We start from the raw sequence: 57,671 nt of genomic DNA on the forward strand, positions 1-57,671 counted from the left end.
AAGAGAAGAGAAGAGAAGAGACTTGGTTAAAGCTGGAGGATAGATATTAATTGCATAAAAACAGGGCTGTCCAATCGTTTTGGACAGCCCCGTTTAAGATTTATTTCGGATCATTTCTCGATTAGAAATTACCCTTATTTACATCCCACCAAAGTCTGGTACCGCCGTTGTCAGGTCCGCCCAACAAGGAGATTGCAGATTGTACTTCGGCTGCATTTGTATTGTATTCATTTTGTGGGAACGGTAAACGGCGGATCTGTATTTTAGTATCGATCAGTCCACCGCTATTGTTGACAACAACTGGGAATAGACGTGGATATCCTGTACGGCGGAATTCACTCCAAGCCTCTTGTCCTTCAGGGAAGATCGCCAACCATTTTTGTGTGATAATACGTTCCAATTTTTCTTCGTTGGTAGCGCCCTCATTCCATTTGATTGTAAGAGCACTTGGGGATTCTGCATTATTCTTCGCATTGAACGGATCCTCGTAAGCTGCTGCCTTACTTGTATTATCATTTAGGTAAGTGCTTAAACCAGAAGTTACACCCCATTGCGTAAAGGAAGTTTCCACTCCTTTTTCATAAAGTGATTGCGCTGTTCCGCCAGCATTGTTCCAACCTCTCAATGCCGCTTCGGCACGTAGGAAGTAAACCTCAGCAGCAGTCATTAATATCGGTGCTGTTGTCGCTACGAAAGTAGGCGTTGTACCTTCGGTATTCAAAGCGGATAGTTTTTGGTATTTATCCTTTTCGATACCATCAGCACCCGTACGGATTCCAATGTATTTACCGGCGAAAGCTGTTGTGGTTGCATCTTTAATGACAGGTGCCATGTATTTGGAGATACGCGGGTCATTCAATCCTGTCATATAAGACGAAAGCGTCGCATTGATGCGGGTATCGGCCCAGTTTTTGGAAATAAACCAAAGTGGATTGCTGTAGGTTCCATCTGCAGGTACAGTGATCTTGAAGTTTTCGCTATTGCTTTCCAAGACACCACCATTTGCCGGATCCAATGCTTTCTCAGCCTGTGTTTTCGCTAACGTCGCATCGATTTTAACCAAACGCATCGCTAAACGAAGGCGCAATGAATTGGCAATTTTCAACCAATTTTTAAATCTAACCTGATTATCTGTATTCGGAAATACAAGATCGATCTGGTCAATTTTGGCAGCCATTGGACTATCTGCTTTGTACGATTTCAATGCTGTTACAGCCTCATCAAGCTCTTTGAAGAAAGCAGCATATACATCGGATTGTTTGTCGTATGGAACAGTATTGGAGGTGCCTACTTTACTATATGGGATAGGACCATAGATATCTGTCACCCGGCTGGCAGCTTCTACTTTGATCACCAAAGCCGAACCCCATAATGCAGGATAGGTTTCTGCAAGTCCATTGCTTTTTAATTTTTCAATGGATTTGATGACATTCAGATAGAGTACTTTAAACGGTTCTCCATTCCAGCCGTTCACCATGGCATAATTCAGGTTGTTCTGTCCACTATTAAAAGGCGTAGGAGACATGAAGAAACCTGAAAATACATCCGCGTTCAGATTCTGTTGTACTTGATAAGAGTTGGGATCGCCTGCGCCTGAGAAATTGTAGATAGACATCTGTGCATTTCGCAAGAAAATGACAAGATCTTGGCCATCACCTTTTAAATCCTCATCCGTAACGCCAATGTTATTTTTGTTATAGTCCTCAAAATTCTTGGTGCAACTACTTAAGGTGCCGCCAAGCATTAAAAAAGCGAGTGAGAACTTGGATATGTTTTTTATGTTAAATTTCATCTTTTAATCGTTTGTATTTTAAGACTATATAAAATACCCTCGCCATGTTTACCGATATAGGTGTTTTTTAGCGGTGGATATTTCATTGTTGGCCGTTTAGAAAGTTGCATTTAGTGTAAGACCGTAGTTACGCGTTGCCGGCATCATAAAGATGTCCACACCACTTAAGGAATTACCTGTAGACATCGTTACTTCAGGATCGAAAGGAGCCTTTTTCGAAATATAGAATAGGTTTCTTCCGACAGCATTTACGCGAAGTTTTTTGAAGAAACTGTCTTTAATATTGAAGTCATAACCGAAAGTCAATTCACGCAATCTCACCACCGTTCCGTCGTAAATATATTGGCTGCTAACAGGGCCCATACCAGCCGTAGAAGTGTACCATTTTTCGGCGTCCACTGTTGTTACGGCTTTACCGCTTGGTGTAACCCCATTGATACTGACACCTCCATTGGCACGAGCATCGCCACTAGCTTTAGAGACGCCGTAACCGTCAAGCAATGCTTGTGTCACGGACATCACTTGGTAGTCAAATTTACCGTCGATCAAGAAGCTTAAGTTGAAATTTTTATAATTGAAACTGTTGTTCCAGCCCATCTGCCAAATGGGGTTTGAATTCCCAAGTTTGGTGTAGGTGTTGTTCTTCTGTGGAATACCGTCCTCGGAAATAAGAATCCTTCCTTGTTCGTCACGTACAAAATCTTGACCATAGATGTCTCCGAAAGAACCACCAACTTGCAATTTGGATGCAAAATTATTACGTCCCTCACCTGTTAATGTAAATTCAGAAATACCGTCAGCAAGTTTTACAATTTTGTTTTTATTGTACGTAAAGTTGAGGCTGGTCGTCCATTTGAAATCGTCATTTTTGATCGCATCCAGTGATACCAATGCTTCTACCCCTTGATTTTGAATGTCTCCGGCATTAACCGCATACATGTTATTGAGGGATGCATTTCCAGCTGCAATTTTGAAAAATTGATTTGTGGTGTTTGTTTTGTAATACGTAACGTCAACATTCAAACGGTTATTCCACATGCGCCATTCTGTACCAATCTCCAAAGAAGCTGTTTTCTCTGGCTTTAATTCTTTCAAGAAGGCAATATCATTTACCGTTAGCACCGCATAAGGATCTACCCGGTTGGTAAGCAATGTGGTATAAGGCGGAAGATCATTTCCGACTTTTGCATAGGAACCACGGATTTTGGCCATATTCACAAATTCGGGAAGATTAAGTTTGTCGTTCAATACGACGCCCAAGCCAACCGATGGATAAGCGTATGGATTTTGCGGTGTATAGGCCAATGTGCTCGACCAATCCCAACGTGAAGTCAAATCCAAATAAATCCAGTTGTCATAGGCTAAGTTAGCCGATGCAAATACCGATTGTAATTGTCTTCGGTTTGCAGATAGTGTCGAAGTGACCGGAGTTGTCGTATTTTGGATAAAGAACTGGTTGGGAACTTTCAAACCATCTTTACCGGTGTTGAAGTCTGTACCTTCCGTTTTCCAATCGGTGATACTCGTTCCAACCAATCCGGTGATCTGTAGTTTATCGCCAATATTAAAATTCATGTTGGCGGTTAAATCACCATATTGTTGGGTGATCGTGGTATTTGTATAGCTATAAGCCCCATTTTCACGCGCTAAAATGTGTTGTGTGCCGGCATAAGCTTTCCGATCCCATACTTCGCTGGTACGGTCTACACTACCACGGGCCTGTACGCTGATCCAAGGTGCGATTTTGTATTTCGCACTACCATTCAAGAGTAAACGATTACGTGTTGAACGCGTTGAATTACGGTTCATGATCCACCAAGGATTTTGTTGAGTAGTTTCGTCGTCCGAAAGAGTAAACCAGTTTTGATCATAAAGATTACGGCCTGTGTTGAAGGTTTCGAAATTTTTATAATCCGCAATATTTAAGCTTCGAGGTAATAGGTAGGTTCCAACCAATGGGTTGTAATAAAATCCTGAAGTAGGCGCATTATCCAATTTTTGGGTAATGTAATTGGCACTACCTTCAACGGTTAACTTATTATCAAAAAATGAAGCACTCTCCTTAAGGTTGAAATTGTGACGCATCAGGTCATTTTCTGGAAGAATACCTTTTGCAAGCGTATTTGCATAAGAGAAGTATGTTTGATTTTTTTCGTTACCTCCGGACAATGTCAATGAATTGGTGAAGTTGCTACCTGTGCGGAAAAATTCACCTACGTTATCATAGTTGGCGCCATTGGTTTTGTCGCCCCAGCTAAATACACTGGTGTTACTGTTTTTACCACCCGAACCTTGGCCATATTGGTTTTGGAATTTAGGTGTAGATACAGCTTGTTCGATCTGTGCACTTGACGAGAAGTTGATCGTTGTACGGCCTTGTTTACCTGATTTTGTTGTCACCAAGATAACGCCGTTGGCCGCTTGGCTACCATATAATGCCGCCGCAGATGCTCCTTTTAATACAGAGATGTTTTCGATATCTTCTGGGTTGATCAATGAAATAGGGTCACCACCATCGCGCTGTCCACCGAAAACGTTGTCTGGCTGGCTTGCCAATGTCTGGTTATTGATTGGAACCCCATCGACAACATAAAGTACCTGGTTGTTGCCGGAAGCCGATTTGTTACCACGCAAAATAACTTTTGCCGAACCACCCGGTCCAGAAGAGCTGGAAGCAATGTTAACACCGGCGACTTTACCGTTTAAATTATTCGCCAAGTTGGTGCTTTTAACTTTGTTTAATTCGTCACCACTGACCTGTTGTGTAGAGTATGTTAATGATTTTTGTGCACGGCTAATACCCAAAGCAGTAACGACCACACTTTCCAGTTGTTGGGTTTGTTCTTCCAAACTCACCGTTACTGTCGTTTCTCCAGGGCCCAATGTGACTGTTTTATTTTCGTAACCGACCGTACTGATGTTCAGTATGCGGTTTTTATCGTCGACATTGATCTGAAATGCACCTTTACCATCCGTAGAACTTGCGTTGGATGTGCCCAATACTTTGATTGTGGCACCTGGAATAGGAGCTTTGGTTTTAGCGTCTACAACCGTTCCCTTTACCTGGTTGGTTTGCGCGTGCAATAAAGATGCTGAAAAAAGCATTGTTGGAACAATACCTAACACCCTTAATGTAGAGTATAATTTGTTATTCATATAGTATATGTGTTATATTCAGTTTTTTATATACATATTTTCATAACGGTGAAATTTTTAATGAAAATGGGCTAATTCCATTTAGCATTTTGGTTAGAAGAGAAGATATTGAATAATCGGGGGGCAAAATAAGTGATTATTTGTAATAGTGTGTATGCTATTCAATACCTAGTTATAGGAAGAAAAAGCGGTGTGATTTTCCTTAATAAAGATCTAATTTACTATAGTTGAGGAAAAATCAAAAATTTTATGAAACAAAAATGATACATATAAGGTGTTTTTTGCTTTTAAAGCCTTGATAATTATTTTGTTATATGTTTTGTCATTTTTTTAAGTAGAGATCGCGGCATTGTCTTGCATCATCCGAAAGATGTAATCTGTTTAATTTCAGACAGTGTACTTGATTTAAGGGTTCATTGAAAATAATAAATGATCTATTGTTTTGCATGCGTCTTCGATGTGGATACTGACTCCTTGATGTTTTTGATATTAAAAAGGATAATTGCAACAAGTATGATTCCGTAAGCAATATATTTTATTGGAGAAACGGGTTCTCGGAAATAGGTCGCGGCCAAAGTAAATGCGATCAGCGGATTAATATAGAGCAGAACGCCAGTCGTTGTTGATGAAATGCCAACGAGTGCATACATGCTCAGGAAAAGGGGGATAATCGTAAATAGCGATGCGATAAGAACTATGGTGCACCAAAATAGGGGTTCTGCCGGAATTATATGATGATTGTAGATCAGTTTGGGAATCACAAACAATGCACATATACTGAGCTGGATCACCAATTGATTGAGTTTATCGAAACCCGTAGATACCCGTTGTACGATCAGATAAAAAGCGTAGCAGGAGGCAATAGTAATAGCCCAGAGGACATCATGTAACGAACCTTTTGCAAGAAGGCAAACGCTGCCAAAAGCAATAAAAAGTGCTGTTTTTTGCCAGCTCGTTAGCTTCTCCTTGAGTATGAGATAGGCTCCCGCCGCAGTGATCAAGGGGCAGGTCAGGTAGGCCAATGCCGCAGACTGAATGCTGATGTGGTTGACCGCATAGATATAGGTAAACCAGTTTCCAAAGATGAACGCCGACGCGAGCAGGGTAAGGCAGGTCTGGCGAAGCTTGCCCACCCGAGGTAGAAGTTGGAACTTCCGAATATCAGCTTGCATAGTTTTTCTTCGAAACAACAGCAGGTATATCCAGAGGATCAGGAGCGCCGTTATTATTCTAAAATACAGAATATCCTCGGCCGGATAGCCACGTATCCAGCGTACAGGGATAGACATAAACCCCCAGATAAAAGGGGCCAAAAAAGCCGCGAAAAGATATTTTCCGCGGCTTGTTGTTTCGTTGCTATTTTCCACGGATTAATCTTTCCAGGCAATGACTGAAATTTCGACATTGACGTTCTTGGGAAGAGTTTTGACCGCAACACACTCGCGTGCAGGCTGCGCTTCTTTAAAATATTCCGCATATACTTCATTGACTAATGCAAAATTGCCCATATCACTTAAGAAAATCGAAGCTTTGACAACATCTTCAAAAGTATATCCCGCATGTGTCAGGATAGCTTCTACATTTTTCAGCACCTGGTGCGCTTCGTCTTTCACACCCGATGAAATTAACTCCATTGTTTCGGGAATCAATGGAATTTGTCCAGAGACATATAATGTATTACCGGCTTTGATAGCCTGATTATAGGGGCCAATTGCAGCAGGAGCTTTGTCGGTATTTAAGATTTCTTTTTTTGACATGGATAACAGTGTTTAGGATGTAAAAAATATTTTGTAGATCAGGCCCAATAAAAAGACAATTATGGCCGTTGCATTAATAATATGCATGGCTTTTATATTTCCATTCGTCGGGCGATCTGCGTTACGCTTTCTAAAAAAGTACATGGAACTAAGTTACAACAGTAAATTAGAAAGTGAAAATGAAAAGATCAAAAACTTTGAAAGAACTCTCGGTAGACGATAAAACAAAATCTTGTACAAGTGACAGGTTTTTTTTGAATTTTGGTAACTTGGTAATGAAATAGAATTTATATGAATAAGATAGCATTAATTGGTGGCAGAATATACACTGGTGAGTCGATTTTGGAACAAAAAGCATTGCTGATCAGCGAAGGTAAAATTGTAGCGATTGTCAATGATCAGGAGGTGCCTGCAGATTATACCAGTTATCCAGTTAACGGGTCTACTGTTTGTGCTGGGCTGATTGACCTTCAATTGTATGGTGACGGATCGGACTTGTATTCCGCCGAGCGTAGTGTAGCCTCTTTGGAACGTATCGCCGAGGGCTTGGTCAATAAAGGCACGACTTCTTTTATGATGACCCTGGCGACCAATACCATCCCTGTATTTAAGGATGCCATTCGCGTGGCAGAAGGCTTCCGGCATGATGCATTTTTAGGGCTACATTTGGAAGGTCCTTTCTTAAATCCTAAAAAACGGGGTGCGCATCCTGCGGAATTAATTATCGAGCCTACGAAGGAAAAGATTGACGATCTTTTGGCCGGAAATCAGGTTGTCAAGATGATGACGATAGCGCCTGAATGTATAACGGACGATGTCTTAAAGTATTTGCAGGGCTATAATTTGCTGCTCAGTGCTGGACATAGTGATGCAACTTTTGAGGAAGGTACGCACGGCTATGATTTGGGGATTCCAACAAGCACCCACCTGTTTAATGCAATGTCGCCTTTACATCATCGCGAAGTTGGGTTGGTCGGTGCAATTTTTAATCATCCGACTGCACAGGCAAGTATTATTGTCGACGGACATCATGTAAGCTTTGAAGCGGTAAAAATTGCGAAACGTCAGATGGGTGAGCGGCTGTTTATGATTACTGATGCTGTTGCCAGTTGCGATAAAGATATTTATCAGCATGTGTTGAACGATGGATATTATGCTTTACCTGATGGTACCATTTCAGGGGCTGCAATCTCCTTGCTCGAAGGGGTGAAAAATGCCGTGCAAAAGGTGGGGATACCACGCGATGAAGCGATCCGAATGGCAACGCTGTATCCCGCAAATCTTTTAAATAGAGGAGATATCGGAAATCTCAATCATGGAAGTATGGCGAATGTTATTGTCTTTAATGACGACTTTAAGCTGGAGCAGGTGATCTTCAAAGGAGAGTTAAAGCGCTGATCCATTTCGGAGAAGATTGACCGACAGGCCGAGATTGACTAATATTATCCGTATCTTCGTTAGTTATTTTTGAAAAAACACTATTCTATAGATTGATGAAACGTTCCCTATTATTTTTAGCGACAGCACTTTTTGTTTTATCTTCTTGTTCATCCAAGAAAAATAAAAAACAGGAGCCTGTTAATACCACAACTACAAATGTCGAAATTGTAAAAAAAGATCCGCCTTCGGTACCCAAGCGCGAACGGGTGAAAAATACAATTGAAACAAAAGAACAGCCAGTTGCAGAAAAGAAGAAGGAAATCGTTGTCGATCTTCCTGTGTTACCGCGCGAGTTTCGCGCAGCTTGGGTGGCCTCTGTTGCGAATATCAATTGGCCGAGCAAAAACAACCTGAGTACGGCCGAGCAGCAGCAGGAAGCGATCGGCATTTTGGATTTTTTGAAAAATAATAATTTTAATGCGGTTGTTTTTCAGGTACGCCCATCAGCAGATGCATTTTATAAAAGTGATCTTGAGCCTTGGTCGTACTTTCTGACCGGTACAGAGGGGCAAGCACCTTCTCCTTATTACGATCCGCTTGATTTTTGGGTTGAGCAGGCGCATAAAAGAGGGATTGAGCTTCATGTTTGGTTGAACCCCTATCGTGCTCACCATACCGCTGGCGGTGCGGTTACTTCAGCTTCCATGGCGCGCAAAATGCCCGAGTCGGTTGTTAAATTGAAACAGGGCTATTATTGGTTTGATCCATCCAAAAAATCTACACAGGACCACGCAGCGCGCGTAGTTATGGATATTGTCAAACGTTATGATATCGATGGTGTGCATTTCGACGATTATTTCTATCCTTATGCGGAATATAATGGTGGCCAGGATTTTCCGGATTCAGATAGTTACAATGAATACAAACGTAATGGTGGGGATCTATCACGCGGAGACTTCCGTAGAAATAGTGTAAATACCTTTATCGAACGTATTTATAAGGATATTAAGAAAGAGAAGAATTTTGTGAAATTCGGTATCAGTCCCTTTGGTATCTGGAAACCCGGTTATCCGTCAGGAATTCAGGGGTCTAGCCAGTATGATATGCTTTATGCAGATGCTAAATTATGGTTGAACAAAGGCTGGATAGACTATTTTGCTCCGCAGTTGTATTGGCCTATACAGCCAGCCAAACAGAGTTATACGGCTTTGTTAAAATGGTGGGAAAGTGAAAATACATTGGGACGCCACCTTTGGCCGGGCATCAATACGGTTGGCAGACGTGGTCCGGAGTATGTTCAGGAAATTGTGAATCAAGTGGAGGCAGCACGGACACTATTGCCTGATAACCGAGAAGGTGTAATCCACTGGAGTTTGGCGGGACTGACCAAAAACCCGGCCATGACACAAGCTTTGGTGAATGGTCCTTATCAGGTGAAAGCATTGGTGCCAACAAGTCCTTGGCTGAATGCAAATCCTTTGTTGAAACCGACTTTGCTACTGACTCCTCAAGGGGGCAATATCTTTGCGAAATGGCAGCACCAGCAAATTGATCAGGTTTCAAAATGGGTACTATATCTCAACTACGGTGGGGTATGGCAATATGAGATTCTGGATCCGGGGGTTACAAGTAAGGACATTCCAGCGACATTGAACAACAAAAAGCTGCAGTATGTTGCGGTAAAGGCTGTTGACCGCCTGAGCAACGAAGGGCCTTATGCCGCTGAGAAGATAAAATAACGAGTTGTTGTATCATCAACACTTAAAAAAAGGGATATCTGAATTTTAGATATCCCTTTTTTGTTTTGAATTGTAATCTATGCAAGGTAAATTTATAGGTATGGAAGAAATCTATAAAACAGTAAGCGACTCTGTGATCCGGATGTCACAGCTGATGTTGCCCTCGAATGCTAATTTTGGTGGTAAAATACACGGCGGATATATTTTATCATTGATGGATCAGATCGCATTTGCTGTGGCGTCCAAATTTTCTGCACATTATTGTGTAACGGCGTCAGTTGGCAAGGTTGATTTTTTGAAGCCTATTGAGGTGGGTGAATTGGTGACATTGATCGCTTCTGTGAATTATGTAGGTAACTCTTCCATGGAAGTCGGTATTCGGGTCGAAGCCATGAATATTCAGACGGGTGAAACCAAGCATTGTAATTCCTCTTACTTTACGATGGTGGCAAAAGATGAAACAGGCAAGCCTGCCCGGGTGCCAAGGTTAATATTGGAGACCGAAAAAGATGTATTTCGTTTCTACCGCTGTGTGGTGAAGATGGAGGTCGACAAAGAAAGGGATCGCGCTATTCACGATCTGGAAACGGACTCTGCCGAGCAGCAAGCTTATATCACAGCGCATTTTGATGTGAAGATCAGTCTGAGCTCTTAGGTCTTCTTCCCTTTCTTACCATTCAAATGTTCCTAGATATTTACTGTCTGTGCATTCATCGCTTCCGTCTGTTTTGTAGAAAAATACATAGACATGGTAGTTGCCGACGGTCTGCTGTCGGGTTAGGGTGGCTGTCTGTGTTTTATGCGTCAGGGGATTCATGCTTTCATTTGTGAAAGCGCACTCATCGGGATTGTATAACAGCAAACGACAATTACTTGAGCTAATGTCATATTGCGATGCGGTATTTGCGTCATATTCCCAGGTGAGTGTAAATGTTTTTGTCTCTTTATCTACCTGAAATGTGTAGGTGGAAATCGGATTGGGGGTCCCTTTACTCACGCGAAAGTTTTCATAATTGATGGCATGGCCAGTTGCGGTTTTTTCTATCGCATGATTGAGATTGTAGGACATGGCGTTACTATAGGCCTTTTTATCGGGGTTATAGTTTTTAAATCCGATCCTTAATAAGCCTAGCATTGGAGAGATGAATTTCTGGATGAGGGAAAAACGCGACCTTGATTGAATTTGATCTGCAGAAGGTTTTTTTCTGGTTTTCTTTGGTAGGCTCCTTGCATAGGTTGTATTTCCATTGGTAACAAACACGACTGATCCTGCTTTGCCCGAAAGCGTGCCATTGGCACCGTTTTTAATGACTGCCATAATATTAAGTTAATTGCTATTGATTTTTCTTTAAGTTACAAAATAAATAGGTATTGGTCAATATTAGGTTCGATTTTTTTTCGGAATTACAACGAAGCTTAAACGGAACTTAGTCGGACTTTATTCGGTAGAGACCGAAGAAGCACCGAAGAAGCACCGAAGAAGCACCGAAGAAAGACGGAAGAAGAGCCGGGTAATATCCGAATACAATAGCTATTAATTAGTTTAAAGTGGCGGTGTAAATCGAATAATTCCTTGCATAAGCACGCTGTTGTGTGTTGGATGATGCATGCTGTTGGTGGTTTTGTTGTGCTAATGTTTGTTTTTTGCTCTTAAATGCGGTGAAAAGGTCTTGCTAAATGCTTTTATAAGATGTTTTTGTTTTTATTTTGCTGTGCTGTGCGTTTTTGCATCTGTTTTCATGTGGATTGATGGCTTTTTTGTTGTCAGATTGTGCGTTAATGTGTTTATTGTTATTTCTTTTTCAAATAATTACGCATAAGCTTGCAAAAATAGGAAGCTTTTCATACTATTGTGTAGTAATTGATATAAACCTAGGGTTGGAACCGCCCGTTATGGAAAATTATTAACAACTAACTAAAAACCATGAATAAAAAATTTCTCTTATTCTGTTCAGGGGTGATGCTGTCAACCAGTTTATGGGCACAGACCAAAACTGTAACGGGTAAAGTGACGAATGCCTCTGATGGTGGTACAATGCCTAATGTAACCGTGAGCATCAAAGGTAAATCTGTCAGTACACAAACCAAGCCCGATGGAAGTTTTACCATCAATGCAGAGCCAGGTGATATTTTGATTTTTAGAGCCGTGGGCTCTCAAGAAAGACAACAATTAGTCGGGACAAATGCAACGATCAATGTTGCGCTTTCTGGCAGTGAGGAGGCGCTTGAAGAGGTGGTTGTGACGGCAATGGGAATTAAGAAGGAAAAAAAAGCACTCGGTTATGCCGTTCAGGATATTAAATCGGATGAGTTGATGAAGAATAAGACCGCCAACGTGGTCAATTCATTGGCCGGTAAGATTGCGGGGGTAAACGTAACACAATCTTCGGGAGCAGCAGGTGCAGGTGCGCAGATTATCCTTCGCGGTGGTACTTCGCTAGAGCGGGATAACCAACCTTTATTTGTTGTCGACGGTATTATCTACGATAATTCAACACCCATTGGAGGGAATAGTGGATTTGATGGAATGCAGGCTACGTCAACTTCCAATAGCAACCGTGTCATGGATATTAATCCGGAAGATATTGAAAATGTTTCTGTGTTAAAAGGCCCTGCAGCAGCGGCGTTATATGGCTCACGTGCAGCGGCTGGAGCGGTTGTTATTACGACGAAACGTGGTAGTGAAGGGCGTGTTGAAATAGGCTTTTCGAGTCGTTTTTCTGCAAATTGGGCTAATCGTTTGCCTGAACAACAAGGTAAGTACAAGCGTGGGTACTATAACAGCGCTGGGACTTTAGATAACTATACAACACAATCTTGGGGAGAAGCTTTCAAGCCAGGGGAAGAAGTTTATGATAATGTTGGGGACTTTTTTCGGACGGCTACCGTTTTTGACAATACAGTCAATGTTACCGGGGGAAATAAGAATGGATCTTTTTATTTGTCAGGATCTCGTTTTGATCAGCAGGGTATTATCCCAGAAACTGGTTATGGAAAAACGGCTTTTCGCTTTAATGGTGATCAAAAATTCGGGAAATTAAGTGTAGGAGCCAATGTGGCCTATACTTTAGCCAATACCGATAAGACTTTAACTTCGGCGGGGCTGTATGGTTCTGGGGGAGCTGGAGCAATTTCTTCAGTTTACGGCTGGTCGAGAAGTGATGATATGAAGAAATATCTGAATGATGATGGAACCAAATATCGGATGTTCGAAGGTTTGCAGGAACTTCAGGATGATGTTGAAAACCCTTATTGGACGATAAATAGAAATAAATTAACCGATAATACAGAAAGGATCACAGGAAGTATTAATGCCAATATGAATATTTTCGATTGGTGGAATGTATCTTATCGTGTTGGGATGGATAGTTATTTAACTAAAAACTCTACATTAATTGCCGAAAACGGAGCTGTTAAACAACTTTGGCAAAACGGTATGATGTCTGAGAATGATTTGAAATTCAACTATTGGTCTTCCAATTTAATGTCCAACTTTAATAAGAAAATCGGTGATTTTGATTTAGGGGCCATGGTCGGTTATTTTGCTGAAGAGACCAAGGTGAATACAAATAGAAGGATGGGATATGATTTTGTCGTTAATAACTTCTATAGTTTTGGAAATATTGATAAAGCAAATAAGCTTTTTGATGAAGTTACCTCCAAGAAGAGGTTATATGGCCTATATGGTGAATTACGGGCTTCCTATAAAAATTTCCTTTTCTTAAATGTAACCGGTCGAAATGACTGGACATCCACGCTTCCGGTTGCAAATCAGTCCTATTTTTATCCATCTGTGGGAGGAAGTTTTGTTTTTACGGAGCTGTTGAAAGATAAAGGGCTAGATTGGCTGAGCTTTGGTAAGTTGCGTGCCTCTTGGGCCCGTGTAGGTAAGGACGCTACACCATATGCTACTAATACCTATCTGTGGACACCTAGAGAATCTCTAGGCGGAATTATTGGAACAGGAAATAGCTGGACAAAAGGGAATCCAAATCTTAAACCAGAAACTACAGGATCTTTTGAAGTTGGGGCTGAACTACGTTTCTTAAACGGTCGATTGGGCGTAGATTACGCGTATTACACCAATAATTCGTATAATCAGATCCTTTCACCACGTTTAGGGCAGTCTGTGGGTTATATTTTTGTCTCGGTCAATGCGGGCGATATTTACAACAAAGGTATGGAGCTCTCATTAACGGGTAAACCTATAAAAAGAGAAAATTTTGAATGGGATGTTACCTTAAATATGTCTCGGAATAAGGGGACAGTAGATAACCTGATTTCTGGCGTGGACATTCTTTATGTAACGGATGTGCAAGTTGGTAATGCTAAGGCTGCGTCATTCAATGGTGGAAGCTTTATGGGTATTTCTGGATCAAAATATGCGCGCACTCCGGATGGTAAGTTGATCCTTGATGCCAATACAGGTATGCCAACTAGTGATAATGCGACGACGTATAATATCGGTAATCGGGAGCCGAAATTAATTGGCGGTTTAAATAATAGTTTGACCTACAAAAATTTCAACCTCTCATTTTTGTTGGACTATCGTATTGGCGGTGATATTTATAACGGAACAGATTATGCGATGACACTTAATGGGTTGAGCATGCGTACATTGGAACGTGATGAATTGACATTGTCTGGTGTTGTGAATACTGGGACAGCTGCAGCTCCAGTTTATGAGGATAAAACATTTACATTCAATGCAAATGAATCTTATCTGGTGAGTGGGGCGCAAACAAGTGGTAAAAAGATCATTCAAGACTATTGGGGGGTACATTATATAAAAGAAAGTGCCAATTTTATGACGAAAACCAATTGGCTGAGATTACGCACTGTTTCCGTTTCTTATGATTTCGGAAATTCTTTGCTTAAAAAATCTAATGTTTCCAAAGTTATTAAAGGGTTGACCGCGACGCTGACAGGTACGAATTTATGGCTTTTGACTAATTATAAAGGATTGGATCCAGAAGCTAGTGCAGCAGGATCGGGAGTGACAGGTTCGAGTTCTGTTGGTATTGATTATAATGGAGTGCCGAGCACTGCAGGTGTAACTTTTGGTGTTAATTTAAAATTCTAAGCACATTATGAAAAAATCAAAATATTTATTGGCTTTGTTGATAGGGGTGGCTAGTCTTTCTTCCTGTAGCAAGGGTTGGTTGGATATCAATGTGGATCCCAATACACCTTCTAGTACGGTAGCATCGGTTGATAGTCGATTGGCATGGATTCAGCATTATTATTTATATGCGCAAGGTACTGCTGGGGCGCGTGCGGGTTATGTGACACAACAGTTGAGTTTTACGAATGGTACCGCTTCCAACAGTATGATTGCTGGTTGGAACCCCATTGCAGGGATGTCGACGACACCTTATCAGTTCTTTTTTGTAGGAGCAGGGGCCAATTTCTCTGATTTAGAGGCAAAAGCCAAAGCAGAAAATGCCTATCATTATATTGGTGCGATGAAGGCAATTCGTGCCATGGGTTTTATGCTGATGACAGATTGGTATGGGGAAATGCCTTATACAGAGGCATTGGGAGATGTTATCACCCCCAAATTTGATGATGGAAAAACTATTTTTGAAGGTTGCCTAAAGGAAATTGATGAAGCTATTGCTTATCTCAAGATGGAGCAACCTGCCACAGCGACGGCTTTGTCTGCGGGAGATAGCTGGAACGGTGGGGATGTTTCGAAATGGATAAAGATGTGTTATGGAGTAAAAGCGCGCTGGTTAAATAACTTATCGAAAAAATCAAGTTTGTACAAGCCTGATGATATTTTGGCTGCATTAAATAATGCGCCATTAGCCATTAATGAAAGTACAATTGTAAATCATGTTGACGTACAGGGGGATAATCTTGGCGATATTTTGTTTGCAGATCCAGTTAAGACTTCCATTATTTATGATAATGTGGGGATGAATTCCAATATTTTGGTGACCAAATGGTATGAGAATTTATTGACCAATTTTGATAACAAAAATGTCGAAGATCCGAGGGCAGATAAGTTGATTCCATGGGCGGAATATGGTATTCCGAAGAAAATGGTACGTTCTAAAGGGGTTGATATGCAGTCTGATATCCGTATGAAATCTGGTCCTATTGTGGCTTCATATAACGCGAAAGATGTTGCTATTGAAAGTAATAATCGTTCGGTGGCTCCGCATAGTTGGTATATCAATTCAGCGAACACTGCCCGCTGGGGTGACACCGTATATGTTTCGTTTAGGAGCACCTCGAATGCAAAGGCCGAGAAAACACCGGATATTTATAAATGGGACGACGGTGTTGTTGCTGCAAGTGGAACTTTTTATTCGCGACCCGATGCACCGACTCATCTCTTAACATCTGTTGAAATGAATTTTATTAAAGCGGAGGTGTTATTTAAAAAAGGTGATAAGGCAGGTGCTTTTGCTGCTTATAAAACTGCTATACAAGGGCATATTGACTTAATGAATCTTAAGTTGGCTACTTATGGCAACGTCAATCAGAGCAAATCTCCAATGGCTCAAAGTAAAATTGATGAATTTATCAATAAAGGTATTGGAACTGCTGCAGATATTACACTGCCGAAAATTATGACACAAAAGTTTATAGCGATGTCTTTTACGCAACAGAACTGGAATGATATGCGACGTTATGATTTTAGTGCTAATGTATATCCTGGCTGGAGCGTTCCCTATGAGTACACGGTTACAGCGGCCGCGAAAACTAAAATACCCGATGGTAAACAATTTAGACGTGTTAGACAAGTGTCGCATGAGATCAACTACAATGCGCAAAGCCTAATGGCATCACATCCTAATGCTTTAAGTGATGATATTTGGTCTTATCCAGTATGGTGGGATATTGCCGAATAATATAAAATATGTATTGTACAAAGCCGTTTTTTAACGGCTTTGTTTTTGTAATTTTAACGTATGAAATTCACTAATTATTTAACGACAGCTGTTGCGTTGCTGTTGGCATCTGTAGGATTTGCACAATCACCCAAGATTGTTCAAAAACCGATTACTTGGAATCAAGAACGTATTCAGCTGTCTTTGGATTATTTGAAAAATAGACATGGTCTGACGCAGTCAACACCGATTATCCATCCTAAAATGGTGGTGGTACATTGGACGGCCAATAACAGTGTAAAGGCAACTTTTAACACCTTTAATCCCGTACGGCTTCCGGGGCGTCCGGAACTGACCAAAGCCAGTCCATTGAACGTGTCTTCGCAATTTGTCATTGATCGGGATGGGACTATTTACCAGTTTCTGCCCGATTCTATTTTTGCGCGGCATACGATAGGTCTCAATTATTGCGCGATCGGTATTGAGAATATAGGTAGCCGTCAGAACCCGTTGACCGATGCGCAGCTAAAAGCTAATGAAGAACTGATCCGCTATCTCAGTAAAAAATATCCCATCGAATTTGTATTGGGTCATCATGAATATCAGCGTTTTAAGAAAACAAGTTGGTGGAAAGAAACTGATCCCAATTATATCACGGGTAAAGATGATCCGGGAGATAAATTTATGAATAACTTGAGAAAAAATTTGACTGACTTAAAATTGAATCCGCTCCCTTAGGAAGGTGTGATATTTTTTTTGATGCCTGTCGGATTAACAGCTGATGTTGAGCGAATGTATTTTATAGCTATTGTTTATTGGAAGGTAATCGTATTGATCCTGCTGATTTGCTGTATTTTGCTGTGTTGTTAATGATGTGTTAATTGTATCTTATATGTTACAATATATTGTTATTTGTACACTTTCTATTTCTTTATCCTTTGTTTTGTTTTATAGTAAAGTTCTGATAATTAGCTTTTCATATTTTTTTTAAAACAAATTGTTTATTGTTTATTAATCAATTTTGACAGTTCTGTTTGCTTATTCTATAAGTGAACACTTACTTTCTTTTGCGTTTTTGTGACAAGTTTAGTTTTAAAAACGAAAAGTTCTACTTACTTTTATTCTGATTTTCAATTATTCATGCATAAAACTGCATTTATGCACGAGCTAAAAGTCTATTTATGATGAAAACTACCTTACTAAATTTGACCTTTTTGGTTGCGATTGTCACCTGTATTTCTTGTGGAAGTTCGTTGAAGTCTGCTCAGACTAATGAAAAAGTCGGAAACAGCATTTCTGGTAATGTAACGAACAAAGCTATTGTGCCAGGAGCAGATCAGTTAGCCTTGTATCTACCGCAATTAAAAGGTAAAAAAGTAGGGGTGATGGGGAATCAGACATCTATTGTTGGGCCGGATAAAAAACATCTCGTTGATGTTTTAATGGATAATAAAGTTGACTTAAAATTTGCCTTTGCTCCTGAGCATGGCTTCCGTGGTAATGTAGAGCGTGGCGAGAAGTTTGGAAATGATATTGATCAGAAAACAGGTTTACCACTATTTACATTATATGGTGGAAATAAGAAACAGGATTCGATTGTCAATTCCATCGATGTTATGATTTTCGATCTACAGGATGTCGGAGCGCGTTTTTACACTTATATCACTTCCTTACATCGTGTGATGGAGCTTTGTGCAAAGCATAACAAAAAATTAATTGTATTAGATCGCCCAAATCCGAATGGAGATCAGGTCGACGGTCCAGTAAGGCATGACGATAAGTTTAAATCCGATGTTTCTTGGCATAAAATAGCAATGATCCACGGTTTGACAATTGGTGAGTTGGCACAGATGATCAATGGGGAACACTGGTTGGAAAATGGTCGTCAGGCAGATGTGCAGGTTGTAAAAGTACAAAACTGGGATCACAAAACGATGTACGATTTGCCGGTAATTCCTTCACCAAGTCTACCCAATCAGCTTTCTGTACGATTGTATCTTTCATTATGCCTTTTCGAAGGAACTGATATTTCGGTAGGGCGTGGGACGGATTGGCCATTCCAGGTTTTGGGGTATACAAATCCGGTGTACGGCTCCTTTACGTTTACTCCGGGTGAACGTCATGGTATGTCCAAGCATGTGGAGGGGAAAGGTGCGACGAATTATGGTATAGATCTACGTGCCCTGGATCCTGAAAAGCAAAAATTCACACTAAAATATGTCCTGGATTTTTATCAAAAGACGCCTGATAAATCGACTTTCTTTGCGAGGCCTGAATTTTTTGACAAGCTCGCAGGCACTGATCAGTTGCGTAAGCAGATTCTTGCAGGTAAATCCGAGGCACAGATTCGCGCTTCCTGGTCGGATGACTTGAAAAACTATAAACAAATGCGTAAGAAGTATTTGTTATATACTGATTTTGAATAGCAATAACTAACAATATTAACTAGAATCATTTATTTTAAAACTCTATAATCAATGAGAAAATTTGTACTATTTTCTGTTGCTCTTGGATTGAGTTTTCCTTCTGAATCCTATTCTTTTACAAAAAAGGAAGGCTCTTTGAAGAACGTTAATTCAACAAGCGTTCTTTTAAGTTCTTCTGCAAAAAGTGCGGTTCAAAATACAGTGCAAGGTACTGTAACGGATGGAAAAGGTCCAGTCTCTGAAGTAAGCGTGTCTGTAATTGGTGGTAATGCATCAACGAAGACCGATGCGCAGGGGCATTTTAAAATTACAGCTGCCGTGGGGAGCAAGTTGCGTTTTTCATCCGTAGGTTATATTACACGAGAGGTTCCTGTGACTTCGAATTCGCTAAATGTAACTTTGGTTGATGATAATCAAACGTTGAATGAAGTCGTTGTTGTTGGATACGGTACGCAGAAAAAGAGTAACTTAACAGGTGCTGTTGCGTCAGTTAATATCAAAGAGACAATGCAAGGACGTCCTATTGCTGATGCAGGACGTGCCATGCAGGGTACGACACCAGGATTGAGTATCGTTATCCCGAGTGGAGAGGTGGGATCTGATCCAACGGTCAAAATTCGCGGTCAAATAGGTTCAATAACTGGATCCAATAATCCATTGATATTACTGGATAATGTGGAGATTCCGAGTATCAATATTGTGAATCCCGATGATATTGAATCTATTTCAGTTTTAAAGGATGCCGCAGCATCATCTATTTACGGAGCTAAAGCCGCGTATGGTGTTATTTTAATTACAACAAAACAGGGAGCTAAAACTGATCAGGTGTCAGTAAATTATTCTAATAATTTCTCCTTTCAAAACCCATTCAAGAAATACGAAATGGGGACGGTTGATGCGTTGAGATATTCGTTGGATGCAGCTTTGCGCGTTGGTAGCAATTTTACTGGAGCTTTCTATAAAATAAATGAAGAAAGTTATCAAAAATCGGTTGAATGGCAGGATAAATATGGTAGCTCGGTCGGTAAAGATGATCCAACGTTGTATGGACGTGACTGGTATTATGATCCTGCAACAGGTTATAAATATGGCGTACGTACGTATGATCCTTATGACTATATGGTTCGTGAATGGGCTCCTACACAACAACATAATTTATCGCTATCGGGTAAGTCAGGTAAAACTTCTTATAATGTAGGATTAGGGTTGCTTGATCAGTCTGGTATGTTGAAGACTAACACGGACAAGTTCTCGAGATATAATGCTTCAGTACGGGTTTCTCATGAGATTAACAAATACATTACAGCGAGGGCAGGAGCTATTTATTCCCGTACGAATAAACAATATCCGTATGCAACGAATTCGACAACAGCAGATCCATGGTTATATATGTACCGTTGGAGCTCGCTGTATCCGTTTGGAAATGATGGAGACGGGGACCCAATTCGTAGTCCAGCTTATGAGACTGGTGCGGCAAACGTGGCGAGCCAGTTAAAAAACTATATGAATTTCAATGGTGGTGCTACTGTAAATTTCACGAAGAATTGGAAATTGGATTTTGATTACACATTGACCAATCAGGAGATGATCTGGAATAAGCCGGGTACACGTTTTACGGCAGGCAATTCCTGGGGAAATCCAGTAGCGAAAAAGGATGCAAATGGAAACCAGATGTATGTCGATGCAAATGGAAGCTATGTGGACGCATCTGCTGCGGGAGCGATGGCTGCATATGATCTAGATTATTTCCAATATACAGCTGCAGGCTCTAATCCTGACCATTACCGTAAGGAAGATGAGAATTTCTTGCGCCATACGATCAATGCCTTCTCTACTTACAATTTGAGCTTGGATGGTGGGCATGAGTTTAAATTTATGGCAGGTTTAAACCGTGTCGCGGAACAAACTGAAAATTCTTGGACACAAATTACAAACCTGCTGGATATCAAGAATCCACAATTAACGTTTGGATCGGGAACAGTGACTGGTTCCGGTTATAAAAAATGGGAATCTCAGATTGGTTTTTTTGGCCGGGTGAACTATGCTTATAAGGATAAATATTTGTTTGAAGCAAATTTACGTCGTGATGGATCGTCTAAATTTCCGACAAGCTTGCGCTGGAAATGGTATCCGTCGTTCTCTGCAGGTTGGGTGGTATCGCAAGAATCTTTTATGGACTGGTCACGTGAGTTCGTAAATCAATTTAAAATCCGCGGTTCATGGGGCTCGATTGGAGATCAGGCTGTTCCGAACAATTTGTATACAAGTTATATGACGAATGCCCAATCTAACTGGATTAACAGCTCAGGAAATAAGGATTGGTATGTAGGATCTCCTGCCGCCGTTTTATCTCAGGTGGGCTGGCAAGATATCCAGACCTTGGATTTTGGACTTGACGCAAGATTCCTCAAGAATAAACTGGGGCTTGTATTTGATTGGTATCAACGCGATACTAAAAATATGCTAGTGCCGATGGAAGGTGTTGCTGCGACTTTTGGTGCTGAGGCTCCTAAAGGTAATTTTGGCGCTTTACGTACGAGAGGTTGGGAGCTAGCAGTTGATTTTAACCACCGTTTCGAAAATGGTTTGGGGATTAATCTACGTGCAAACGTATCGGATGCAAAATCTGTCATCACAGAATACGGTACAACAACTTTAGTGGATGGATACTATAACGGTAAGACATTCGGTGAAATTTGGGGTTATGAAACGGATCGTCTGTATCAAAAAAGTGATTTCGTTTATGAAAATGGAAAACTAGTTACGACAACCGTCAATGGTAAGACAATGAACAAGTTGTCTGATCCAAATGGAGCTTACCAATCTTGGGTTCAAAATTCATCTACCTTCCTTTATGGTCCCGGTGATGTTAAGTTTAAGGATTTAAACGGAGATGGTGCTATAGATAACGGAAAGGGGACAATTTCAGATCATGGTGACCTTTCTGTGATCGGTAATTCGACGCCGAGGTATGAATATGGATTTCGTTTAGGGGCTGATTTCAAGGGCTTTGACTTCTCTGCGTTCTTCCAAGGTGTAGGTAGCCGTCAAGTTTGGGGAAAAGGGTTCTTGGCACAGGCCGGCTTTAATGCATCAGATGGAGCAATGCCTGCAGTTATGTCTTCAGATTATTGGACTGAAAATAATACGGGCGCATTTTATCCAGCAGCATACAGCAACGGTGGAACAGACAATATTAATAATATGCAGATACAAAGTCGCTATTTGTTGGATATGTCCTATTTGCGTATTAAGAACTTAACCTTGGGTTACACTCTTCCGAAGGGAACGTTGAGTCGAATCGGAGTAAGCAATTTACGTATATACACTGCTTTGGAAAACTTCTTTACATGGGATAAACTTAATGGCTTGCCTATCGACCCTGAAGCTGTTGTTGGGGTGAATATGTTTGTTGATCAGAGCTTGAATAATTACAATAGTGGCCGTATTGGTGTTGGAACGCCAACGTTCAAATCTGCTTCTTTTGGCGTTCAATTGACATTTTAATTGAAATTATCATGAAAATTAAAACAAAATTCTTATATATATTATTAGGTTCCTCAATGGTGTTGTCAAGCTGTAACAGCTTGTTAGATCGCCCGTCTTTGGATCAGATTACAGATGGTTCGGGGCTTTATTGGAGGGATGAAAATGACCTGAGGTTATTTGCGAACGGTTTTTATACGCAATATTTCAACGGCTACAATAGTTCCTTTACGACGGATTATACGCCAGTAAGGGGGTATACCTTTTCAGACGATTTGACTTTTAGTGGTCAACAAGCTAATTTTGAAAATGCTATACCTGATACGCGTTCATCCACATCTGAAGTTGCGGCATGGCTTGATACGTATGCTGGTCCCACATGGAATTATTCGTGGGTTCGCAAATCCAATATTTTCTTGAATAGAATAGAGACTATTGCTAAGCCGAACTTAACCACGGCTCAATATAATCACTGGACTGCTGTTGCGAAATTCTTTAAAGCTTTTGAGTATTCGAGGTTGGTCTCTGTTTTCGGGGATGTTCCATATTTTGAATCTGAAGTAGCTGCTTCTGATTTTGATACGCAATATAAAGATCGTGATAATCGTGGTGTCGTGATGGATCATGTGTACGATGACTTTGTATATGTATTACAGAATATGAAAGCCGATGATGGTGCAAATGTGTTGAATAAGTATATTGCAGCGTCTTTTATATCACGTTTGATGTTGTTTGAAGGTTCTTGGCAGAAATACCACGGTCTTGATCAGGCAAGAGCAAAGAAATATTTGGAGCTTGCCCAAAGTGCAGCGGAGGTTGTTATGAGTTCAGGTAAGTATTCATTTACTGCTGATTTCAAAAGTTTGTTTTCTTCCCAGGATTTAGCGACCAACAAAGAAGTGATTATGTATCGTAAATACGATGCATCCGTTAGTGTGCTGCATGCAATCGGATCTTATCAAAATGGCGTTGAGGCACAGGCCACAGCTCCAAATTTAAAATTGATCAAGGAATTTATCTGTGTTGATGGTAAGCCTTATTCTTCATCATCACTCGCTAGTGCGACGGATTTTTCGTTAAGCAAGTTGGCGACCTCTCGTGACCCACGTTTTGAGGCTTCCTTTGATACGGATTTGAACTCCAAGGCTTCAACATTTGTCTATGGAACAAAGTATGTCGCTCGCAATGGTTATAAGATAACAAGTGCAAATCCTGATTATGCTAAGTGGAATTCAAATACCAATACATCAGACGCTCCTGTTATACGTTATGGAGAAGTTGTGTTAAACTGGATTGAAGCAAAGCAAATTTTAGCCGAAAACTTTGGTGGTGCAGCTGTTACACAAACAGATCTCGATAAGTCAATCAATGCAGTAAGAAATAGGCCGCTTGACGAGGTTGCTATAGCTAAAGGAGTGACAAAGACTGCGCCGTTACAGATTGGTTCAATTGCTAATGATCCAGCTAGAGATGCAGATGTAACACCGCTAATGTGGGAAATACGTCGTGAGCGCCGGATGGAATTCGTGTTTGAATACTCGCGATTGCTGGATTTAAAGAGATGGAAAAAGCTGGGTTATATGGACTTTTCGAAAAGTACGGATTATTTCACGGGAATTTGGGTTGATGTAGCAAAGCAGGCCCCGGATTTCTTAAAATCTAACTATGTTGGCGTCACCAAAGTGAGGAAAGCGGATGGAACCGTAGTGACTTATAATGGTTCTAATGCTGCCGATATGGTTGGTTTTATAGTGGTTCAAAATGCAGCAAATAGAAATGCCGTGGATGATAAATTTTATTTAGCTCCAGTGGGTAAAGCGCAAATTGTTGACTATGAGCAAAGAGGATATAAATTAACACAAACTAAAGGGTGGTAATTTAATCCACATATTATGAGGCCTTGTCTATGTTTTTAGACAAGGCTTTTTTATGTCCATGATAGCCGAGGCTGTCGAAAACAAACCTAAATCTATATCTAAAATACTTTGCATAAAAACGCATTTTTATTTTATTATTATGCATAAAAACGCTATTTTTAAGAAAACATTACGCATGAGGTTTCCAATTATTACCTTTTTTATTGCATTATCCTGCGTTTTTAACGTTGTGATGGCGCAGCAGTCCTTCAAATTTGCCCATGTAACAGACACGCATGTCGGTGGTGCAACAGGAGAGGAGGATTTGCGACGTACTGTAAAGGACCTGAATACATTGAAAGATATTGATTTCGTTATACTTTCTGGGGATATCACCGAGTTTGGCGCTGATCATGAGTTGAAGCTTGCAAAGCGCATCTTAGATAGTTTGCAGCTGCCTTGGTATGTGATTCCGGGAAATCACGATGGAAATTGGTCTGAAAATGGAGCCAATACATTTCGCACCGTTTTTGGTGGTGAAACCTTTTTCTTTAAGCATAAAGGTTACGCATTCATTGGAACCAATTCAGGACCAAATATGCGTATGAGCCCTGGTCAGATTCCTCGTGAGAACCTGGTCTGGATGGATTCCATTTTTGCAGCGAATCCGGATAATCAGTTGCCATTGATCTATATTAATCATTATCCACAGGATTCTTCGCTAAATAACTGGTTTGACGCATTAAAAAGAGTTAAAACGCGGAATGTTCAATTGGCGCTTTGCGGACATGGTCATGCCAATAAATTATACGATTGGGAAGGAATTCCGGGGGTAATGGGGCGGTCTAACCTGCGTGCGAATAAAGCGGTTGGCGGCTATAATATTGTGACCATCGCCGATGGTAAAGCGAGTTATCAGGAGCGTAATCCCGGTGTAGGGATGCAGGAGAAATCTTGGGTTGTTGTCCCTCTATTTAATCATCATTATGAAAATGAAACGGTAAGCTACCCGAGACCAAGTTATGCTGTGAATACCAAATATGCAGATCAGGTTAAAGTCAATTGGACGTTTGAAGATGCTAGTGATATTGGGGCGGGACTAGCTGTTTACAAAAATAGCGTGATTACATCAAATACCGCGGGCGATATCTTTGCGCTTGATTTAAAAACGGGTAAAAAGCTATGGGCATTCCGCACCGGTGGTAAAGTTTATTCTACGCCAGCTGTGTGGAAGGGGATTGTCGTGGCGGGATCATCGGATCATGCAATTTATGCGGTAGATGCCCGTAATGGCAAGTTGTTGTGGAAGGTACAGACTGAAAAGGCGGTTTTGGGTTCGCCCCTGCTACATAATGGCGTGGCTTTTATCGGTGGTTCGGATGGTAAGTTTAGCGCACTGGACATCAAGACTGGGGTTGTAAAATGGAGTTTTGATCAGGTCAAAGGATTTGTATCGACCCTGCCAACGTATTATTTGGGAAATGTAATTTTTGGCTCCTGGAGTAATGGATTCTATGCTTTGAATGTCAATACAGGTAAGCTGGCGTGGGAATGGAATAACGGACAGGCTAATCGGATGTTTTCAGCGGCGGCATGTAATCCGGTGGGGGTAAATAATCGTGTTTTTGTAGTTGCACCGGATCGTTTTATGACAGCACTGGATGCGAAAACGGGGGCGGTCATTTGGCGGGAAAAGAAAGATACCATTCGGGTGCGCGAGTCGATGGGGCTGGCTGCAGATCATAAATTGGTTTATGTGAAGACGATGGACGGCGATCTTTTAGGTATTTCAGTTGCTGGGAACAGCATGGATGTTGCCTGGAAGTCCAAGCTTAAATTGCCCTACGAATTGACGCCTTCTGCAATTACCTCCAATGGCAAGTTGGTATTTGTGCCGAGTCATTCGGGTTTGCTATCCGGGGTTGACGCAAAAACAGGCGCGGTAGTATGGCAATATAAAATATCCAATGGAATGGTTAATCCTGTAGCGCTAAATGGCAGAAATACGGTGATAGCGAGTACGATGGATGGCAAAATAGTTTCATTACAGTTTTAAGCAATCGATTGAATTGATCTTTTTGAAAATAAATGCCTTGATATGATAAAAAAATGTCTAAACTTCTTAAATTTACGTCAAGCTTTTTTGCTTGTTTTTGCATGTTTTGTTTGTAACTTTGCGAAAGCACAGCAAAATGCTTGGATTAGAATAAACCAATTGGGCTATACTCCGGCGGGCAAGAAGGTCGCGGTATGGGGCGGGAAATCAATCAGGCAGCTTCGTTCTTTTGAAATTAAAAATGCAGAAACGGGTAAAACAGTCTATGTGCATCCTGTTGGAAAAGATTATGGGGCTTATGGTCCTTTTGTTCAGAGCTTTCGTTTGGATTTCTCTTCTATGCAGGATACAGGACGCTTTTTTGTTCAGGCTGGAGATGTGAAGTCTCCAACATTCCGAATTGCTCGGGACGTTTACAAAGGAGCGGCAGATTTTGTACTGCGTTATATGCGGCAACAACGCACATTGTTTAACCCTTTTCTGAAAGATAGCTGCCATACACATGATGGATTTGCGCTTTATGCAGGAAAGGTTGGTATTCCCGATAGTTCCCATATCGATGCGGGTGGAGGTTGGCACGATGCTTCTGATTATTTGCAATATGCGACAACGTCGGCAAATGCGACATTTCATCTGCTAGCGGCTTACCGCGATTTTCCAAAGGTGTTTGGTGATCTAAAGCAAGCAAATGGTCTTGATGGAAAAAACGGTCGTGCCGATGTACTGGACGAAGCGAAATGGGGCTTGGATTGGTTGTTGAAAATGCATCCTAAAGCCAATCAAATGTACAATCAGATTGGTGACGACCGGGATCATGCAAGCATACGGATGCCAAAGGAAGATCCCTATTATGGTCGTGGATTTGAAAGACCGGTGTATTTTATCGATGGCGAACCACAACAGCGTGGTAAGTTTATGAATAATACGACGGGGACAAGCTCTACTGCTGGTAAATTTAGTAGTGCTTTTCGCCTGGGGGCGATGTTGTTTGATAAAGAGGATGGTAAATATGCAAAGCTGCTTTCGAAGAAATCGGAAACGGCCTATGCTTATGCCAATATAAAACCAGGCGTGACACAGACAGTTTCTGTGAAATCGCCTTATATTTATGCCGAAGATAATTGGGTGGACGATATGCAGTTGGCCGCTGCAATGGGGTTTTCGGTGACAAAAAAAGAAAAGTTTGCACGAGAAGCCTTAGGCTACGCACGGCAAGAAAAGATTACACCTTGGATGGTAAGCGATACTGCTGCACATTATCAGTGGTACCCTTTTATCAATCTTGGGCATTATGAGTTGGCAAAAGGATTAAAAGGACAAGATCGCGAGGAGATTGTTTCCTATTATAAACAGGGGATTGAGGAAGTCAATCGGAGAGCCGAAAAAAATGCATTTTTTCGCGGAGTTCCCTTTATCTGGTGTAGCAACAACTTAACGGTATCCTTTGCGATCCAATGTCTCTGGTATAAAGAATTGACGGGAGATGCACATTTTGATGAGCTGGCGCAAGCAAATTTTGACTGGTTATTTGGGACGAACCCTTGGGGCACGAGTATGGTATATGGTCTTCCATCTGGGGGCGATACACCTGTTGATCCGCATTCGGCGTTTACCTTTCTTGGAAAGCATCCGATCGATGGCGGTTTGGTTGATGGGCCCATTATGGCATCCACGTATCGCAATCTGATCGGTATCAAGTTGAATAATCCGGATAGCTATGCGGAGTTTCAAAGTGATTTGGCGGTCTATCATGACGACTACGGAGATTATAGTACGAATGAGCCAACAATGGATGGCACCGCTTCGTTGATTTATCTGTTGGCTTCAAAGGAGGGTAAGGCAATGGAGGAGCCGACCGGAAAAAAGTAACACGGGATGTTTTTGGGGCTATTGTCCGGGGCGACTCGACAAAGCGGCAGGTGGCTCTGGTGTTTACTGGTCATGATTTATCTGAAGGTACAGCTGAGATATTGACGAGTCTAAAACATAATGGCGTTAAAGGCTCTTTTTTCCTGACAGGTGATTATCTCAGAACGCCAGATTTTGAGCCGTATGTCCGTCAGATGTTAAACGATGGTCATATGGTTTCGGGGCATTCGGATAAACATCTTCTGGTGAGTGACTGGGGGAGTAGGGATGTTCTTTTGGTGAAGCGTGACTCTTTTGTCGCTGATCTAAAGGCAAATCTGAAAGCTCTGGAACGCGTGGGCGTTCAAAGAGAGCCGCTTTCCTATTATATTCCTTCTTATGAATGGTATAATAGTGAAACAGTCGATTGGGCAAAAGTAGTTGGTCTACATTCGATTAATTATACACCAGGAATACGGACTGCGGCTGATTATACTTATCCAGAAATGGGGGCTCGTTATGTATCGTCGGCAGCGATTCTCGACAATCTCTGGTCTTACGAAACTCGATATGGGCTCAATGGATTTCTGATATTGATTCACATGGGAACCGATGATCGTCGGAAAGATAAACTGTATCATCATTTGGATGATATCATTAGCATATTAAAGGGGAAAGGGTATCAACTTGTGGATGTGCCCGATTTATTGAAATAAAGAAATACAATATATACTAATAATGGTAAATACAACGGAGAAAGATTCGAATTATCAGGATTTAGACAAGATGTCTGTGCATGAGTTATTGACAAATATCAATAATGAGGATAAATCTGTGCCACTTGCTGTAGAGCAGGCTATCCCTCAGATTGAAGCATTGGTCAAAGTGACTGTGGAGAAAATGAAGGCTGGTGGTCGAACTTTTTATATCGGCGCTGGTACAAGTGGTCGTTTGGGCGTGTTGGATGCGTCAGAATTACCTCCGACTTACGGCGTTCCATTTGAATGGATCATTGGGTTGATTGCTGGTGGTGATACTGCAATTAGAAAAGCAGTTGAATTTGCAGAAGATGATCTGGAGCAAGCCTGGAAAGATATGGAAGCGTATGATATTGATGAAAACGATGTTGTTATCGGTATTGCGGCCTCTGGAACCACACCTTATGTTATTGGCGGATTAAAAACGGCAAACGAGAAAGGACTTGTGACGGGATGTATTGTCTGTAATGGGGGTTCTCCGATTGCTGAAGTAGCACAGTATCCGATTGAAGTTATTGTTGGGCCAGAATTTGTTACTGGGTCTACCCGGATGAAATCGGGTACAGCACAGAAACTTGTTTTAAATATGTTCAGTACTGCAGTGATGATCCAATTGGGTAGGGTAAAAGGGAATAAGATGGTCGATATGCAATTGTCAAACCATAAGCTGGTCGGTCGTGGTGTACGTATCATTATGGATCAAACCGGGGCGCTGGAAGAAGAGGCTGCGGCTTTACTTGAACAATTTGGTAATGTAAGACAGGCAATTGAAGCTTATCAGGCTACCCATTGAGTATAACCTACTAAAAATCACCTATTTTAAAAACAAACTATGTCACCAGTAATATTATTATCTTTTATAATAATCTATTTTGCAGTTCTGCTTGCTGTAGCTCACTTCACGTCGAAGGGGGCTTCCGATAACTCTACTTTTTTTGTCGCAAACCGGAACTCTAAATGGTATATGGTCGCCTTTGGGATGATCGGTACCGCGCTCTCCGGTGTAACTTTTATTTCGGTTCCCGGCGCAGTCGGTGCGTCTGAATTTAGCTATTTTCAATTTGTTCTCGGGAACGCCGTTGGTTTTGTCATTATTGCCTATGTATTGCTTCCGCTCTATTATAGAATGAACTTGACTTCCATCTATACCTATTTGGAAGAACGTTTCGGGCACACCACGTACAAGACCGGTGCTGCTATTTTTTTGGTTTCCCGTACGATCGGTTCGGCATTTCGTCTTTACTTGGTGGCAATCGTATTGCAGCATTTTATTTTTGATGCCTGGAATGTGCCTTTCGCAATTACGGTTGTTATATGTTTGGTGTTAATCTGGATGTATACAAATAAGGGCGGTTTAAAGACGATCATTGTAACAGATACCCTACAGACTACCTTTTTAGTGACTGCAGTAATTCTTTCCATTTATTTTATGGCAAAAGGATTAGATTTTGGTATTGTGGATACTTTCGAGGCTGTGAAAGAAAGTAGTTACTCTAAGATCTTTTTCTGGGATGATTTTGTTGGCAGTAAAGCAAATTTTTGGAAACAATTCTTGGGAGGGATTTTTGTGACCATTGCAATGACGGGGCTTGATCAGGATCTGATGCAAAAGAATTTATCGATGGGGACCATTAAAGAGGCGCAAAAGAACATGATTACGTTTACAAGTGTATTTGTGGTTATTAATATTTTCTTTTTGGCTGTCGGTGCTTTGTTGTATATCTACGCGGCCAAAAACGGAATTGATGTCACTCAACTGGCAACACGTGATTATTTATACCCAGAAATTGCATTAAACCACTTGGCTATTGTTCCTGCGATCATTTTTATGATGGGATTGACGGCGGCGACTTTTGCAACGACAGATAGTGCGCTGACTGCCCTAACGACATCTTTCTGCGTAGACTTTTTAAACTTCAATAAAAAAGAAAATCCCAATGATCCAGCGCTGATCAAACAGCGTAACTATGTGCATTTTGGTTTTTCCATTGTGATGTTGTTGGTTATTTTGGTCTTTAAGCTGATCAACGATGATTCGGTCGTCAATGCAATCTTTACTGCGGCGAGTTATACGTACGGACCTTTGTTGGGCTTATTCGTTTTTGGAATATTCACAAAATATGCCGTGCGGGATAAGGCTGTGCCCTATATCTGTGTGCTTTCGCCTACCGTATTATTTTTGCTTAAAACCTATGTTATTGAGGTGTACACACCGTATGTTATCGGATTGGATTTGATCATTATAAATGGTTTTATCACGTTTGTAATGCTTTTGATCAGTTCTCCAGGTAAAGCAAGTGAAAAAGCATTGTCCCACAATTAATGTAATTTGGTTATAAAAAGTTTCTCCATTGGTGAGAAGATGTAAATACAAGTATTGATTTTGATTTGTACGTACAGAAAAATTAAGTTAAGTTTGATATACTTAGTTTTTCTGTACGTATGTATCATAGCATAAATGAGACTACGGAATTTATCCGTAGAAAAATTGGAGATTTTGCTCCAGAATTCGGTATCATCCTAGGTACTGGTTTAGGTAAATTGGTTGATGAAATTGAAGTCGAGTATCAGCTGATGTATTCCAATATACCTAATTTCCCTATTTCAACTGTTGAATTTCATTCTGGTAAGCTTATTTTTGGAAAGTTGAGCGGACGCAATGTGGTCGCTATGCAGGGAAGGTTGCATTACTATGAAGGTTATGATATGCAGCAGATTACATTTCCGATCCGGATCATGAAGGTTTTGGGGGTGCAGAAATTGTTTGTTTCCAACGCTGCGGGATCCCTGAATCCTGATGTGAAAAAAGGTGACCTTGGAATTATTGAAGATCATATCAATTTATTGCCGGATAATCCGCTTCGTGGACAAAATTTGGCTGAGTTTGGACCACGATTTCCGGATATGAGTGAGCCTTATAACCGAAAGATGATCGAGCAGGCTCTTGAAATTGCAGCCAAACATGCTATTGCTGCGCGAAAAGTTGTTTATGTTTCTTCTGCAGGTCCAAATTTGGAGACAAAAGCTGAGTATCGCTATATGCGGCTTATTGGTGGCGATGTAGTGGGCATGAGTACCGTTCCTGAAGTTATTGTCGCTAATCATATGGCTCTTCCGGTATTTGCTATTTCTGTTGTTACGGATGAGGGCTTTCATGAACAACTTAAACCTGTGTCGTTGCAGGAAATTGTCACTGTTGCGGAGAAAGCGGAACCTAAAATGACATTAATTTTGAAAGAATTAATAGCTTTGCAATAAATTGCATCTTCATGTAACACCGGTGAGGGGGAAGGTTGTTGGATTTGTGTGGGGTGAAGTGTAATTGGTTCATTCAGGTGAATTTAGCTTTTTTGGTTTTTATATAATTTTAGATGAAGTTGATCGTACGCATACTTGCCGCATGGTGTGTTTTATTTATTTATTCCGTGGATGTCATTGCGCAGAGCAAAGAGGATTGGAGCAGTGCATTGGATTCGGCGAGAGCCAAGGAGGATGGAAAGAAGGATTCCGTTATCCTGTCTGCAAAGTATATCCGATATGCAACGTTGGATATGCTAAAAAAAGGCACTTATACACGGCAGATTGATACGTCACATCATAATTATCAATATTATAATCCGCAGAATTTACCCTGGAATCCCAGTGTGAACCTTGGAGCCTATGGGCTTGCCACACGGGATCTATTGTTCCAGCCTAAAAAGACCATTGGCTTTCAGTCTGGTTTTACAGCATTGGAACGTTATTTATTGAACCCCGATTCGGTCCAATATTTTAGGGCCCGTGCGAGGTACTCCGAATTGTCTGCGGTAGGATTCTTTTTTAATGATCAGGTTTTTAGGGCTCGGGTGGCCCAGAATATCAATTCCCAATGGAATATGAATGTCGATTTCCATTCCACCAAAACGGATGGATTTTACCTTGGACAGAATTATTCGGATTTAAAAGCTTCGGTTGCTTCTTGGTATGAATCGAAAAATAACCGGTATAATTTGTTGATCAATGCGGTATTTAATCGTTTGGATGCCATGGAGAATGGTTCTATTACGGAAGATCTTCCATTTGCGCCTGGAAATAGACAATCGCCGGACCGATTTATACCAAAATTCTATGATGCGAGTAATACAAATATACCTCGGTCTAAATGGTGGGATAATTCATTTTTCCTGAGACAGTCACTTTATTTGGGGCGATTGGATACGATCGATAAAGGCAAGCCAACGATGCAGATCCATCCGACCAATAGTATGGCGCATAATACGCGTATCCGAAGACAGACTTATAATTTTTTTAAGAATAAGGATGATGAGAATGCGGCGTTGCCATACAATAATAGGGCATTGGCGCTAAACAATGATAAGACGCTGATCACGAATGTTTCAAATGAATTTGAATATAACTTTTTTCTCAGAGGGAAGTCGGTCTTTAAGAACGAGGCAAAGTTGAATTTGGCTTTTCAGCACGACATGAACTGGGTAGAGCAGAATCAGTTGGACTCCATGCGGTATTATAACAATACTTCAGCCTATCCACAGCCACTGAAGAAACTGCCGGATAGCACGACATTTGATCGTTTTTATCAGAACGGGATCGTGAAAGGTGAATTAGGGTATAAGTTTTCAGATCGACTTGATTTTAGTTTAAAAGCGAATCAAATCGTATTTGGCCACAACTTTGGAGATTTCTTGTATGAAGCTAAAGCGGATATCTCGATGGGGGATAAAATCGGAAAGGTGACGTTGTCAGCTTATTCACAGAACAAATCCCCGGAGATGGTTTTCGAGAATTTGAATTATACCTACGGAAAATGGAATGATTTAGATCTTAAAAAGACGAAAATTCAGAATCTGGGTTTTCAATATGCCAATCCGATGCTTGGTTTCCATGGCAAGGTGGAGTATTTTCTGATGAACAATTATACCTATTTCGAAGAGTTGTCCAATCCACAGAACGATCCGAAGAAAGATAAATGGATTGTTCCTGCACAATTGGATAAAGCTAATTTGTTAAGGGTAACCGTTGGACAAAAATTTAAATTAAACCATTTTACCTTCGATAATCTTGTGGTCTATCAAAAGACAGATCAACAGAACACACTGGCTGTTCCGGAGCTGTATACCTGGCATAGTTTGTATTACAGTAACCTGTTTTATAAAGTTATTGATTATAGTATCGGTCTGGACGCAAAGTTCAATACACCCTATGCCAATCCGAATTATTCGATTGGGACAGGACAGTTTTACAATGCTTACAAACAGATTGAGTTTTCGACATATCCGATCATGGATTTATGGATTACAGCGAATATACAACGGGTAAATATGTTTTTGAGTTATAATTTTTTAAATCAGAACTTCTATCCGCATGGTTACTATACGGTCAGACGTTATCCGATGAATAGTGCTAATTTTAGGTTTGGTATTTCTTGGAAGTTCTATGATTAAAAATTATTTCGGTGTTTCTTAGCTTGTTGTGATATTAAAGGCATAAAATCTTATAAAATAATTTTGAGAATAGAATTTTTAAGCTATATTTGCACACGCAATTAGGGAACGGCGTTCTTTAAAAAAGTATGGAGGCTTAGCTCAGCTGGTTCAGAGCATCTGCCTTACAAGCAGAGGGTCACAGGTTCGAATCCTGTAGCCTCCACCATACAAAAGTCGGAGAATTAGCTCAGCTGGTTCAGAGCATCTGCCTTACAAGCAGAGGGTCACTGGTTCGAATCCAGTATTCTCCACCAATCCAAAACGGAGGCTTAGCTCAGCTGGTTCAGAGCATCTGCCTTACAAGCAGAGGGTCACAGGTTCGAATCCTGTAGCCTCCACAAAAGCATCATCAAATGGTGCTTTTTTTTCGTTAGGGGGTTTAGCTCAGCTGGTTTAGAGCACTACCTCGACAAGGTAGGGGTCACTGGTTCGAACCCAGTAATCCCCACGATAAAAAAAAGCGTTCTTCATGAACGCTTTTTTTTATGGGCTGAATGCGCTGTAAATTTGAAAGTCCCCGATCCGGTATTCAATCTGTCTCGGGAATCCCTCGCGTTTATTTTCTTACTATTTCCGTTTCTTACCTAGTTTAATTCCGTAACCTGTCGTCCATTCAATAAAATCAGCTTTACCGCCATGGGCTTTAATGGAAACACCGGCAAAGAAATCTTTGTATACTTTATAACGTACACCTGCTCTTAAATACACGGGCATGCTTTCGCCATTGAATTCGTTGCGATGAAGGTAGACTCCTACATTTCCGTTGATGTATAGACGTGAATTTAACACATGATCAATGTAGAATGCTGGGCCGTAAGAAAATAGGGCTGAGAATTTCCCGGCTTTATCGCCGGCAACCTTCTCATCGTTTCCGCTAGCTGAATAAAATGCATCGAACCCAGCGCCAAGCCGCCATTTGTAGCCGAAATGCCTGCTGTAGTATGCGCCTAATGTAGATTTAAAATATTGGCCATCGTGTTCGCGGTCAATCTGTTTGAAGCCAAAGGCATAGTTGAAATGGAGTTCCTCTGTTTTCTCCAGTTGTGGAATACTTGTTTTTCTGTAATCAAAAGGTTTGTTTGTTGGTGTATACGAAACAGATAGGCTCAAGGGGACGAGGTTTATCCCGGTGTTCGGTAATGCCAGGGCTCCATTGCTGAAGTGATGAAAGGCTGCGCCGGCCCCAACCTGGAAGTTTTTATTTAGACGGTAGTTGGCCTGAAGTCCAAGATCAATAAATACATTGTTTTTGCTGCCAATAAGTAGGTTGAAAGGATTGTCTTCTTCATTATAGGGGTTGAATCTGCCAGAGAGACCGAGTGCAATCCGATAGTTGAAATTCCACCTCGAGTTTACTTTTGGTCTAATGGGAATGGCGACAAAGCCATAGGCCGCGAAAGGTCGTCCGAGGTGTTCCTGACCAAAAGTACTACTGTAGATTCCGATGCCGTATATCGGATAGTTGTATATTTCATTGTAAATGCTCTTTAATGAGTCTTGAAACTGAGTTTGAAAACCGACTCTGAAATTTAGTCCACTATAGTATGAGTCAGCAAGGGTTTCTTTGGAGCGCTCATTGAATTTGAGTTCGCCCCCGCTTTCATGTTCAAGTTGAAATATAAGTCTCGTCTTGGCTGGGGTACGGCTTTGTAAAGTGTCTTTCGGATTCTCTATTCGGGGTGTGACCTGTGCAGTGGCACGAAAGGAGAGTAGTGCCAGGGCCACAAAAGCAAGTATTCTTGATCTCATGAAATAAAACGTTAGCGTTTTTTAAAATTTTTGCAAAAATAAGAATGATATATCATTGTAACAATAGTATTTAAACAGTAGCGAAATCTAGTTGTAAAAAATGCCATTTTTCAGCCACATCTTGTCGGTTAGTGGCTAGAGAAACTGGGCGGCTTAACCATCAGGATCTCAAATGGGTAAATAATTATTGTTTATGTCTTTAATTGTATTGCATATAAAAAGCAATTTATCTAAGTTTGAAGTGAAAAGAAAAAGGAAATATGATTAAAAACCTATTTAGAATTACTGCTGTTACGTTTGCACTAACAACAGCAGGGGGTGCTTTGTTTGCCCAAAACACCAAATTTGATTGGAAAGAAGCATCTGAGGGGGGGTACACCTACAAGTATGTAACCAACGATCCTACACATTCACGGTTTTATAAGCTAAAAAATGGCTTAACTGTGATTTTGAGTCCGACCAAAAAAGAACCACGTATTCAAACTTACATTGCAACAAAGGCGGGGAGTAAAACAGATCCGAAAGATCACACCGGTTTGGCTCATTACCTCGAGCATATGTTGTTCAAAGGAACGGATAAATTTGGCTCTAAAGACTGGGCAAAGGAGAAACCTTTGTTAGATCAGATTGATGCGCTCTATGAGAAATACAATGGTACAACAGACGAAACCGAACGGAAAGCAATCTATAAGGAAATCGATAAAGTATCTGGAGAAGCTGCGAAATATGCTATTGCGAATGAGTATGATAAATTGATGGCATCAATGGGAGCGGAAGGTACCAATGCTTTCACTTCATTTGAGCAGACTGTTTATCAGGAGCAAATTCCTAGTAATGTAATGGATAAGTATCTTGCTGTACAGGCAGAACGGTTTAGATATCCGGTATTGCGTCTGTTCCATACTGAGCTGGAAGCTGTGTATGAAGAGAAAAATATCAGCTTGGATAAAGATAATCGTAAGGCTGTGGAGTCGATGTTTTCAGCAGCGTTTCCCAATAATAATTACGGAAAGCAGACGACAATTGGTACGGTAGAGCACCTTAAAAATCCGTCTTTGAAAGCGATTCGTGAATATTTTCATACCTATTATGTCCCTAATAATATGGGGGTTATTATGTCGGGGGATTTTGACCCTACCGAGGTGGTGAAAAAGGTGGATAAGACTTTTGCTTTTATGCAGGCGAAAGAAGTTCCGGCCTATACTTTTGATGCGGAGAAACCAATTTTAACTCCTGTTGTCCGCGAGGTTAAAGGTCCGGATGCTGAATTTATGTTAATGGGATTCCGTTTTCCTGGGGCTGCGACAAAGGATGCCCGTATGCTTAATCTGATGAGTCAGATCTTGACAAATGGTTCTGCTGGTTTGATTGATCTGGATTTGGTGAAGAATCAAAAATTATTAGGTGCAGGTGCTTTTCCTTATGTGTTAAAAGACTACTCTTTGCTGCTGTTGCAGGGTAATCCTGGTCAGGGACAGAGCTTGGAAGAGGTGCAACAGCTGTTGTTGCAAGAATTGGCGAAATTGAGAAAAGGTGAATTCTCGGATGATTTGATTACAGCCATTGTCAACAACGCGAAGAAAGATGAAATCAAACAGAATGAAAGTTATGGTGACCGGGCTGAATCATTGATGGATGCCTTTACTTCGGGTCAGGATTGGGCGTCTGTTGTGGGCTATTCGGATGAATTAAATAAAATCACCAAGCAAGATGTAGTGGATTTTGCTAACAAATACTTGAATGACAATAATTATGTAGTTGTTTATAAGCGTAAGGGCGTTGATAATAATGTTGTTAAAGTTGTTAAACCTGAGATTACTCCTGTAACGGTGAATCGTGATGACCAGTCTGAGTTCTTGAAGCGGGTTGAAGCAATGCCAGAGGATAAAATCCAACCGGTATGGGTCGATTATAATAAAGATATTCAGAAAGCTACAGCGAACGGTTTACCAGTACTTGCTGTAAAGAACTCAGATAATGAGCTGTTTTCGCTGTCTTATCGTTTTGATGGTGGAAAATGGAGCAATAAGTTACTTTCATTGGCTGCGGGCTATCTTGAGTTTTTGGGTACAAAAGACAAATCCAGTGAGCAATTCAGCAAGGATTTCTATCAATTGGCTTCTGATTTTTCGGTGTCTGCAGGAAATGAGGAAACCATGGTGTCGATTTCAGGTTTGAATTCCAACTTTACGGCTACATTGAACTTGATTCAGGATTTGTTGCGTAATTGTGTTGCTGATCAGGAGGCTTTCAAAATGTATATTGCCCGTCTCAAAAAAGCGAGAGCAAATGCGAAAGAAAACAAGGGCGCGATCATGGAAGGCCTAAAATCTTATGCTAAATATGGCGCTAAAAATCCGTTTAATAATGTGTTTACAGATGCGGAATTGGATGCTTTAAAAGCGGAGGATTTGGTGAAGGCATTGCACGATTTGGCTAATATGAAACATACGATGCTTTATTTTGGCCCGTTAACTGCCTCGGAATTTGTAGCGAAAGCGAAACCTTTGAAACAAGGTGCTGGAGAGTATGTTCAGGCGAAAAAGGCGGTCGTGTTTGCAGAATTGCCAACAAACAAGAACCAGGTCCTTTTTGCTAATTTCGATATGAAGCAGGCTGAAGTGTTTTGGTATAGAAGTTCAGGAGTATACAACAGTGCCTTAACACCGACTGTTTCATTGTTTAATAATTACTTTGGTGGCGGAATGGGAAGTATTGTCTTCCAGACTATCCGTGAATCAAAAGCATTGGCTTATTCAACTTATGCTTATTACGGACAGCCTTATAAAAAGGAAAATCACTATACTGTTGGAGCCTATGTTGGGACGCAGGCCGATAAATTTAACGATGCGATTAAAGGCATGAATGAGTTGCTGGATGTGTTGCCAGAAAGTGCTAAGGGTCTGGATATTGCTAAAGTAAGTCTGGAAAAATCAATTGCCAGTGAACGTGTATTGAATGCTTCTATCTTAGGTAGTTATCTGGCTGCACAACGTTTGGGAAATGCAACTGATATTCGTAAAGTTGTCTATGAGCAAGCGCCAAAATTAACTTATGGCGATCTAAATACTTTCCACAAGAAAGAAATGAGTCAAAAGCCGTACGTTTACTGTATTGTAGCGAAGGAAGAAAGTCTTAAGCCAGAAGATCTTGCGAAACTGGGCGAGGTTAAAAAGCTGGATCTTAAAGAGATCTTCGGCTATTAGATCCCGGATTGCTTGTCTTCAGAATTAGATTAGCGTATGAAATTAAAGAAGCCTCCGGTGTTTGCCGGAGGCTTTTTTTGTATCAGGTTTTGTGATGCCCTTTGTTTTTTTATGCTTGTTTCACGCTACAGAATCCTTGTTTCACTGTTCGTGAGTAGGATTAGTTTTAGGGTGAATTCGCTATCGTGGCTACTAAAACTAGCGTATTAAAACCGGATAATCTCCTCAATCTGTTCGTTGATAAATTGCAGCGTATCTTCTTTGAATAACTGCTCTTCATCATTCAGTTCGTTCTGAACATTGGGTAGAAAGATCTTGAGGGGAAGCACGTGCATTCTTAAGTAGTGGCATATGCCGGTCAGATGATCGATGCCGCGGAGGTTGCCATAGCGTCCCGAAGATAGTCCGACCAATGCAACTTTCTTGTGATAAAAGCTGATCGGAAAAGTGCAGCAATCGATAAAAAGCTTGAGCGCTCCTGGTATACTTCCGTTGTATTCTGGTGCGATAAAAATAAACAGATCCGCTTTACTGATCTTTTCTTGGATAGGTTCAAATGCTGTACTTCTTTTGCCATAAAGATCTGTTTCTAAAATGTTTGCTGGTAGATCTTCCAACGAAAAGATGTCACTTTCAATTGACTTACGGTCAAGTAATTGCTGGTAGCACTTTGCTATTTTTAACGTCTTACTATTGGGACGGTTTGTTCCGGATATTATTAAAATCATTGTGTTGTTGATACTTATAAAAAGCGCAGTTTCAAAGTGGATACATATCTTGATTTTTTGTATCTTAGCATCCTGAGGATATGTGCTTTCGATCAATCAAAAGTACGAAATATGCTGAATTTGTTTTGTTAATTTGAATTACGGATAAAAAATTTGGCAAATTGATCTTCAAAAAAGTGAAATGTAGTATAAAAAGACATTTTAATTAAGAAAGGTTTTCATTCAAGATGGGAAAAGTAATTGCAATCGCAAATCAAAAGGGTGGGGTCGGAAAAACCACAACGTCAATTAATTTGGCGGCTAGTTTGGCGGTTTTAGAATATAAAACATTGTTGGTCGATGCAGATCCCCAAGCAAACTCTACTTCTGGGATTGGCTTTGACCCTCGTACAATCAGCGCAAGTGTATACGAATGTTTGGTAAATGATTTGGATCCTCGTGAGGCGATTCAATCAACAGAAACACCAAATTTGGATCTTTTACCCGCTCATATTGATTTGGTTGGGGCAGAAATTGAGATGATCAATATGCACGAAAGGGAGTACAAGATGAAAAAGATCTTGGATCAGGTGAAACAGGATTATGATTTTATTATCATCGATTGTTCGCCTTCCTTAGGCTTAATTACAATCAATGCACTATCTGCTTCAGACTCAGTCATCATTCCGGTACAGTGCGAATACTTTGCCCTAGAAGGACTTGGTAAGTTGTTGAACACAATTAAAATCGTTCAAAACCGTTTAAATACAAGTTTGGAGATCGAAGGAATTTTGTTGACCATGTATGATGTTCGTTTAAGATTGTCAAATCAGGTGGTCGAGGAAGTAAAAACACATTTCACTGATTTAGTTTTTGATACGATTATTCAGCGAAATACCCGTTTGAGCGAAGCTCCAAGCTTTGGAATTTCTGTTATCATGCATGATGCTTCCTGCAAAGGGGCAATTAATTATTTGAATTTGGCACGCGAGATTTTACAGAAAAACGGGCATCTTAATGAAATGAATAAAACAGTAACCGCATAATATGGCAGCACATCAGCGTAAAACAGGACTGGGAAGAGGTTTAGGTGCGCTATTAAACGATAGTGTAGAAGTTCCTGCTAAAAGTAATCAGCAAGTGGAAGAGGCTCCTCTAGTTACATCAACTGCTGTAAAAACAACAAAAGAGAATGGCAGTATCAGCCATGTTCGTGTAGAAGAAATATCTGTCAACCCTTTTCAGCCGCGTACGGAATTTGATCCGGTTGCCTTACAGGAGTTATCGGAATCAATTATTTTACAAGGATTAATTCAGCCGATTACCGTACGTAAAATTTCGGACGGTAATTATCAGTTGATCTCCGGGGAGCGACGTCTCCGCGCTTCTCGCTTGGCCGGTATTACCGAAATCCCAGCGTATATCCGTACCGCCAACGACCAGCAGATGCTGGAAATGGCCCTGATTGAGAATATTCAGCGGGAGAACCTAAATGCGATTGAAGTAGCCTTGAGCTTTCAGCGCATGATTGAGGAATGTAATCTAAAACAGGAAGAATTGGGGGAGCGAGTCAGTAAAAACCGTTCTACTGTTACAAATTATCTCCGTTTATTAAAACTCCCACCTGTCATTCAAGCGGCAATACGTGATGGAGCATTGACCATGGGACATGCTCGTGCCTTGATTAATATTCCTGAGGTTGATAAACAGCTTTATATCTTTAAGTTGATTATTGATCAAGGTTTATCCGTTCGTAAGGCGGAGGAGTTGGTTCGTGAGTTACAAAAAGGCGGTAAGAAAAAAGCCGGGAAAGATAAAGCTCCGATGTCTTTTCAATTGCAGAAGATTGAAGATGATCTGGCTTCGAAATTTTCTTCTCGCGTCAAATTGAATCTGAAGAGTACAAAAGGAAAAGGAGCAATTGAGATTCCTTTTGAATCGGAAGATGATTTAAGTCGCATTCTTGAATTGTTAGATTGGTAATATGGCCAAGTTAATAAGCTTGATATTTGCGGTGTTTGCACTGTCGGTGGTACATGGACAGACTGTGGATACAATTCCTAAGAAACAAATAACACCCGTCAAAATAGATAGCATAAAGCAAAAATCGGTACAGGATACCGTAAAGAAGGAATCTCGGAAGGAACGTAAAAAACGGGAGAAGGAGGAGGCTAAGGCGAAAGAGAAGGTTGTATTCAAGGATTCGACACGCTTGGCTATTGAAGCAAAAAATAAACAGGCTTGGAAACGTTCTTTGGTCCTTCCAGGCTGGGGACAATATACCAACGGTGGCGTTTGGTGGATAAAAGTGCCTGCAATCTATGGTGGCTTAATAACAACCGTACTTGTTTTTGATTTTAATAACCGTTATTATAAGGAATTACTGGGGGTGTTACAGGACAAAGCTCTTGGTAAGCCTATTGATCCTTATTACATCGGAATCTCAGACCAATCTATCATCCGAGCAAAAGATAATGCGCGGCGAAATCGAGACCTCATGGTGCTGCTTACGTTAGGTGTTTATGGCCTGAATGTCGCAGAGGCTTATATTGACTCGATGCTTAAATATCGCTGGAGCATTGGCGACGATAAACCCAAAAAGACTGCTTTCTTAATTGGACCTACTTTAATGGATGCGAGTCTTGCGTCGGGAACTTATTCATTTAAACCTACTGTAGGACTTAAATTGACCATGAAATTCAATTAATTTCCGTATTCCTAAGGTGGATATTTCGATTGGAAATGATTGTTGATCAGGGTTTATCTAATTTGTCTTTTAGTGAATATTGCATATACACTGCTCGTTCAGATTGATGTTTGTGGTTTTTAAACATGGGTATTTCATTGGAATTTTTTAATTTTAAAAATAAACTATACTTTTTTTTCTAAATATATGAACATCATTCTCTTGGGATATGGCAAAATGGGGCAGATTATCGAAAGATACGCGCTGAAAAGAGGCCATCAAATTTTTTTAGTTGTCGATGAACATAATCGTCCTAACCTGACTGCTGATGATATCAAAGGGGCTGATGTCGCAATAGACTTTAGTGTACCTTTCGCGGCACTGGATAATATGAATCTTTGCCTTGAGGCAGGTGTACCTATTGTCGTCGGAACAACCGGTTGGTATGATCAACTGGAGGAAGTTAAGGCGAAGTGTTTGGAGGCTGATGGTTCCATTTTGTATGGATCTAACTTTTCCATCGGAGTGAATGTATTCTTCCATATCAATAGAATGTTGGCGAAGGCCTTACAGCCGTACAAACAATATGATGTCCAGGTAGAGGAGATACATCACATTCACAAACTGGATGCACCTAGTGGTACAGCAATTACGATTGCTGAGGGGATATTGGATAATAGCGATGTGAAAACTAACTGGGTGAATACGGTTATTGGTGATCAGGATGAAATTATTCCAAAACCACAGGAGCTTTTAATTGAAAGTCATCGTATCGAAGAGGTTCCGGGAACACATACGGTACTTTATAGTTCTGAGGTTGACCAAATTGAGTTTAAGCATACCGCACATAGCCGCGATGGATTTGCCTTAGGAGCTGTAGTTGCTGCTGAATGGTTGAATGGCAAAAAAGGTTTCTATCAGGTTACTGAAATTTTTGATTTTAATAAATAGTATTAATAAGTAGATTATGGGCTTAATTATATTTGCGGTTTTAACAGCAATATCGGGATATGGACTGTGGCAATTGTTTGTTAAAGCTGGCAGAAATGGCTGGGAAGCAATCGTACCTTTTTATAGCCAGTATATTCAGGCGAAATTGACAGGAAGACCTACATGGTGGGTAGTTTTATTGCTCGTACCGATCGTCAATGTCTTTGTTTTCTATAATCTTTACCTTGACTTTATCCATTGTTTTGGAAAACGCCGTTTTTGGGAGAATGCTGCTGCAGTTTTAGTACCTTTTATTGTTCTGCCAATGTGGGCAAAGGACAATAACGTACGTTTTTTGAATGGCTTATATGCTAAGAATTTAAAGGCTGCAAGCCAAGAAGGTCTTGAATTGACTGAAGAGAAGCGTGCCGAAATTGCACTTGAATCTTATAAAGAATATAAAATTAAATATCCGTACAAGAAATCGATGGTACGCGAATGGGCAGATGCCATTGTATTTGCAACCGTAGCGGCATCGCTTATTCGTGGCTTCCTGATTGAAGCTTATATGATTCCAACAGGATCTATGGAGCGTACCTTGTTGATCGGGGATTTCTTATTTGTAAGCAAGTTAAATTATGGCCCCCGTGTTCCCAACACGCCGATTGCCTTCCCTTTTGCGCATCATACGATGCCCATCACTGGCGGGAAAGCGTATTCTGAATTGATTGAGCTTCCTTATAAACGTTTGCCAGGATTTCAAAAAATTGAACGTAATGATGTCGTTGTTTTCAATTTTCCTGCGGGTGACACTGTCGCGCTTGAAAACCAAAATTCAAGTTATTATGATCTTGTTCGAGTTTATGGTTGGCAGACTATCAATTCTCAGTTTACAATTCAGGCAAGACCTATCGATAAGAGGGAGAACTATATTAAACGCTGTGTTGGATTGCCTGGCGATAAGATTTTCATGAAAGATGCTAAACTCTTTGTGAACGATCAACCAGGATTTGATCCTCCAGAAAGCCAATTGGACTATCTTGTATTAACGGATGGTACCCCATTAAATATGGATAGATTACGGGAGTTGAGAATAGAAGCGGTCGGTGGCGATCAGCAGCCTGGCGTTTATCAGTTGTTCATGACAAAAGATGAACTAGCCATTGTAAAATCTTGGTCGAATGTCAAAGAAATCAGAAGGAATCCTGTTGGAGAAGGAGCTTATCCGTATGATCCACAATACAAATGGAATTTTGACAATTTTGGACCGATTTTAATCCCGAAGAAAGGATGGACAGTGGCATTAAATGCACAGACTCTGCCCATTTATGAAAGAGCTATCCGTGTTTACGAGAATAACAAGTTAGAAAAACGTTCGGATGGGATCTATATCAATGATGTGAAAGCAGACCATTATACGTTTAAAATGGATTACTTTTGGATGATGGGTGATAATCGCCATAATTCCCTGGATTCAAGGGGCTGGGGATTTGTTCCCGAAGATCATGTTGTCGGAAAGGCTTTATTTACTTGGATGAGCTGGGATGACATTGGTACAGGACTTTCGAAAATTCGCTGGAACCGTATCTTTAAAGGAATTCATTAATAATTGCAAGTTCAGCAATAGTACCGCTATTTTTGGGGTAATAAAAAGGGCTTTCGTTTAAGAAAGCCCTTTTCTATTGATGCATTTTTGTGCAATTCGGTAGATCACAAGAAGCTCATTTATAAAGTTAGCGCTCTTCGCCGAACATGCTATTACTTCAAACAAGCCAGATAACGTTTGATTGTTTCTTCTAATCCTAGGTATAGTGCATCAGAGATGAGGGCATGGCCAATACTTACTTCCAGGAGTTCAGGGATATGTTGGTTGAAATATTGCAAATTGTTGAGATCTAAGTCATGGCCCGCATTTAGACCTAAACCGACTTCACGTGCTTTTAATGCAGCTTTGAAATACGGTTTTATAGCGAGTTCCCTGTCAAAGCCATATTCCGTGGCAAAACCTTCTGTGTAAAGTTCAATGCGATCTGTTCCTGTTTCTGCCGCAGCCTCTACCATTTCTTCAACCGGATCAACAAAAATAGAAACACGTATACCTGCATCTTTGAACAATTTGCACATATCTTGTAGGTAGGCTTTGTTCTTAATGGTATCCCAGCCATGATTCGAGGTCAATTGTCCCTCGGTATCTGGCACTAAGGTTACTTGTGCTGGTTTATTGGCCAATACAAGGTCAATAAATTTCTGTTCCTGGCAATTTCCTTCAATATTGAGTTCGGTCTGGATTGCTGCTTTTAAGTCAAAAACATCCTGATAGCGAATATGTCTTTCATCAGGTCTCGGGTGGACAGTGATGCCCTGTGCTCCAAAACGTTCACAGGCTAATGCCGCAGATACTAGATTAGGGTTATTGCCGCCTCTGGAATTTCTGAGCGTTGCGATTTTATTGATATTTACTGAAAGTCTAGTCATTTTCCTGTATGTTATGTTGTAAAAATACAAATAATATCTATTTTTTTTTAACTTGCATATATGGATGGAATCGACTATAGCCTGTTTAGCGGCTTTCGCCTATTGGACGTTATTGATATCATATTGGTAGCGATTATTATCTACTATATCTATAGTTTGATTAGAGGGACCATTGCTGTTAATATCCTGATTGGTGTAGCACTGTTTTATGGTGTTTATATAGTCGTTAAGCAGATGCATATGCGCTTGCTGACCGAGATATTCGGCGGTTTTATATCTGTAGGGTCCATCGCATTGATTGTCGTGTTCCAACAGGAAATCAGGCGATTCTTACTGCACGTTGGGAAGAACATATCCATGAAACGGAAAAAAGTTTTTTGGTCATTTATCGGGAATAAGAAAGCTATACAAAAGGATTTGACGGAAGACTTAAAACCGGTTATTGAAGCCTGTAGAAGCATGTCGCGTACACGGACAGGTGCTTTATTGGTTTTTTCAAAATATTTTGATGAGGAGTATTATCAGAGTAGTGGTGAGTATATCGATGCCCATATTTCGAAGCGCCTGATTGAAAGTATCTTTCATAAAAATAGTCCTTTGCATGATGGAGCAGTCGTTATTGTTGATTTTAAGATTATGACAGCATCTTGTGTGCTACCATTGTCGGATAGTGAGGATTTGCCGCTGCAATTCGGACTACGCCATCGCGCTGCTATTGGGGTGACGGAAATCTCGGATGCGATTGCTGTTATTGTCTCTGAAGAGACCGGTGAGATCTCTTTTGCGAAAGACGGAAATGTCAATATGAACGTTTCACCAGAAGAACTTGAGCAATTGCTAAAAGACGAGCTATAAAACTAAAAGCCGATTTATAAAAAAGGCTTTAAATGCAATGCCCCCAAAAAGTGAGATACTTTCTGGGGGCATTTTTTAGCTATAAATACCTATTTCTTTGCAGCGTTGATAACTTGTGTGTTCAATTTGATGTATTCACTATTTTTATCTGCTGTGGCAACTTCAAGACCTTTCGTTGCAGTTTCTATTGCACCTTTTTTATCTCCAGCTTTTAATTGAGCTTTTGCTTTCCAATAAAGGACGTGGGCAGCTTTAGGTTGAGCTTTGGCGGCTTCGTCATACCAGTTTAGCGCTTTATTTAGATCTAAGTTATTACTGAAGTAATATTGGGCTGCGGCAAAATAAGGTTTTTTCTCGCCCTTCATAGCTTCGTCGATGGAAGCTAATATTTTAGCCTGTTGATTGACTTTGAGATCAACCTTTACTGACGTTTTTTCCCAAGCCAAACTCAATACAGCACCTGTAGGCGTAACATTGTCGAAAGAAATGCTGAAAGTTTCTACTGGATTTGCCAGCGTATGAGGTTTCACATTGAAGCGCAAAGCATCTTCACTTTGTTTATAGGTATAGGCGCCCCATTGTTTTGTGTTTTTACTGATAATGATCGTCCATTCCGATTTGTTGGGGATCGTGAAAAGAGCATAGGTTCCGGCGGAAAGCTTGTGTCCATTCAGCTCAACATCCCCTTCAAAAGTTAATGTGGTATTTGTATTTGCACCTGTGCGCCATACTTCGTTGTAAGGAACAAGATCACCAAAAATCTTACGACCGTTCACGCTAGGTCTGCTGTAATTAAGGGTTACGTTTTCAATACCTAAACCTTGTGTAACTGTCTGTGAGCTACTTGCTGCAGGTAGCTTTAGCTGAGCAAAAGATTCGTTGACCGTAAACATCATTGTTGCGGCAATGGCAATTGCAAAAAGATTCTTTTTCATCTGTATCATTGTTTGTTTGTTGTATGCTTAATCCTGTGGTTCAATATGCGCTTGATATGCATTTGATCATAACTTCTATTTCTCCTGTTGAAAAACAGAAAATCTGATTATAGCATGGCTGTAATATTTAATGGCTCTTACAGCATCTATCTCCTAAAAATAGGAAGAATTTTAAGAAAAAAGGGCATCTATTTTTTAGATGCCCTTTTTTCCTAAAATATAAGATGGATTTACATTAATTCGTTTTGCCAACTTTATGGCCTACTATAGAGAAAAACATAATGTATAGATAGCCCGGAATCATTGCATATAGGAATGCATGTTGAAAATCAATATGTAAATGATCTTTTAACAGCCCGTAGATCAAAGGCCATATAGCACCACCTGCAATACCCATAATCATGATGGCTGACCCTGTTTTCGTGAACTTTCCGAGGCCTTTAATTCCTAGCGGGAAGATCGCTGGCCACATGAGGGAGTTAGCGATTCCTAACAAGGCAACGAATATAAATGAAGTTGTACCAGTCGTAAAAACAGAAATAATGGTGAATGTGATGCCAATGATTGTGCAAATGCGTAAGGCCATTTGTTGTGATACAAATCTTGGAATAGAAATAATACCAATAATATAACCGATCAACATACAAGCGAGTGTAAATGCTGTTGCATAGGTTGTAAAGAAAGGATCAACTTTCAGTTCGCGTGCATAGACGCCAATGATATCTCCCGCCATAACTTCGACGGCCACACAGAAGAAGATTGCCAAAGCTCCCAAGAACAAATGTGGATATTGAAATATCGATGTTTTCTTTGCTGTCACAGTTCCGCTTTCTGCGCTGGTTTCTTCTTCTGCATCCACATCGACCTCAGGCAGGTGTGTGAACTTTAAGAATATTGCGAAGGCAACGAATATAATTGCTAGCGAGATGTATGGAGTATGTACGCGTTGAAGAAGATCATCTAAGATCGCATTCTTTTGGACAAGATCCGTTGTTGCTTCCAATTTTGCTGTTACCTTTTGAGCGTCTTTTAAAAAGAGTGTTCCGAAAAGGATAGGTACAATGATACCAGCCGATTTATTGAAAAATCCAGCTATTGAAATACGTTGTGCAGCGCTATCAATGGGACCAATAATACTTAAGTAAGGGTTAACGGCTGTTTGTAATAATGCCATTCCTGAACCTTGGATGAAAATTCCTGTTAAAAATAGGCCGTAGCTTCTATTATCTGCCGCAGGAATAAAGATCAAAGATCCTAAACCTAATATAATAAGACTGACAACTAAACCATTTTGGAAACCAATTTTTTTAATGATGACTGAGCTTGGAAGTGCTAGGAAAAAATAAGCAATATAGGAAGCAAAGGTTACGAAGAAAGCTTGCAAATCTGTTTCGAGGTTACAAGCAATTTTTAAGAATGGAATTAAGGTTCCGTTTGCCCAGGTAATAAAACCGAGGATAAAAAATAAACCACAGCAGATGGCCATAGGGCGAAAAGCTGTTTTACCAACGTTAGGATTAGTGGTCATGTTTTGTTTTATTATATTTAGTTAAGTTATCGTTCGAGGATTGGTAAATCAGTAGGAATAAGGAATGAACAAACGATTGCGCTTCATAATTACTGATTTTTAAAGTATCCATCCTACAAGACTACTTAAATTTCTTGAATATTGGAAATAAATAAAGGCATATTTTTGGGGGATTTTGATAATTAATTGACAAAAAAAAGAAGGATAAATTGTGAAATTTATCCTTCTTTGCGTATAAATATTGTCGAATTGTAATTGGAACGTGGTGATAAATCGAGTTAGCAAGAGTCGTATAGTTATCGTTATTTTGGAACGATAGCTACTGTAAGTCTTGAGATACAATTTAATTTGTTGAAGCGATCGTACATTTTTATTTCCCAAATATGTGTGGATCGACCAATGTGTATTGGGCTACATTTTGCTGTTATTACGCCGCTACTTACCGGGCGTATATGATTGGCATTTACTTCAAGTCCAACTCCGCGGTATTTTTCTGGATCAACCACGAGGTTAGATGCGATACTTCCCAAAGACTCCGCCAGAACGACAGAAGCGCCGCCATGTAAAATACCATGTGGTTGCTTGACTTTATCTGTTACCGGCATGGTCGCCGTGATGGAGTTGTCATCAATTTCTGTCGCTTGAATCTCGAGCAGACCCGATAGGTATTTGTTGAAAAATACGTTTATTTCCTCAATGCTGTAATGCTGAAACCAAATTTTTGACATCGTCTGAGTTTAAATAACGTTCTTGAATAATGATGCGATGATGATTGAGGTGACCAGCAATGACATACAAGAGTGCTTTTACACTTGTTAGCCGTTCAGATGCCATCCCTTTACGTTCCAATTCAACCTCATTAAAACTGTTGAAAAGCATCATGTTCGCTTTGCGAAGAAAAGTAAATTCTTTACTCAGACTTTCTAAAGTGCGATCGTTGTAACGGGAATACTGAATGAAGTAGTCTTGGTCGTATCCAGCGAGCTCTTTAAGGTCATTACGTGAAAAACGCAATGCCCGATAAGCCATGATACGCTCATTATCGATGACGTGGCCAACAACTTCTTTGATTGTCCACTTATCTTCGGCGTATTTAAAATTACCTCTTTCCTCTGGTATCGTGTCCAGAAATGCTGGAAAGGAGAGCGTTTGTTCTTCTAGTGCATCGAACACATTATCGACGACAGTCTCAATATAAGGCGCGTAGACCGCTGGATATTCGTCAGATTTGAGTGGCTTCATATTTTAAGTTGCTTTTTAAGATTATTCGAAATGTTGTTCCTTTACCTACTTCAGATTCTTTTACAAAAATTTGCCCCTGGTGGTACCGCACCATTCTTTTTGTCAGACTAAGGCCAAGCCCCCAACCTCTTTTCCGTGTTGTGAACCCCGGCTGGAAAACAGATTCAAAATTAGATCTCGGAATTCCTTTGCCCGTATCACTAATGTCTATAAAAATTTCTTCTTTCGCAATATTTTCTGAAATATTAACAGTTATCTTTCCTTCTGTGCCAATGGCATTTACTCCGTTTTTCAATAAATTTTCGATAATCCAATCAAAGAGTGGAATATTAAGCTGTGCTTCAAGATGTGTGTCTCCTTTTAATTCGAAAGCAATTTTATTACTGGTTCGTATGCGAAAATAATCCATGTAATTTTTGATGACATCATACAGGTTATGGTTAGTCAGCACGGGAGTAGATCCTATTTTTGAAAAGCGGTCGGCGACGATTTCAAGTCGCTTAATGTCATTTTCCATTTCATTTAGGGTGTCATCTTCTTCGGCATCAAATTTTATGCGAATCAATTCTAACCAACCCATCAACGATGAAATAGGGGTACCCAATTGATGTGCGGCTTCTTTTGTTAGCCCTACCCAAACGAGATTTTGTTCAGATTTCCGGATAGAATTGAAAACGGTATAAGCAATAATGAGAAAGAGGGCAATCAGCGATAGTTGTACATAAGGAAACACCCTTAACTGTTGCAAAAACCATGAATCTTTATAATACACATGCCATTTTTGTCCATTTTCCAATTCCAACGTAATAGGCGGATGGCTTTTCTTCATAAACGCAAGCTGTTTTTGAAAATAAACGGGATCATAATCGAGATGTTTTGTAACACTGTCGTTGTGTCCGGGTTTAATATTTGTCTTTGTGGAATCGAGGTTACGCCAGAAAATGATGTCTTCCTTGTCGTCAGTAATAATTGCGGGTAAATTTAGACTGTCTCTTACGGCGTAAATAAATGTAATGAATTCATCATCAACGTCGGGCATGGTCATTATATTTTTGGTACTCATAGCCCATACCTCAGCCTTCGAACGTTCGGCATGTGCAAGATTTCGAACGAGGTAATTGGTATAAACCAGGGAGGCGACAGCAATGACTGCTGCAAAGATAAGCAAGATAAATTTCCAGCGTTGCTGGCTAATCTGATAGGGTTTCATGATTCCGTATTCGTGTCCTTCATTTGCAAATTACTGAATAAATGTCTGTTTTCTGCACTTTTATTTCATTGATGAGGTTATCGTGCCGCCCAAATCAAAAATTTTGTGGTAATTTTGCGCCATGAGTTCAGAAAGAAAAGTAAGAGTGCGTTTTGCACCAAGCCCGACAGGTGGTCTTCACCTTGGTGGGGTACGTACAGCTTTGTTTAATTTTCTCTATGCGCGTCAGCATCAGGGAGATTTTATTTTACGTGTCGAGGATACGGACCAAACTCGTTTTGTCCCAGGTGCTGAGGAATATATCAACGAATGCTTAGCATGGTGTGGTTTGACTCCAGATGAAAGCCCATTGAAAGGAGGCGAGTACGGACCTTACCGTCAAAGTGAGCGAAAACCATCTTACCGGAAATATGCTGAACAGCTGATTGAGAATGGTTATGCTTACTATGCTTTTGACACAGCAGAGGAGCTGGATGAGCAGCGTAAGTTACAGCCTAATTTTCGATATAGTCACGAGAACAGACTTCAATTACGTAATTCATTGAGTTTGTCTGCCGCTGAAACTCAACAATTATTGGATGCGGGCACACCGCACACCATCCGTATAAAGATTCCAACTGATGAAACGGTATCGTTCACTGATATGATCCGTGGAAAGGTTGCTTTTGATACAAATCTTGTCGATGATAAGGTATTGCTTAAGGCAGATGGCATGCCGACTTATCACCTCGCTGTTGTTGTAGATGATAAGGCCATGGAAATATCGCATGTATTCCGTGGTGAAGAGTGGTTGCCTTCGGCACCTATCCACATCTTATTGTGGGAATACCTTGGTTGGGGGGATAGTATGCCAGGCTGGGCGCACCTTCCATTGATCCTTAAACCAGATGGAAACGGTAAACTAAGCAAGCGTGACGGTGATCGTTTGGGTTTCCCTGTTTATGCTATGAACTGGACCGATGCTAAATCTGGCGATACAACAAAAGGATTCCGTGAGATGGGCTTCTTACCCGAGGCTTTTGTCAATATGCTCGGCGTGTTAGGTTGGAATGATGGCACCGAACAGGAACTTTTCTCCTTAGATGAATTGATTCAGAAATTTGGTGTTGACCGTATCAGTAAAGCCGGTGCGAAATTTGATTTTGAAAAAGCAAAATGGTTCAACCATGAATGGATTAAACGCACGTCGACAGAATCCTTGTTGCCAAAGATCAAAACAGTATTGGAAGATCATCAAGTAGATGCCGATGAAGCTTACGTGAGCAGGGTATTGGATGCTGTGAAAGAGCGTTTAACTTTTGTTGAGGACTTTTGGAGTCAGGCGTCTTTCTTCTTTTTGCAACCTGCGGAATATGATTTGAATGCTGTGAAGCCTAAGTGGACTGCTGAAAAAACAGCATTTTTTGAGGGTATAAACCAGTCATTCGAAGGATTTGATACGTGGAAAGCTGCTGAATTGGAGCCTTTCTTCAAAGATGCGATTCAGGCATCGGGAATGAAAATGGGTGAGCTGATGATGCCATTCCGGATTATGTTGGTAGGCGGTAAATTTGGACCAGATGTCTTTCAGATTGTTGAATTGCTCGGTAAAAACGAGGTCATAGCACGTGTGAAAAAAGCTCTTAAAGAATTTGATGCTTAAATAGATTAAGTACGAGATACCAAAGAGGGGTTGTCTGCATTGATTTGCAAACAGCCCCTTTTTTTGAAAGAACCAGTTTAATTGATTCGTATTGTTTTTATGAAGGCATCAATGAGCTCGTGATACTTGGTTTATTAGGCCGAAAGAATCTTCGGTTCGCTTTCATTGCTGTTACTGCTTGCGAAAGCATGAAAGTTGTATATAGGAGATTTAGCTGCCTCATTTACAAGTATGGGATTCTTAGGCGCATGAAAAGTGTTTTGGCTGGGCCGAATAAAAATATTAGCCCTGTGACCAGCATTCCCAGGATTCCCAGATAAGTAAATATCTCCATGTTACTGATTAGTGATGCTTGCTGACTTAGGGTTCCCGAAATACTTTTGCTTGCAATACGACCTGCTATTTGATCTCCATATATTCCGGTATATTTGTCCATTAATGTATTCCAATAGTTTATTGTCAGTGGGTTGCTTGTATTCAGTGTCTGTTCGAGTTGAATATAATGCTTTTGATTTAGTGTATAGCTGGCATTTTGAATAAGTGCAAATCCGACATTCGTACTCCAAAACCGAACGGTTGTGCCCATGAGGCCTGCATTGCCAGCATGATGGGATTCTACACCTGTCAAAATATAAATAACCAGTGGTGTAAAAAGCCATCCTTGTCCGATTCCTTGAATAAACAAAGGAAGCCCGATTGCCCAGATTGTGGTATCAGGGTAAAATATAGGTACAAATAAAAAACATGAAGTCGCCAATATCAAAAAGCCAAAACCAAAGATATATTTAGGAGATACATCGCGGAGGAGTAAGAATCCTGAACTGCCAACACCCAGTATTGTACCAAGGACATTGATGTACTGTACATCAACAATATAATGCCAGGGCCACTTCCATACGGTAGCCATCACTGTGTATACATTATTGAGACAGCTGCGAATAATATAAAAGAGAAAAAATAGGATAACACCAAAGATCACATTTTTGTATCTGAGGATCTCAAAATGAAACAGCGGTCTTTTGACAATCCGCTGTTTAATGATGAAAAGTGCTCCGAAAATAAGGAAAAGTGCGAAGTTGATGGTGATCTTGGAGCATTCAAACCAATAGTATTTGCGACCATAAATTAAAACGTAGGCCCCGCAGCTCAATGATATCAATAAAAATAGACAGCTGGCCAGATCCAGTTGATAGAGTGGGAACTTTTTACCCAAGCGATTATTGTTGAGTAACAGCAAGGCTATTGCAATCACTATCAAATGCCAATAGAGTACGACATGGATCATATCTTGCCATCCATAGTCCATTATGCTTTCTTTGAGTAAGGATGTCGTTAAAGTTGATCCTGTAAGCATAAAGGTATATAGGAAAAAATAGGCGATCGTTCGGCTTTTGGTATGCTTAATCTGCATCATAAGCAGTGGAAGAAAGCATGCACCTTCCAACACACAGAAAATACCTTCGATCACGCGGAGAATACCAATAAGGAAAGGGTCTCTTGTAAGTGAAATACCGAGTAGAATAAGGATGGAGAGGCTACAGGTCAAGAGTATGTATGTCCTTACCCTAAAAAACGAAAACAGCCGTTGAAATATGAGTAAGGTAACGACAATGGCACCATACATCAAGGATAGAAAATACTGAATATCCTCAGCTTCAATATCCAGTGCCGAAGCGGTAAATGCCGTATTGGAATGGAAGAGCGACATTAGCATGAGATGTGGGAACATCGCTACGATCATTAGCGGGAGTTTTATCCATTCGGGTACCCAGCTGTAGTATAAAGATTTGTTCGTACTCATGGGCGATTAGGATTGATGGGCGGCATGGACAACGACATTCATACCTGCACGTAATTTCTTGAGATCCTGATTTGGATCAAATACAATTTTAATGGGAATCCGTTGCTCAATCTTTACGAAATTTCCGGTTGCATTGTCTTGTGGTATCAGGGCAAATTTGGAACCTGATGCCGGAGAAAATGAGTGGATTCTTCCTTTAAAACTGAGTTTGGGAAAAGCGTCGACCTGTATAGTAACGATAGTGCCTTCTGCAAGATTTTCGAGTTGAGTTTCCCTAAAGTTAGCGTTGATCCATTTCTCTTCACTAATGACATTGGCAAGTGTCTGACCTTCCTTTACATATTGTCCTGCTTGGATGGTTCGTTTTCCAACAAAGCCATCATAAGGTGCTGTAACTACGGTATACGAAAGAAAAAGCTGTGCATTTGTTTTTGCGGCCTTTTTAATATTGATATTGGCTCTTGCCGGTAGTTCGCTTGTTTTTTCTTTGTTGGTGTTTAGTTGAGCTGAATTATATTCTTCGATTATAGTGTGCAGTTGTGCCAATGCTATATCATATGCTGCTTTGGCATTATCGTACTGTTGTTGGGTCGCAGCCTCTGCTTCAAATAAATTCTTGAATCGCTTGTAATCCTGTTCGGTCTGCCATACACTTACTTTTGCCGCTTCTAATCTTGCCTTTTGAACAGAAATGCTATTGGCTGTTGCATTGGCTGTTTTGCTGATTACCTCAGCATTGCTCTGGCTACTTTGGAGCTCGGCATTCGCCATATCAACCTTTGTTTGATACTCACTGGCATCTATAATTAATAAGGTATCGCCCCGATGTACATATTGGTTTTCCTCAAATCGTACTTCCTTGATAAAACCAGAAACCCTACTGGCAATAGGTGTCAAGTATTGATCAATTTGTGCGTCATTTGTTGTTACATATTGATTGGTAAAAATAAGGTGTCTGACTAAGACGCCGATACCGGTCAATAATAATAGGCTGGCAAATATGACGAGCATTTTATTAAATCCTTTTGTTTTGTCTTTTTTATCTTCTTTATTCATTGTTATTTTGATTGCGTAATTTTAATAGTCTGCTTTATGTGTTTATAGTGTGTCAACACAGGCGAACTGTGTACTTTTAGCATCATCTAAATTTACAGTTGAGCCTTTTTATTTGATCCGATGTTGTAGGAGACTTTTAAAAATTTAATTAAAGTCCGTTGTGCCAGTATTCAGTTCCGCTTATGATGTACTCGGAGTAGCAATTTTTCTGTTTTTGTATGTTACTTAATCAGGGTTACCCGGAATACGAGCAAACTTCCTCTGAGAGCATGAGCATATGGCTGTACAAAGATACTGTGGAATAGAAACGTTTTGTTTTGTATAGTCGGACGGATATATGTTCATTTGCGCCATGTTGTAGGAAAAGTGTAATTTTAAGTTATGGAAGAGGAAAAACTTGTAGCTATTGATGCTGACCAATATGATTTTTATGTAGACCATATGTATGTCGATCGTATCGATTCTCGTGAGTACAAACATAAAAAGGCGCGGCTGCTCTATGCTGACGGTGGTATTATTCATGTGTTTACAACAACAAAGCACTGGTATTTGCCAGCAAGGTTTTATATGTGGATTCCGGCAAATACAACTTATCATCTGGAAAGTACAAGCTCTCGTATTCCGCTATATAGTTTTTATTTCAAGGAGAAGCAGCATATGCCGTCCGTACTTTCAACGCCAAATATATTTCTAAGCAATGATCTGGTGCGTGAAATGTTTTTATTTGCTCAGGATTGGAGCGGAGGGATCAGCAAAACGGCTGATTATTCAAAGTACTGTCTCTTGCGTGCGATGATGGCGATTATTCCGGATACGAGTTCACCAATAGATGCTTTTCCGATGCAGCATCCTTATCCTAAAAGTGAAAAACTCAGGAGCGTAGCGAGATATCTGAATAGCAATATTGATCAAGCATTTACCATTGAACAGGTTGCTGTGCGCTTTGGTATGAGCAGCCGCTCGTTGTCACGGTTGTTTAAAGAAGATATGGGGATTAGTTATATCCGTTTTTTAAGAGCCATACGAATTGCGAAAGCTCTGGAACTGATGTCTGAGAATAGCTATTCCAT

Annotated in this window: 41 protein-coding genes and 4 tRNA genes (1 of these 45 only partly in view); 29 read left to right on the plus strand and 16 right to left on the minus strand. The window is 40.5% G+C overall.

The annotated features are described in order from the left end of the window. Positions 1-121: 121 nt before the first annotated feature. The 5 genes from B4N43_RS09520 to B4N43_RS25430 all read right to left on the minus strand — a co-directional run bounded on the left by B4N43_RS09520 (position 122) and on the right by B4N43_RS25430 (position 6,849). Positions 122-1,792 (minus strand): RagB/SusD family nutrient uptake outer membrane protein, encoded by a 1,671-nt coding sequence (locus B4N43_RS09520; protein ID WP_248932685.1) that lies wholly within the window; start codon positions 1,790-1,792, stop codon positions 122-124. Positions 1,793-1,888: 96 nt separating this feature from the next. Next, a complete protein-coding gene (locus B4N43_RS09525) occupies positions 1,889-4,948 on the minus strand; it encodes a SusC/RagA family TonB-linked outer membrane protein (RefSeq protein ID WP_248932684.1) in 3,060 nt (1,019 codons plus the stop codon). 434 nt (positions 4,949-5,382) lie between these two features. Then, the gene (locus tag B4N43_RS09530; protein WP_286734357.1) at positions 5,383-6,315 is read right to left on the minus strand and encodes an EamA family transporter; all 933 of its coding nucleotides are present in this window, start codon (positions 6,313-6,315) and stop codon (positions 5,383-5,385) included. A gap of 3 nt (positions 6,316-6,318) precedes the next feature. Further along, positions 6,319-6,705 carry a RidA family protein gene (locus B4N43_RS09535; protein ID WP_075994494.1) on the minus strand — a complete coding sequence of 129 codons (387 nt, stop codon included), beginning with the start codon at positions 6,703-6,705 and terminating at the stop codon, positions 6,319-6,321. A gap of 12 nt (positions 6,706-6,717) precedes the next feature. Further along, positions 6,718-6,849 (minus strand): DUF6728 family protein, encoded by a 132-nt coding sequence (locus tag B4N43_RS25430; RefSeq protein WP_312459393.1) that lies wholly within the window; start codon positions 6,847-6,849, stop codon positions 6,718-6,720. Positions 6,850-6,996: 147 nt separating this feature from the next. Here B4N43_RS25430 and nagA point away from each other — a divergent pair, with 147 nt between their 5' ends. The 3 genes from nagA (at position 6,997) to B4N43_RS09550 (ending at position 10,479) form a co-directional block, all read left to right on the plus strand. Then, a complete protein-coding gene (gene nagA, locus B4N43_RS09540; protein WP_286734358.1) occupies positions 6,997-8,103 on the plus strand; it encodes an N-acetylglucosamine-6-phosphate deacetylase in 1,107 nt (368 codons plus the stop codon). Positions 8,104-8,198: 95 nt separating this feature from the next. Beyond that, positions 8,199-9,824 (plus strand): glycoside hydrolase family 10 protein, encoded by a 1,626-nt coding sequence (locus tag B4N43_RS09545; protein WP_286734359.1) that lies wholly within the window; start codon positions 8,199-8,201, stop codon positions 9,822-9,824. Positions 9,825-9,903: 79 nt separating this feature from the next. Beyond that, a complete protein-coding gene (locus B4N43_RS09550; RefSeq protein ID WP_286734360.1) occupies positions 9,904-10,479 on the plus strand; it encodes an acyl-CoA thioesterase in 576 nt (191 codons plus the stop codon). 15 nt (positions 10,480-10,494) lie between these two features. Here B4N43_RS09550 and B4N43_RS09555 read toward each other — a convergent pair whose 3' ends face one another. Continuing rightward, the gene (locus B4N43_RS09555) at positions 10,495-11,142 is read right to left on the minus strand and encodes a DUF6266 family protein (protein WP_075994491.1); all 648 of its coding nucleotides are present in this window, start codon (positions 11,140-11,142) and stop codon (positions 10,495-10,497) included. A gap of 606 nt (positions 11,143-11,748) precedes the next feature. Between B4N43_RS09555 and B4N43_RS09560 the strand changes: the two genes are divergently transcribed. The 17 genes from B4N43_RS09560 to B4N43_RS09640 all read left to right on the plus strand — a co-directional run bounded on the left by B4N43_RS09560 (position 11,749) and on the right by B4N43_RS09640 (position 35,027). Next, positions 11,749-14,907 carry a SusC/RagA family TonB-linked outer membrane protein gene (locus tag B4N43_RS09560; protein ID WP_088163223.1) on the plus strand — a complete coding sequence of 1,053 codons (3,159 nt, stop codon included), beginning with the start codon at positions 11,749-11,751 and terminating at the stop codon, positions 14,905-14,907. A 7-nt stretch (positions 14,908-14,914) separates the two neighbouring features. After that, the gene (locus tag B4N43_RS09565) at positions 14,915-16,687 is read left to right on the plus strand and encodes a SusD/RagB family nutrient-binding outer membrane lipoprotein (protein ID WP_075994490.1); all 1,773 of its coding nucleotides are present in this window, start codon (positions 14,915-14,917) and stop codon (positions 16,685-16,687) included. 60 nt (positions 16,688-16,747) lie between these two features. Next, on the plus strand, positions 16,748-17,404 hold the full coding sequence (locus tag B4N43_RS09570; RefSeq protein WP_088163220.1) for an N-acetylmuramoyl-L-alanine amidase: 657 nt from the start codon (positions 16,748-16,750) through the stop codon (positions 17,402-17,404). Between the two features lie 443 nt (positions 17,405-17,847). Next, positions 17,848-19,092 (plus strand): exo-beta-N-acetylmuramidase NamZ family protein, encoded by a 1,245-nt coding sequence (locus tag B4N43_RS09575; protein WP_286734365.1) that lies wholly within the window; start codon positions 17,848-17,850, stop codon positions 19,090-19,092. Positions 19,093-19,143: 51 nt separating this feature from the next. Further along, a complete protein-coding gene (locus B4N43_RS09580) occupies positions 19,144-22,599 on the plus strand; it encodes a SusC/RagA family TonB-linked outer membrane protein (RefSeq protein WP_286734368.1) in 3,456 nt (1,151 codons plus the stop codon). A gap of 11 nt (positions 22,600-22,610) precedes the next feature. Next, entirely contained in the window at positions 22,611-24,455 is a 1,845-nt protein-coding gene (locus B4N43_RS09585; protein ID WP_075994487.1) for a RagB/SusD family nutrient uptake outer membrane protein, read from the plus strand. A 175-nt stretch (positions 24,456-24,630) separates the two neighbouring features. Further along, positions 24,631-26,490 carry a PQQ-binding-like beta-propeller repeat protein gene (locus B4N43_RS09590; RefSeq protein ID WP_286734371.1) on the plus strand — a complete coding sequence of 620 codons (1,860 nt, stop codon included), beginning with the start codon at positions 24,631-24,633 and terminating at the stop codon, positions 26,488-26,490. Between the two features lie 42 nt (positions 26,491-26,532). Beyond that, positions 26,533-28,359: a glycoside hydrolase family 9 protein gene (locus tag B4N43_RS09595; RefSeq protein ID WP_286734373.1), complete on the plus strand. Its 1,827-nt coding sequence runs from the start codon at positions 26,533-26,535 to the stop codon at positions 28,357-28,359. 50 nt (positions 28,360-28,409) lie between these two features. Continuing rightward, the gene (locus tag B4N43_RS09600; RefSeq protein ID WP_286734375.1) at positions 28,410-29,054 is read left to right on the plus strand and encodes a polysaccharide deacetylase family protein; all 645 of its coding nucleotides are present in this window, start codon (positions 28,410-28,412) and stop codon (positions 29,052-29,054) included. Positions 29,055-29,076: 22 nt separating this feature from the next. After that, the gene (gene murQ, locus B4N43_RS09605; RefSeq protein ID WP_088163216.1) at positions 29,077-29,889 is read left to right on the plus strand and encodes an N-acetylmuramic acid 6-phosphate etherase; all 813 of its coding nucleotides are present in this window, start codon (positions 29,077-29,079) and stop codon (positions 29,887-29,889) included. Between the two features lie 39 nt (positions 29,890-29,928). After that, positions 29,929-31,419, plus strand: coding sequence for a sodium:solute symporter (locus B4N43_RS09610; protein WP_088163214.1), 1,491 nt, complete (start codon positions 29,929-29,931; stop codon positions 31,417-31,419). A 119-nt stretch (positions 31,420-31,538) separates the two neighbouring features. Then, complete coding sequence (locus B4N43_RS09615) at positions 31,539-32,354, plus strand: purine-nucleoside phosphorylase (RefSeq protein WP_075994483.1); 816 nt, start codon at positions 31,539-31,541, stop codon at positions 32,352-32,354. A 113-nt stretch (positions 32,355-32,467) separates the two neighbouring features. Next, positions 32,468-34,537, plus strand: coding sequence for a putative porin (locus tag B4N43_RS09620; RefSeq protein ID WP_286734378.1), 2,070 nt, complete (start codon positions 32,468-32,470; stop codon positions 34,535-34,537). 130 nt (positions 34,538-34,667) lie between these two features. After that, positions 34,668-34,745, plus strand: a tRNA-Val gene (locus B4N43_RS09625). A gap of 10 nt (positions 34,746-34,755) precedes the next feature. Then, positions 34,756-34,833 (plus strand) — tRNA-Val (locus B4N43_RS09630). A gap of 9 nt (positions 34,834-34,842) precedes the next feature. Continuing rightward, positions 34,843-34,917: transfer RNA gene (locus B4N43_RS09635), tRNA-Val, on the plus strand. A 35-nt stretch (positions 34,918-34,952) separates the two neighbouring features. Next, positions 34,953-35,027 (plus strand) — tRNA-Val (locus B4N43_RS09640). A 119-nt stretch (positions 35,028-35,146) separates the two neighbouring features. Here B4N43_RS09640 and B4N43_RS09645 read toward each other — a convergent pair. Beyond that, complete coding sequence (locus B4N43_RS09645; RefSeq protein ID WP_286734380.1) at positions 35,147-36,328, minus strand: acyloxyacyl hydrolase; 1,182 nt, start codon at positions 36,326-36,328, stop codon at positions 35,147-35,149. Between the two features lie 260 nt (positions 36,329-36,588). Between B4N43_RS09645 and B4N43_RS09650 the strand changes: the two genes are divergently transcribed. Further along, positions 36,589-39,534, plus strand: a complete 2,946-nt coding sequence (locus B4N43_RS09650) for a M16 family metallopeptidase (protein WP_286734382.1) — start codon at positions 36,589-36,591, stop codon at positions 39,532-39,534. 206 nt (positions 39,535-39,740) lie between these two features. On the opposite strand, the gene B4N43_RS09655 is transcribed toward B4N43_RS09650, so the two are convergent. Next, on the minus strand, positions 39,741-40,262 hold the full coding sequence (locus B4N43_RS09655) for an NADPH-dependent FMN reductase (RefSeq protein ID WP_286734384.1): 522 nt from the start codon (positions 40,260-40,262) through the stop codon (positions 39,741-39,743). 227 nt (positions 40,263-40,489) lie between these two features. Here B4N43_RS09655 and B4N43_RS09660 point away from each other — a divergent pair, with 227 nt between their 5' ends. The 5 genes from B4N43_RS09660 to lepB all read left to right on the plus strand — a co-directional run bounded on the left by B4N43_RS09660 (position 40,490) and on the right by lepB (position 45,463). Continuing rightward, entirely contained in the window at positions 40,490-41,287 is a 798-nt protein-coding gene (locus tag B4N43_RS09660) for a ParA family protein (protein WP_070561294.1), read from the plus strand. 1 nt (position 41,288) lies between these two features. Next, positions 41,289-42,224, plus strand: coding sequence for a ParB/RepB/Spo0J family partition protein (locus tag B4N43_RS09665; protein WP_075994480.1), 936 nt, complete (start codon positions 41,289-41,291; stop codon positions 42,222-42,224). Between the two features lies 1 nt (position 42,225). After that, on the plus strand, positions 42,226-42,948 hold the full coding sequence (locus B4N43_RS09670; protein ID WP_088163206.1) for a DUF5683 domain-containing protein: 723 nt from the start codon (positions 42,226-42,228) through the stop codon (positions 42,946-42,948). A 186-nt stretch (positions 42,949-43,134) separates the two neighbouring features. Next, on the plus strand, positions 43,135-43,878 hold the full coding sequence (gene dapB / locus B4N43_RS09675) for a 4-hydroxy-tetrahydrodipicolinate reductase (protein WP_075994478.1): 744 nt from the start codon (positions 43,135-43,137) through the stop codon (positions 43,876-43,878). Between the two features lie 16 nt (positions 43,879-43,894). Continuing rightward, entirely contained in the window at positions 43,895-45,463 is a 1,569-nt protein-coding gene (gene lepB, locus B4N43_RS09680; RefSeq protein WP_088163205.1) for a signal peptidase I, read from the plus strand. 152 nt (positions 45,464-45,615) lie between these two features. Here the strand turns inward: lepB and B4N43_RS09685 are convergent, their stop codons facing one another. Then, positions 45,616-46,332, minus strand: coding sequence for a pyridoxine 5'-phosphate synthase (locus tag B4N43_RS09685; RefSeq protein WP_286734388.1), 717 nt, complete (start codon positions 46,330-46,332; stop codon positions 45,616-45,618). 60 nt (positions 46,333-46,392) lie between these two features. Here B4N43_RS09685 and cdaA point away from each other — a divergent pair, with 60 nt between their 5' ends. After that, positions 46,393-47,187 carry a diadenylate cyclase CdaA gene (gene cdaA / locus B4N43_RS09690; RefSeq protein WP_046672648.1) on the plus strand — a complete coding sequence of 265 codons (795 nt, stop codon included), beginning with the start codon at positions 46,393-46,395 and terminating at the stop codon, positions 47,185-47,187. 89 nt (positions 47,188-47,276) lie between these two features. On the opposite strand, the gene B4N43_RS09695 is transcribed toward cdaA, so the two are convergent. The 5 genes from B4N43_RS09695 to B4N43_RS09715 form a co-directional block, all read right to left on the minus strand. Beyond that, positions 47,277-48,122, minus strand: a complete 846-nt coding sequence (locus B4N43_RS09695) for a DUF2911 domain-containing protein (protein WP_088163797.1) — start codon at positions 48,120-48,122, stop codon at positions 47,277-47,279. Between the two features lie 235 nt (positions 48,123-48,357). Continuing rightward, positions 48,358-49,650 carry a glucose/galactose MFS transporter gene (gene gluP, locus B4N43_RS09700; RefSeq protein ID WP_286734390.1) on the minus strand — a complete coding sequence of 431 codons (1,293 nt, stop codon included), beginning with the start codon at positions 49,648-49,650 and terminating at the stop codon, positions 48,358-48,360. Positions 49,651-49,952: 302 nt separating this feature from the next. Further along, positions 49,953-50,378 (minus strand): hotdog fold thioesterase, encoded by a 426-nt coding sequence (locus B4N43_RS09705; RefSeq protein ID WP_046673622.1) that lies wholly within the window; start codon positions 50,376-50,378, stop codon positions 49,953-49,955. Then, positions 50,344-50,892 (minus strand): DinB family protein, encoded by a 549-nt coding sequence (locus tag B4N43_RS09710; RefSeq protein ID WP_088163202.1) that lies wholly within the window; start codon positions 50,890-50,892, stop codon positions 50,344-50,346. The genes B4N43_RS09705 and B4N43_RS09710 overlap by 35 nt, the downstream gene beginning before the upstream one ends. Beyond that, a complete protein-coding gene (locus B4N43_RS09715; RefSeq protein WP_075994471.1) occupies positions 50,873-52,102 on the minus strand; it encodes a sensor histidine kinase in 1,230 nt (409 codons plus the stop codon). Before B4N43_RS09715 ends, B4N43_RS09710 begins: the two co-directional genes overlap by 20 nt. A gap of 121 nt (positions 52,103-52,223) precedes the next feature. Here B4N43_RS09715 and gltX point away from each other — a divergent pair, with 121 nt between their 5' ends. Beyond that, positions 52,224-53,744, plus strand: a complete 1,521-nt coding sequence (gltX, locus tag B4N43_RS09720; RefSeq protein WP_145329013.1) for a glutamate--tRNA ligase — start codon at positions 52,224-52,226, stop codon at positions 53,742-53,744. A gap of 223 nt (positions 53,745-53,967) precedes the next feature. Here the strand turns inward: gltX and B4N43_RS09725 are convergent, their stop codons facing one another. Beyond that, positions 53,968-55,545, minus strand: coding sequence for an MFS transporter (locus tag B4N43_RS09725; RefSeq protein ID WP_145329015.1), 1,578 nt, complete (start codon positions 55,543-55,545; stop codon positions 53,968-53,970). Positions 55,546-55,551: 6 nt separating this feature from the next. Then, positions 55,552-56,601: an HlyD family secretion protein gene (locus B4N43_RS09730; protein ID WP_088163199.1), complete on the minus strand. Its 1,050-nt coding sequence runs from the start codon at positions 56,599-56,601 to the stop codon at positions 55,552-55,554. A gap of 381 nt (positions 56,602-56,982) precedes the next feature. Between B4N43_RS09730 and B4N43_RS09735 the strand changes: the two genes are divergently transcribed. Then, positions 56,983-57,671, plus strand: partial view of an AraC family transcriptional regulator gene (locus B4N43_RS09735; RefSeq protein ID WP_075994467.1) — the 5' portion only. Its footprint extends 121 nt past the window's final position; only the first 689 of its 810 coding nucleotides appear in the window; it begins with the start codon at positions 56,983-56,985; its stop codon lies off the right edge, out of view.

Origin of the sequence: Sphingobacterium sp. UBA1897 (assembly GCF_002337775.1) — a bacterium.
Taxonomy (GTDB): Bacteria; Bacteroidota; Bacteroidia; order Sphingobacteriales; family Sphingobacteriaceae; genus Sphingobacterium; species Sphingobacterium siyangense.

Bases quoted from the DNA above. Each gene is read 5' to 3' on its own strand.
- B4N43_RS09520 (WP_248932685.1), bottom strand. From the start codon at position 1,792: ATGAAATTTAACATAAAAAACATATCCAAGTTCTCACTCGCTTTTTTA.
- B4N43_RS09525 (WP_248932684.1), bottom strand. From the start codon at position 4,948: ATGAATAACAAATTATACTCTACATTAAGGGTGTTAGGTATTGTTCCA.
- B4N43_RS09535 (WP_075994494.1), bottom strand. From the start codon at position 6,705: ATGTCAAAAAAAGAAATCTTAAATACCGACAAAGCTCCTGCTGCAATT.
- B4N43_RS25430 (WP_312459393.1), bottom strand. From the start codon at position 6,849: ATGTACTTTTTTAGAAAGCGTAACGCAGATCGCCCGACGAATGGAAAT.
- nagA (WP_286734358.1), top strand. From the start codon at position 6,997: ATGAATAAGATAGCATTAATTGGTGGCAGAATATACACTGGTGAGTCG.
- B4N43_RS09545 (WP_286734359.1), top strand. From the start codon at position 8,199: ATGAAACGTTCCCTATTATTTTTAGCGACAGCACTTTTTGTTTTATCT.
- B4N43_RS09550 (WP_286734360.1), top strand. From the start codon at position 9,904: ATGCAAGGTAAATTTATAGGTATGGAAGAAATCTATAAAACAGTAAGC.
- B4N43_RS09555 (WP_075994491.1), bottom strand. From the start codon at position 11,142: ATGGCAGTCATTAAAAACGGTGCCAATGGCACGCTTTCGGGCAAAGCA.
- B4N43_RS09560 (WP_088163223.1), top strand. From the start codon at position 11,749: ATGAATAAAAAATTTCTCTTATTCTGTTCAGGGGTGATGCTGTCAACC.
- B4N43_RS09565 (WP_075994490.1), top strand. From the start codon at position 14,915: ATGAAAAAATCAAAATATTTATTGGCTTTGTTGATAGGGGTGGCTAGT.
- B4N43_RS09570 (WP_088163220.1), top strand. From the start codon at position 16,748: ATGAAATTCACTAATTATTTAACGACAGCTGTTGCGTTGCTGTTGGCA.
- B4N43_RS09575 (WP_286734365.1), top strand. From the start codon at position 17,848: ATGATGAAAACTACCTTACTAAATTTGACCTTTTTGGTTGCGATTGTC.
- B4N43_RS09580 (WP_286734368.1), top strand. From the start codon at position 19,144: ATGAGAAAATTTGTACTATTTTCTGTTGCTCTTGGATTGAGTTTTCCT.
- B4N43_RS09585 (WP_075994487.1), top strand. From the start codon at position 22,611: ATGAAAATTAAAACAAAATTCTTATATATATTATTAGGTTCCTCAATG.
- B4N43_RS09590 (WP_286734371.1), top strand. From the start codon at position 24,631: ATGAGGTTTCCAATTATTACCTTTTTTATTGCATTATCCTGCGTTTTT.
- B4N43_RS09595 (WP_286734373.1), top strand. From the start codon at position 26,533: ATGATAAAAAAATGTCTAAACTTCTTAAATTTACGTCAAGCTTTTTTG.
- murQ (WP_088163216.1), top strand. From the start codon at position 29,077: ATGGTAAATACAACGGAGAAAGATTCGAATTATCAGGATTTAGACAAG.
- B4N43_RS09610 (WP_088163214.1), top strand. From the start codon at position 29,929: ATGTCACCAGTAATATTATTATCTTTTATAATAATCTATTTTGCAGTT.
- B4N43_RS09615 (WP_075994483.1), top strand. From the start codon at position 31,539: ATGTATCATAGCATAAATGAGACTACGGAATTTATCCGTAGAAAAATT.
- B4N43_RS09620 (WP_286734378.1), top strand. From the start codon at position 32,468: ATGAAGTTGATCGTACGCATACTTGCCGCATGGTGTGTTTTATTTATT.
- B4N43_RS09645 (WP_286734380.1), bottom strand. From the start codon at position 36,328: ATGAGATCAAGAATACTTGCTTTTGTGGCCCTGGCACTACTCTCCTTT.
- B4N43_RS09650 (WP_286734382.1), top strand. From the start codon at position 36,589: ATGATTAAAAACCTATTTAGAATTACTGCTGTTACGTTTGCACTAACA.
- B4N43_RS09655 (WP_286734384.1), bottom strand. From the start codon at position 40,262: ATGATTTTAATAATATCCGGAACAAACCGTCCCAATAGTAAGACGTTA.
- B4N43_RS09660 (WP_070561294.1), top strand. From the start codon at position 40,490: ATGGGAAAAGTAATTGCAATCGCAAATCAAAAGGGTGGGGTCGGAAAA.
- B4N43_RS09665 (WP_075994480.1), top strand. From the start codon at position 41,289: ATGGCAGCACATCAGCGTAAAACAGGACTGGGAAGAGGTTTAGGTGCG.
- B4N43_RS09670 (WP_088163206.1), top strand. From the start codon at position 42,226: ATGGCCAAGTTAATAAGCTTGATATTTGCGGTGTTTGCACTGTCGGTG.
- dapB (WP_075994478.1), top strand. From the start codon at position 43,135: ATGAACATCATTCTCTTGGGATATGGCAAAATGGGGCAGATTATCGAA.
- lepB (WP_088163205.1), top strand. From the start codon at position 43,895: ATGGGCTTAATTATATTTGCGGTTTTAACAGCAATATCGGGATATGGA.
- B4N43_RS09685 (WP_286734388.1), bottom strand. From the start codon at position 46,332: ATGACTAGACTTTCAGTAAATATCAATAAAATCGCAACGCTCAGAAAT.
- cdaA (WP_046672648.1), top strand. From the start codon at position 46,393: ATGGATGGAATCGACTATAGCCTGTTTAGCGGCTTTCGCCTATTGGAC.
- B4N43_RS09695 (WP_088163797.1), bottom strand. From the start codon at position 48,122: ATGAAAAAGAATCTTTTTGCAATTGCCATTGCCGCAACAATGATGTTT.
- gluP (WP_286734390.1), bottom strand. From the start codon at position 49,650: ATGACCACTAATCCTAACGTTGGTAAAACAGCTTTTCGCCCTATGGCC.
- B4N43_RS09705 (WP_046673622.1), bottom strand. From the start codon at position 50,378: ATGTCAAAAATTTGGTTTCAGCATTACAGCATTGAGGAAATAAACGTA.
- B4N43_RS09710 (WP_088163202.1), bottom strand. From the start codon at position 50,892: ATGAAGCCACTCAAATCTGACGAATATCCAGCGGTCTACGCGCCTTAT.
- B4N43_RS09715 (WP_075994471.1), bottom strand. From the start codon at position 52,102: ATGAAACCCTATCAGATTAGCCAGCAACGCTGGAAATTTATCTTGCTT.
- gltX (WP_145329013.1), top strand. From the start codon at position 52,224: ATGAGTTCAGAAAGAAAAGTAAGAGTGCGTTTTGCACCAAGCCCGACA.
- B4N43_RS09725 (WP_145329015.1), bottom strand. From the start codon at position 55,545: ATGAGTACGAACAAATCTTTATACTACAGCTGGGTACCCGAATGGATA.
- B4N43_RS09730 (WP_088163199.1), bottom strand. From the start codon at position 56,601: ATGAATAAAGAAGATAAAAAAGACAAAACAAAAGGATTTAATAAAATG.